Source organism: Lysobacter sp. KACC 24251 (genome assembly GCF_057747755.1).
The window spans coordinates 2,827,856-2,883,027 of the sequence record NZ_CM173222.1 but is presented as its reverse complement, the minus strand read 5'-3'; the positions used below and the strand labels follow the sequence as shown (position 1 = coordinate 2,883,027).

The following is a 55,172-nucleotide window of genomic DNA, read 5'->3' as shown; positions in this document are numbered from 1 at the left end:
GGCATGCCGCGGGTGTCCTTGTCCTGCACGCCGTACAACTCGGCAAAGGCGGCGTTGTGCATCACCACGTTGAGCTTGTCGTCCACCAGCACGATGGGCTCGCGCACGGTCTGCAGCACGGTCTGCGCACGTGCCTGTGCCTTGCGCGACTCCAGTTCCGCCTCCAGGCGCTTGGCCAGTTGGCGGCGGGAGAAGTACACCACCAGCCCCAACAGCAATAACTGACCGATGACCGCGCCGAATGCCAGCGAGCGGGCGCGGAGTCGACTCCTGTCGGCGGCCTGCTGGCGCTTGACCAGCAGCTCATCCTCGGCGTGGATGATGGCGTTGCCCAGGTCGCGTATGGGGTACCGCGCCGACAAGGCCCGAAGGTCGTCCGTCGAGGCCTGGCCGGGGGGCACGCTAATGATCTTCCTGATCAGTTCCTCGCGCATGGCCGCCGATGCCATCAGCTGGCCGATGCGGCGCTGCTGGTCAGGGTTGTCGCGGGTCAAGTCCGCTGCGGCCTGCATGTCCTGCGGCAACTCCCGTTGGCTTTCGGCCAGGCGGGAGCGCACCAGCGGGGTGTCATACCCCACGCCATAGGCGACCGCCGCAGACTCGCGGTTGCGCAGGTTGTACATCAGCCCCTGGACGACGGCCGAAATCTGGTACGCCCGGTTGACCCATGCCGCATCCTCCGCAACATCCTTTTCGGCAGACCGTAACAAGAGATAAGGCCCGACGACGATGAGCAGCACCGTGGCCAGCAAGACAGGCAATGGCCAGATGGGCGCGGCGTCGAGACGTTGCGTTTCGGGCATGGGGCGAGTGTGAACAGAGCAGGGGGCGAGAATAACCCGGCCACGCCCAATTCCATGTCAACGAGCGCGATCCCGTCGAGCGCCGACATACGCGCTGGTACGGGCGGGTGGGTGGGTTGCGACTGATGTCGGTCAAGCCCCTGCCACCGGGCTGGGCTAGAATTCGGACTCTAATTACCTGAATACGCGGGCCGGCAGGGGCCGCCCGTATGGAGCGGACATGAGCCAGACCCCCCACACCGAACTCGACCGCGACCTCGACCCCACCGAAACCCAGGAATGGGTGGAGTCGGTCCAGGCGGTCATCACGCGTGATGGCGCCGAGCGCGCCCATCACCTGCTGGAAAGCGTGGTCGAGGTCACCCGTCGTGCCGGTGCCCACCTGCCGTTCGCGCCGACGACCGAATACATCAACACCATCCCGCCGCACATGGAGGCCAAGAGCCCCGGCGACCATGCGATGGAGCAGCGGATCCGCTCGATCATCCGCTGGAACGCGATGGCCATGGTGGTGCGCGCCAACCGCAAGCCCGGCGACCTGGGCGGCCACATCGCCAGCTTCGCCTCGGCGGCCACCCTGTACGACGTCGGCTTCAACCACTTCTGGCGCGGCCCCGAGGGCGACCACCCGGGCGACCTGGTCTGCGTGCAGGGCCACAGCTCGCCGGGCGTGTACGCGCGCTCGTTCCTGGAAGGCCGCATCAGCGAATCGCAGCTGGACAGCTTCCGCATGGAAGTGGACGGCCGCGGCATCTCGTCCTACCCGCACCCGTGGCTGATGCCGGACTTCTGGCAGGTGCCCACCGTGTCGATGGGCCTGGGCCCGATCGCCGCCATCTACCAGGCGCGCAACTGGAAGTACCTGGAGGGCCGTGGCCTGCTGCCCAAGACCGACCGCAAGGTGTGGTGCTTCCTGGGCGACGGCGAGACCGACGAGCCCGAATCGCTGGGCGCCATCTCGGTCGCGGGCCGCGAAGGCCTGGACAACCTGGTCTTCGTCATCAACTGCAACCTGCAGCGCCTGGACGGCCCGGTGCGCGGCAACGGCAAGATCATCCAGGAACTGGAGGGCGTGTTCCGCGGCGCTGGCTGGAACGTGATCAAGACCATCTGGGGCAGCTACTGGGACCCGCTGCTGGCCCGCGACACCACCGGCAAGCTGCGCCAGCTGATGATGGAAACCGTCGACGGCGAGTACCAGAACTGCAAGGCCTTCGGCGGCAAGTACACCCGCGACAACTTCTTCGGCAAGTACCCGGAGACCGCCGCGCTGGTGGCCAACATGTCCGATGACGACGTGTGGCGCCTCAACCGCGGTGGCCACGACCCGCACAAGGTGTACGCGGCCTACCACCAGGCCAGCAACACCAAGGGGATGCCGACCGTGATCCTGGCCAAGACGGTCAAGGGCTACGGCATGGGCAAGGCCGGCGAGGCGCTCAACCCCACCCACCAGACCAAGAAGCTGGACGACGAAGACGTCCGCTACTTCCGCGACCGCTTCAACATCCCGGTGACCGACGCGCAGCTGGCCGACAAGCAGGTGCCGTTCTTCCACCCGGGCGAGAAGTCGCCGGAAGTGGAGTACCTGCTGGAGCGTCGCCGCGCGCTGGGCGGCTTCCTGCCGCAGCGCCGCCGCAAGTCCAGCACCTCGCTGGAAGTGCCCAAGCTGGAAACCTACGAGCGCCTGCTCAAGAGCACCGGCGAGCGCGAGATCAGCACCACCATGGCGTTCGTGCAGACGCTCAACATCACCCTGCGCGACAAGCAGGTGGGCCCGCGCTGCGTGCCGATCGTGGCCGACGAGGCCCGCACCTTCGGCATGGAAGGCCTGTTCCGCCAGATCGGCATCTACGCCCCGCACGGGCAGAAGTACAAGCCGGTGGACCGCGACCAGTTGATGTACTACCGCGAGGACGCGGCCGGGCAGGTGCTGGAAGAGGGCATCACCGAGGCCGGTGCATTCGCCAGCTGGATGGCCGCGGCCACCAGCTACAGCACCAACGACCTGCAGATGCTGCCGTTCTACATCTACTACTCGATGTTCGGCTTCCAGCGCGTGGGCGATGCCGCGTGGCAGGCAGCGGACATGCGCGCGCGCGGCTTCCTGCTGGGTGGCACCGCCGGGCGCACCACGCTCAACGGCGAAGGCCTGCAGCACGAGGACGGCCACAGCATGGTGCAGGCGGGGCTGATCCCCAACTGCCGCAGCTACGACCCCACCTTCGGCTACGAGGTGACGGTGATCGTGCAGCACGGCATGCAGCGCATGCTGGCCGAGCAGCAGGATGAGTACTACTACATCACCCTGATGAACGAGAACTACAGCCACCCCGACATGCCCGAAGGCAGCGCGGAAGGCATCATCAAGGGCATGTACCTGCTGAAGGACGCCGGCAAGGCCAAGAAGAGCGAGCTGCGCGTGCAGCTGCTGGGCAGCGGCACCATCCTGCGCGAAGCCATCGCCGCGGCCGAACTGCTGGACAAGGACTTTGGCGTGACCGCCGACATCTGGTCGTGCCCCAGCTTCAACGAGCTGGCGCGCGACGGCGTGGACGCGATCCGCTGGAACCGCCTGCACCCCGAGTCCAAGCCGCGCGTGCCGTACATCACCAGCCTGCTGGAAGGCCGCCAGGGCCCGGCGATTGCCGCCACCGACTACATCCGCAACTACGCCGACCAGGTGCGCGAGTTCGTGCCGATGCGCTACAGCGTGCTGGGCACGGATGGCTTTGGCCGCAGCGACACGCGTGCCAACCTGCGCCGCCACTTCGAGGTGGATCGCTTCCATATAGCGCACGCGGCGATTGCGGCGCTGGCGGCGGATGGGAAGATGACGGGGAAGGATGTGGCGCGGGCGATTAAGCAGTACAAGATTGATGTGGAGAAGGGGAACCCCCTTGGGGCCTGAAGTACACGATTAGCTGAAGAAGGGCGGCCAATCGGCCGCCTTTCTTCTTCATCTCAAGCTAGTAGCGAATCGGATGAGGCATTAGAGGATGACGATGTTTGACTTGCGCTCCGCAGACCTATTTGGGAATGAAGCTGCCGAGGACGAAGACGAGCGGATCTTCATATCGCATTTGCTGGTTCGGGATGACCTCGTGGACTTCTACTCTCCGAGCAACCCAATTCGCATCATCATGGCGTACAAGGGCGAGGGAAAGAGCTCGCTACTTCGCTCGCTTGCTACCAACCTAGAACGTCAGGAAAAGTCGCTCGTTGTTCGCACAACAGGCGCCGCGGTGTTTCCTGAAGTCACTGGCTATGACCCCGCAAAGTGGGCGCGCGCTTGGAAGAAAGAACTGTACAAGTTGATTGCTGTCAGTGTCGGCACGGCAATTGGCCATGCTTGGAAAGATGACGCGATATCTCTACTGGAAGAAGCGGAAAAGGAAGGCTTTCGTCAACGAAATGTCGTTTCAGCGATCGTGGACCGGATCGTTCCAATGGTTTCGGCTGGAGGGGTTGAGTTGTCCCGTAGTCGCCTCGCTGGGCAGAATTTTGAGCAAATCCTGAGGCGGTACAGGAGTGGAGAGATCGATCAGATATGGCTGATCGTCGACGACATAGATCGGAATTTTCGCGACACAAAAACCGACAAGGCGAGAATTGTCGGGTTCTTTGACGCTATTCGTGACATGCGAAATGCGGTCCCGCAACTTCGAGTCAGAACTTCCATTCGCCCCAATGTGTTGGCTAGCGTCCGGTTGGATTTCGAATCAATTTCGCATGTGCGTCAGTACGTAATGAAAATGTCTTGGAGCGAGTCCCAGGTTAGGCAGATGTTGGCGCGCCGCATTGAGGGTTACCTCACTCGAACCGCGAAGATTTCTGGCTTAACGGTTCCACCTCCGGGCGAGAGAAGGGATCTGTTCTACATTTCTTTGTTGTTTGAGTCGCCGGTTCGCTGGGGCGAGAAGAACAAGTCAATTCATATCCCCCTCTATACCCTTTCGGCTCATCGGCCCCGCTGGCTTGTCGAGCTATGCAAGGTGTCGTCGCAACGAGCTTTCGAGCGAAGATCGGCAAAGATCTCTTTGGACGACGTCCGCGAAGAAATGGAAGAGTTTGGCGCCAATCGAAGGGCGGATCTTGTTGCTGAATTTCGGCCGCAATGCCCGCAGCTTGAAGATATGTTTGATGCCTTCTACGGGAAGAAGGATCTGTTTTCGACCAATGAACTATATGAGCTGATCGAAAAGCAGATCCTGTCGAAGTTTTCACCGAATATCGCAGGCTTGTCCGGGCGTGCTAGGGCGGCGGATGTAGCGTCATTCCTTTTCGAGGTTGGCCTCTTCTTTGGCCGAAAAGAAAAAGAGAAGGGCGGGTACGAGCACGTCTCCTATTCGCAGAAACCCAACATGTTCAAGTCCGCACTTGGACCTGATCAGGGCCTGCAGTGGGAGATTCACCCTGTATTCCGTGCGGTACTGGACATCAACAAGTTTGCGTGACGCAAAGTCGGATGGGTGCACCAACGTTACTTCGCGCTGCGGGCGTTGACCTGCTCCCTTATCGGGTGCGGCGCGAAACACCTGCCTCCTGGAGCAGTCAGCAGTCCGACCTCTACGAACGATTAGCTTTGCAGTCGGGGTGGCTCACTCTCGCGGAGCCTGCAATCAGTTGGCGGGGAGGAGGGAATAAAGCTCTCCAGGAGGAAAGAGCAGGTCCATATCCTTCTTCCAAATCTTGAAGAGCGGCCCCTTTTCGCTGACGCGACCGTCCAGGCCCCTAGTGATGAGATGGTCAACTGTAACGATTCCTGTTTCGAGCAGCGTTGGGAGGGAACTTGCAAATGGCTTCTTAGTGTGAAGAACGAAGTCGTAGCGAAACTCTTCGGAAGCGCCGCCGCCGCTTCTACTGCTAGCGGTTACCCAGAAGGTCTCTGGATGCTTGCGTTGGAGGGCTTCTTTGAGGTCGGGGATGTGCCAAGCAACGGCTTCTTTCACTGTCGGGCTGCTGGAAACTTCCACGAGTCGATCGACCCCAGGTGGAACAACAAGGGAGAGTCCTTGGGTGTTGGGCCCCTTTGCGGAAACGGTGCATCTGAGTTGGCGGGCATACTTGGCACTCCTTTGGTAGCCAAACGAGTCAAGAAGGGCGGCGCTACTCTTGAGGTTGCTGATTGTCCAATCGGGTACCTTCGCAAAGAGCGTTTGTCGCGTTGCGGACTTGCTTCGACCAGCTTTGATCTCAATGCCCTTGTAGTCAGGTGACCTTGAGCTATTGGCTTTGATGCCAAGAAGCTCCTCCAATAGTCGACCCACCTCAGTGTCTCGCTTGATCCCTGGCTTGCCTCGGTGCCATGTCCCTGAAATTCCCCTTAGCAGGTTGAGCAGCTCAACGGCGGTTTCGTCTTGCTTGGCGACAAGTGGTGCGAGCAACGTATCAAGGTCGACCCCGAAGCTGTCGAGAACCTGAATCCGGGCGCTCAGGGGTGGATTAACACCTGGAACAAGTCCCGCATTGCTAGCGTTGATGACGAGAAGCTCCTCCCTGCTAACTGCTACCAGTACAAGGAGATTGCCCGGTTCCGCGTGTTGTTGGAGGCCATAGATCCAAAGTCGGGGGTCGCCGGTTTTGGTCACGGGTCGATATAGGCTCGTGGTGGTGCCGACGATGCCGGAAGAGGTCACGATGCGAGTGGCGATCGTTCGCTTGTGGGACGTGCCCTGAGGCTGGGAATCGTAGTCATGAATCCCGCTGGACTTCAGGAAGCCCCGAACGTTGCCGGTGGCGTCCATGATGCTCTTCGCCATGCCGGTCGCCGTCGGAACAAGTAGTCCAACTTCGATTCCGCGCTGCGTGAAGTAGCGGAGGACTTCTTGTATGGAAACGTCCGAAGATCCCAGCATCACCCCCCCCCCCTCCCTTGTCGATTAACTCTCCAGCACCTTCCTCAAGTGCTCGCCAACTGCCTTGGCCAAGCCCACGGGGACAGCATTGCCAATCTGCGTGTACTTTGGAACCTCGCGATCGAAGATATTTTCTCGCGGGTTTCCGGCACGCCTGATACCGCCAGTGGTTCGCTTTCCGGCGAACTGATACCAGTCAGGGAACATCTGTAAGCGCGCCCATTCGCGTACGGTCAGTACGCGCGGTTGCGAGAAGTGCACATAGTCATCCGCAAGCGATGTTGCAGTGATCGTCGGGCCTTCCTTACCCCAACGTTCCGGCAGCAATCGCTGGGCAAACTTCTTGGTCTGGAACTCAGCCGGAACAAGCCCGCCGTTGGCATGCATGGCTCGAAACTTGGCGAGGATCCGCTCGTTGTGCTTGCTGTATTCGTGCTCGGAAACCACGTCGCCTTTTCGGAGAGGAGTGCCGCCGTCCCTAGGCGTGCGTAAGTGCTTCTGTATTGCCGTCCTTGCAGCTCCCGGATATTGGGTGGTCGCGCCACCATTCTCATAGGCTTCGTCGACAAGGTCGCCAAGTAGGTCGACCAGATCTGGGGCTTTCACCTGTCCCGGTTTCGGGAGGTAGCCGCGGAGCACGGCGTCTTCCGGGTTGCCTACGCGCACCAATCCTGAGCCTACATCGTCCCGGATGCCCACCATTAGGACGCGGGGTCGGTTCTGTGGGACGCCATAGTCTTTGGCGTACACCAGTGAGTAGCCCACGGTGTAGCCGGGAATGCCCATGTAAGTGGCGAGGACGTCCTTCCAGATTTCCCCTTTCTGGCCATCGCTTGTCCACTTGCTGTGGAGCAAGCCGCGAACGTTTTCAAAGAGAAACGCTCTTGGCCGGAGCCGGTGGATGATCGCCGCCATGTCCTGAAACAGATGGTTCGATGGGAGCTGTTCCTTGTCTACGGCGTAGGAGCGGCGATGCCCAATGCCGGAAAAGCCTTGGCACGGGGGCCCACCTACGAGCAAGTCCAGTTCACCGTGCTCGATGCCAATATCCTTGAATCTATCTTCAAGGGCGGGAAGGAATTTCTTGTCAAGCACCATTCCCTTGACGTCGGAAGAATGGAAGCCTGGTTCGGCAAGCAATTCGTGCTTATGCACTCGATTCTGGATATAGGTCGCCCGGGCATCGTCGTTGAGCTCGTTGACAAACACGGGTTCAAAGCCAGCCTGCTCAAGCCCCAACGACAGCCCACCGCATCCCGCAAAAAGATCCATCACCCGCAACTTCTTGCTACTCACTGATTTGGCCTCCCGGCCATGTGCCTGGGCAGGCAAGTTTCCACCGTCCAATCTCATACCTCGCGACAAAGTGCTTGAACCAATCTTTCCAGCGTGCGCTCGAGCCTCGTGGGCGTAGCGAGCTGGCATTCCCAAATCTTGAAGACGCGCCATCCCGCCGCACGAAGCGCTCTGGTGTTACGGGCGTCCCGCCTTCTATTCCCCTCGAACTTCGCCCTCCAGAAGTCGCTCCGAGTTCCTGGAATTCGTCCCTTCTGGCACGAGTGGGCATGCCAAAAACAGCCATGGACGAATACCACTGCGCGGTACTTTGGCAGAACCAAGTCCGGCCGTCCAGGGAGACCCTTTTGATGTAGCCGGAATCGAAACCCTCTGGCATGCAGGCCCTTGCGTACCAATAGTTCAGGCTTGGTATGGGCTCCCCGGATACGAGACATTCGCTCGCTTCGCTCCGCGGGTGTCAGCGTATCGGCCATGGGCCATATTCACCCACTTGGTTGTTTGAATCCAGGGGGGGGGCTTGTTCAGTTTTCAGGCGCCACCCCAGTGGCGATGCCGGAGAAGGCTGGTTCCCGACGGCAGCCTGGGCGTCGGCAGACGACAAGTTCCACTCTACCTATGGAGCCTCACGGTGTCCGTCTTCCGGACTTAAAGCCTGACGCCCCAACCCCCAAGCCCGGTCTGTGGGCCTCAATGCTTGGGGCGGCGACTCCCGCAGGTCCGCAACTCCACCCTAGAGCCCGGTGCTTCGACCTCTAGAGGTCCAACAATGCACCCCGCATGCCCCACGTTTCGACCCGCCCAGTTCGAGCCTTGGGCCTCAAGGCTCCGTCTGGGTCCCCTCAAGGTCCAACCTCCGACCCTTCGAGGTCCAAGCCCGAACCCTTCAGCGTCCAAACCTCCGCCCCTAAAGCAAAGCCGGCGGACAAGGCCCTCGCCCCATCCGCCGGCCATGGCCCCGGCGTCATCAGACACCGAGGTGGGTGGTACCCATCTGTTAGATCGGCGCAGCCTCCGGCTCACGACGCTTCCGCGCAAACCGAACGGACAGCTCGCGGCGGGCACTCTTCAGTGCCTCCCCCTTGCCGGACACGTCCAGCAGGCGGTAGCCCTCCAGGGCGATGGCCATCATGTCGCTGCCCAGTGCCATCTCGGTGTCGTCGCCACGCTCCACCAACTGGCGCAATTGCTGCAGTCGCGGGCGCAGCTGCTCCAGCGCCGTGCGGTCGGCCAGCGCCTCTTCCAGGCCCAGGTTGGGCGGCACCATCTGCGGATTGCTGGCGAGCAGGTTCAATGCCTGCTCGCAGAAGTCGCGCGACTTGGGGCCCATCTTCTTCATCTCTACCCGGTCCTCGGGTTCCAGCCCGATGAAGGGGGTGAACACGCGACGCACGGTGGCGATCGCGGCGTCGAGGTCGGCGAGGTCCTGTGCCGACAGGTTCAACGAAATCAGGTTCTGCATTGCTATTCCTTACGTCCATTAGCAAGTCCGGGATTGGCCGGACGGTCCATGCTCCGCCGCGTTCCGTGCGGTCGGTGGGTGTAGCCGTGCCGACGGGGTCGGCGAGGGAGCGGCGGGAGTTTGGCAGACGCGTGTGCCCGGTGGCCAGCGGGCTATTCGCCAGCCGCCAGTGCCTGCAACCGAGCACGCGATTTGGCGTCGCCCAGTGCGGCGCCGCGTTCCAACAGCTTGCGCGCGGCGGCGCGGTCGCCGTCGGAACCGCGGTCCAGGCGCATGAGCGCGGCGTTGTACGCGGCAATGGCGCTGCCGTTTGCGGCTGCGCGCTCGAACCCAGCCAGCGCCTTTTCCGGGCATAGGAAGAACACATCCCAGCCCACGGCAGCGGCGTTCAGTAGTTCGGCGTTGTCCTCCGGGATCTGGTCCTCCACGAAGGCGGGCCAGCCAGCCACCAGGGGCACGAACACCTCGCTGCCCTCCGGCAGGTAGTACGAGCCCGCGCCCTCGCGCAGGGTGAACGCATGGCGTGTGGTGCGACGGGTCCCGTCCGGGGCCAGCCACAGGAAGCCGTCCTCCCCACGCACGGGGAAGCCATCGAGCGCTTTTGAAAGGCGCTCGGAGAGCGACGGCACGCCTACCGCCGGGGACGCGCCCGTCCACGACCCGATCAGTTCCACGCGCTGCAGCTTGCCGTCCATCTTGGCCCGCACGCTCCCGGCCACGTCCTCAATCGTCAGGATGCGCAGCTCGCCGTCGTACATGCGCCACGGACTGGAATGCAGGCCAATGGTGTAGACCGCATCGCTGTCGGGTACCGCTTCCATGTACTCGTACAGGGCCTTGCCGCTGTAGACGCAGTTGGCCGAGTTCTGCGCGTGGCAGGTCTGCAAGGTGGCGGTGCCGGTTAGCTGCAAGGGCGACGTGTCGCACGCCAGTGCAGCCGGGCTCAGTAGGCAGAGTGCTGCCACGACGTGCTTCATGGTGAGGGCGCCCCGATCCTTCCGATGATGATCCGCATTGTCGCAGTTCATTCTTGGAGCTGCGTCCCTGGAAGGCAGGTCGCAGGGCCTGTGCTAGATTCCCCGCGGCTCGAACAATCACAAGGAATGTTGGTGGCTATCCTCTGCACGGAATGTGGACTCACGGTCGATGATCTTGCTGCTCACCGCATGTCCTGCGGCCGGTCACCGGAGGCGGCGGCGCCGGCCGCGATGGATGAGGACGGATGGTTCCTGCATGCCCTTGGCGGCAGGCGGTTTGGTCCGCTGACCATCGAGGAAATCCGCACCTACTTCACCTCCGGCATGGTCCGTGCACAGGATCGCGTGGCCGGCCCCGGCACGGGGGGCCATCGCCCGCCGCGGAGGTGGCCGTGCTCCTCCAGGTACGCGCGCCTGCCGATGCGGTGCCGCCGAGTTCGCCGGCGGCCTCGATGGCGGAAGGTTCATTGCCACCCGTGACCCGACCGCCGCCGGCCCCGTTTTCCAGCAGCACCACGCCGATCAGCGCGACCGCACCTGGATTGGGCTGGCGCGGCGCGTTGCTGTGGATGGCCGTGTTGTTCGCCGTGCAGATGTTCTCGATGCCGGTGGGCGCCGCGGGAGCGGGCCATTCGCTGCGAACGTTCGTGGCGGCGGTGTTGCTGCGCTATCTCGGCATCGCGGTGGCATGCGTTCTTGGCGCGGCCCTGTTGAACAAGCTCCTGCGCGGCCAGGGCACTTTGGTGAAGGATGCCCTGCTGGCCATGACCCTGGTCCACGCGGTGCTGTTGGGTAACCGGTTCCTGCGCCCACCGCCCGCGGCGACGGCGCCGACGCCGGAACTCGCCGGGCAGGTCTCCGGTAACCAACGGATTTCGGTCATCCGCGCGTTTGCCCGCGACGCGGGCGGCGCCACGTCCCCGGCGCCGGCGGCGCCGGCCGCAGTCGCCGCTGCGGCAAAGCGGGACTGGTTCGGGCAGTGTCGGACCATGGGGGAGCGCGGGGACTGGGCGGGTGTGCTGAAGCACAGCACCGAATGGACGATCGCCGAGCCGGATGAGCCGGCTTCGTGGTCAATGCAGGGGCTCGCGTACGAGGAGTTGCGACAGCCGCACCAGGCAATCAAGGCCTACCGGCATTCGTTGTATCTGGATCCGACCTCGCACATCACCTGGGACAACCTGGGTGGTGCCTACGAAGGCCTTGGCCAGCATCAGGACGCGGTCAATGCCCACACCAAGGCGCTGCAGATCGAGCCGGGTTTCGCCAGCGCCTGGAACAACCTGGGGATCGTGCACGCGCGTACCGGGCAGGGTTCGGCCGCCATCGAGGCGTTCGAGAAGGCCGTCGAACTCGATCCGGGCTTCGTCAAGGCATGGAACAACCTCGGCCTGCACTATCTCCGCCTCGATCGCCCTGCGGACGCCATCGCGACCTTCCGCAAGTCGCTCGAGATCGCACCCGGTAACGCCGATGCGGTCAAGCTACTCAACGACGCGATCGAACGGGAACGACGCATGGCCAGGTGATGGGCCAGCGCCGCCGTAGCCGCGACGCTGCAGTGGGGTAGGATTTTTCCCAACCCGCCGGCATGGTTGCCGGCGCCGATTCCGCGCAACGAGGCCGCATCATGAGCAAGCCCTACTTCCTGATCGACTTCGAGAACGTGCAGCCCAAAGCGTTGGACCGGCTGAAGCCGGGCGAGTCGCGGGTCAAGGTGTTCCTGGGGCAGAACCAGAACAAGCTGATGCTGGAGCTGGTGCAGGCGCTCCAGCCGTTTGGCGCGGACGCGGAGTACATCCAGATCACCGGCAGCGGGCCGGACGCGGTGGACTTCCACATCGCGTTTTACATCGGCCGGCTCGCCGCCGACGAGCCGGGTGCGGCGTTCAATATCATCTCCAAGGATCGGGGCTTCGACCCGCTGGTGCGCCACCTCACCGGGCTGGGCATCAACTGCTGCCGCCTGCCTGAGTTGCCCGGCGGCGCTACCGCTGCGCCCGCGGCCAAGAAGGCCCCGCCTGCGGCCAGGTCGCCCGCCAAGGCCGCGACCAAGACCGCGACCAAGGCGCCGGCGAAGAAGGCCGCCAAGAAGGTAACGGTGACCGTGCTGCCCGAAGCCAACGGCCCCGCGTCCTCCGCCGCCACCAGCGTCCAGCGTGTGCAGGAAGTGGTCGCGCGCCTGAAGAAATCGAGCAAGCCGGCCAAGCTGGCGACGTTGAAGTCGTCCATCAAGTCGTGGTTCAAGCCACCGATGGACGACAAGGCGGTGGCGGCGATCGTGCAGAGCTTGCAGGACCAGAAACTGATCACCGTCACCGGGGCCAAGGTGGCCTACGCGCTGGACTGATTTGTCGGGGCGGCAACGTCCCGCTCAGTACTCCATCGTCACCGCCATCACCCGCAGGTTGTCGGTGTACGTGCCCTGGCGGCCGATCTGGAAGTGCCACCACGGCGCGGCGGGGTTCCAGCCTTCGCCGGGTTCCACCACCACCGACTGCTCCCACAGGCCGTCGCCGTTGCCCGGGATGTCGAACACATTGGACAGGGTGCCGCCGTAGGTCTCGAATCCGTTGCCATGGCGGAAGCCGATGGCGGTGACCGCGAAGGCGTTGGTGCCTTCATTGCCACTGGTGGCCTGATAGACCACCGTCAGGCGGACCTTGTCGCCCCTGAAGTCCAGCGGGCGGCGCACCGTCAGGCTGAGGCCGCCGCCCAGGCCTACCCAGTCCAGACCCTGCATGTTCAGCACGAACGCGCTCGCGGGTCCGTAGGGCAACGCATTGGCCGGGAACGTCACCCGGTTGCGATAAGCGGTGCAATCGCCGGCCGGTGTGCATTCCGGCGCGGCGTGCGCCGGGGCGGCGATGACGGTAGCGGCTGCAATCGCCAGGGACATCCACGCTACGTTCAAGCTCTTCATCCGTGCGACTCCAGGCAAGCGCGTTCGCGTCCCCGGCAACGGCTCGCTGTGCGTGTCAGGCGCGCATCGCAGGGGGTGGGGACCGCGATGCGTGCCGCGGCTGGGGGAGTGGGCCGCACAGGTATTCAACGTGCCGATGCTGGTGGGGCGGCCAGTTCACGCGGGTCCGTGCGCGGAGGGCGTGGGCGAATTCCGTCCGCGTAACGCGGTTGGGTTCAGAACATGCCCAGCACGTTGGGCGAATCCTCCGGCACTTCCTGACCCACGTCCCACAGTTCCACGCTCTTGTCGCCGGCAAAGCGCAGGATGTGCACGACGGCGTATTCCGCTCCCTGCGCGCGTTTGAGGTGCGAGTAGACCGCCACGCGATCCGCGCCTTCGATCACCTGCTTGATCTCGAATGACTTGTTGGGCTCGGCCTGTGCGCTCTGCTCCATCGCCAGCAGCAGCGACTCGCGGTCGCCGGGGAAGTAGGCGTTGTGGTGGACGAAGTCCAGCGACACGTAGCGGTCGTAGGCGTCGCGGACGTCGCCACGCGCGCACAGCTGCAGGAACTCGGTGGCGATGCTGGGGCGGCTGGCGGTGGTCATGGGTGCTCCTTCATCGTTGCGGCATGGGCCCGACTCACCCCGGGTAGCGCTGCCTGATCTCAGCCACCGACTCCGCCACCAGTTGCTCCAGCACGTCGAGGTCCACGTCGTCCAGCCGGCGGATGGACAGGCAGGCCTTGCCCATCTTGTGCCGGCCCAATCGCGACAGCAGCGCGTCCTGCCCCGAGGCGCCCGGGCAGAGGTAAACGCTGAGGTCAGTCTTGCGCGAGGAGAAGCCGACCTGCGCCGCGTCGCCTTCGTGGCCACTGGCGTAACGGTAGTGGTAATGGTCGAAGCCGACGATGCTGTCACCCCACATCACGGCGGGCTGGCCGGTCACGCGCGACATCATGCGCACCAGTTGCTCGCAGTCGCGTCGGCGCACGTCGTCGGTGATCGCGGCGAGGTAGGCCTCGACAGGAACCTGTGTCCGTTGGGTTTTGTTTTCTGCCATGGCTCGCTCCGGCATAACACTGATGACGATACGATAGCGGCACCCCCCTGTGATGGCCCCATGGCCCGACGCAGCACCAGCCCCGATACACCGCCGCGCCTCGCCAGCGATCTGCGTGGCGTGGGCCGGTTGGCCATCGATGGCGTGACCAGTCTCACGGACGTGGTGGAGGCCATGCACGCCGCGGTCGCCCATCTGCCGCCGGTGGTGGGGCGGCCCGCCCCGGCGCGGACGACGGGGCTCGCGCGGCTCGTCTATGGCAGCGTGCGCGGCGTCACCCGGTTGGTCGGACACGGCGTGGACCTGTCGCTGTCGCGCCTTGCCCCGGGGTTGGGTACCAGCAGTGCGTCACCGCAGCGCGAGGCCTTGGTCGCCGCGCTCAACGGCGTGCTCGGCGACCATCTCGAAGCCAGCGGCAATCCGCTCGCCATCCGCATGCAACTTCGTCGCGAAGGCGCGCCGCTGCCATTGACGCGCAAGCCGCTGGCCGCACACCTGCCGAACGCCAGCGGCAAACTGCTGCTGCAGATCCACGGCCTGTGCATGAACGACCTGCAGTGGCACCACGGAGGCCACGACCATGGCGCCGCCCTGGCGCGCGACTTTGGTTACACGCCGGTGCATCTGCACTACAACAGCGGCCGGCGCATCTCCACCAATGGGCAGGAGTTCGCCGGCCTGCTGGAGCAACTGGTCGCGGCGTGGCCGGTGCCGGTGCAGGAGATCACGCTGCTGTGCCACAGCATGGGCGGGCTGGTGGCGCGCAGCGCGCTCGATGTCGGCTTCAGCCAGGGGCTGCACTGGTCGAAGCTTCCGATACGGGTGGTGTTCCTCGCCACACCACACCACGGCGCGCCGTTGGAGCGTGCGGGCAGTTGGGCCGACCAGCTGATCAGCATCAGCCCCTACAGTGCGCCGCTCGTGCGCCTGGGCCAGATGCGCAGCGCCGGCATCCAGGACCTGCGCCACGGCAATGTCCGTGATTCCGACTGGCAGGGCCGCGATTTTCTCGATCGCGTCGATGCGCGTACGCCGGTGCCATTGCCGGAGCCGGTTCGTGCCTACGCGATCGCAGCGACGACGCAGCATCCCCGCAACGATGGCAACGACCGCACGCTGCGCGGCGATGGCCTGGTGCCGATTGCCAGCGCCTTCGGCGAGCATGCCGATGACGCCTTCGACCTGCGCATCCCAGAGTCACAGCGCTGGGTGGGGCATGGGCTCCACCATCTGGGGTTGTTGGGCAGCGATGCGGTGTACCAGCGTCTGGTGCGCTGGCTGTAGCGCGCGGTTGGACGTGTCCGCCCGGGCGTGAAGAAGCGCGCGTGCGGGGCGGTCAATGCCCCAGTGCGCCCGCCAACGCCCGCAGCAACGCCGCCCCATCGCCACGCCACGCGCTGCCATGCATGCACGCCAGCGTGGTCGGTTGGGCCTGCGCCAGCTTCTCCAGCAGCGCGCCGGTCTGCGGGCAGTGGGCGAAGTAGTCCATCGGTTGGCGGAACGCCTCGCTCGGGCCGAGGATGTCGGCCCCGGTCAGCGCCGGCTCGCCGCGACCCGGCTGGGTGAACAGGTCGCCGCACAACAAGGTGCCGGTGGTCTCTTCCATCAGGAAGCCGCAGTCCCAGCCGTGTGGCAGGTGCGGGGCGTCGAACCAGCGCACGCGGTGTCGGCCGAGCTTGAGCACCTCGCCATCGGCCATGGCGCGCGGCGCGCGGTCGGCGAGATCGTTGATCGACACCATCGCCGCCACCGTCCCGCACAACGGCGTCGACCGCGGCGCGGCGTCCAGCCAGTGGTTGAGCGCGCCGCACTCGTCGGCTTCCACGTGCGAGAACGCGATGTGCCGCAGCCGCGCCGCGGGCAGGACGCTGGCGACCGCTTCGTTCACCAGCGGGAACAGCAGGCGCAGGCCGGTGTGGAACAGCAGCGGCTCGTCGTCGTCGATCAGGTACTGGTTGAACGAGAACGCGATGTCGCCCGGCAGCGACATCGGCGTGTTGATCCGGTATATACCCGCGGCGATCTCGTGGATGTTGGTGCACGACTGCGTGTTGGTGGTGGCCATGTCAGATCCGCGAAGCCACCAGCTTCACGTCGGCGTGCTGCCACGCCTGCGCCCGCTGCTGCTCGACGGCGGCGGCCTCGCGCGTGCGACCCTGCGCCTTGAGGCTCTGCACCAGCCCATGTAGCGACCAGCCGTTCCCGGGGTTGCGCAGCAACTCCTCGCGGTACACCGCCTCCGCTTCTGCCGGGCGCTTGGCGGCCAGCAGCAGCGCGCCGAGCGAATGCCGCACCGGGGCGTGCCAGCCGGGCGGCTCATCGTAGGGAATGCGATCTTCGATGATGACGGCTTCGCGCAGGGCGGCGATCGCACTGGCGTGGTCGCCCTTGGCGTTGGCCACTTCGGCGGTGAGGCTGCGCTCGGCGATCTTCGCGGCATGCGACAGCGGGTAGCGGTCCCACATCGTCATGGTCCCCATCACCGGGTCGGCGGCGAGCGGGCGCAACGCGGCGAGGTGCTTGGCGGCGTCCTCCAGGCGGTTCTGCCGTGCCGCCGCGGTGCCCTGCGCGTAGTGCCAGATCGCGGTGACGTATGGCAGGTCGCTGGCCGGGTTTGGCGCGGCGGCGATCTCATCCCAGCGGCCGAAGCGGACGCGGTCGAACCATGGCGACATCCAGTAGTGCTGCAGGCTGGCGAAGCCGGGTTGGCGCATCAGTTCAGGCAGGTTGGTGCGCTCGGCGGTCTTGAGCGCGGCGCTGCGCGCGACCGCGCTGTTGCCTTCCATGCTGGACGCGAACCACAGGAAGTGGTGGTTGTGCGGCACGTAGCCCAGCGGATACACGCCGCGGGTGTTGCCGCGGCACAGCGCGAGGTAGGCGTCGTCGGCCTCGATCGCGCGCAGGTTGGCCTGCACCGCGTCGTGCCAGCGACCCACCCGCGCGTAGATGTGCGCGGGCATGTGCACCAGGTGGCCGGAGCCGGGGATCAGCGTGCGCAGCCGGTCGGCGGCGTCGACGCCGCGCTGCGGGTCGGCCGAGGCCTCGACCGCGTGCACGTACAGGTGCAGCGCGCCGGGGTGGTCGGGGTTGCGCTTCATCACCGACTCCAGCGTCGACACGATCTCGCTGGTGTGGCCTTTGGGCTGCTTGTTGTCGTCGTAGTAGTCCCAGGGCTGCAGGTCCATCAGCGCCTCGGCGTGGAACGTGGCGGCGTCGAGGTCGTTGGGCAGTTTGCGCATCAGTTCACGCGTGGCCACGGCGTAGGCCTCGTCCAGCGGACGGCGGTTCTCGGGCGGGTTGGCGGCATAGCGCGCCGACAGTGCCTCGATGAACGCCTGTTCGCGTGCGCTGGCCTTGGGCGCCAGCTCGCGGGCCTTCTGCAGTCGCGACCACGCGCTGGCGTTGTTCTTCGGGTCCATGCCGGCGTTGATGTGCGGACCGACCACCAGCGCCGCGCCCCACCAGCACATCGCGCACTGCGGATCGAGCTGCGTGGCCTTGAGGAACGCGCGCTCGGCGGCATCGTGGTTGAAGCCATAGCTCAGCATCAGGCCCTGGTCGAACCAGCGCTGCACCTCGGGGTGGCTGCTGGTTACCGGGAAGTGGTGGTTGCCCAGACCCTCGAGCAGGTTGGTGCCCAGCGCGGCTTCGGGCGGCGAGGCGGACTGCACCGCGACGGCCGCGCCATCGCGCGGACCCATGCAGGCGGTGGCGAGCGCCGTCGCGGCGGCGAGCAAGGTGGCGCGATGGAACCTGTTCATGGCGAACTCCACGGACACTCCACCCTGCAGTGCGGCTTCTACGCCTGTGCAGGTTACGCGCCCGTAAAAGGCGCAGGCCCCGGTGAGCTGGCCAGCCGCTCGATCAGCGCGTGGTAGCGCGGCAGGTGGCGCAGGCTGGCGAGGTCATCGTCGTGCGCGATCCATTCCGGGAACCCTTCGCCGGTGCTGATCGCGCGCTCCAGCAGGTCCAGCGCCTGTTCCGGCTCGCCCGCCAGCGCATGAAAGCAGGCGGCGTTGTACAGCGTGCCGTAGTCGTCGGGGCGCATCGACAGCGCGGTCGCGATGTTGCGGCGGCCGGCTTCAGGATCGCCCAGGTGCAGCTGCATGATCGCGGCGAAGTAGTAGGCGCGCACGTTCTCCGGTGACAGTTTGATCTGGTGCAGGGCAACATCGAGCGCCTGCTGCGCCAACTGGCGGGCGCGCTCGGGCTGGCCGGCGCCGAACGCTGCGCCGACCGCGATGGCCAGTGCCTGGAACTCGTCGGGGCGGGTGCGGTGCGCGGCCTCGAGCAGGTCGATGGCGCGTTCGATGCGCCCATAGGCGAAGCAGTGCCGGCCGAAGTAGTAGTAGGCCTCGTACAGCTGCGGGTCGAGCTCGATCGCGTGCTCGAAGGCGGTGGTGGCGGCTTCCTGTTCGCCGGCCAACGACAGCACGTGGGCATGGGCGACGTGGCATTCGGCGAGGTCGGGCGCCAGCGCCAGCGCACGGCGGCTGGCGGCGAGGGCCTCGTCGAGCACGTCTTCGGGCTTGGCCAGGCGCCACATCATCAGTTCGCTCAACGCATCGGCCAGGCCGGCGTGCGCCTGCGCGTAGTCCGGGTCGAGCTCGATCGCGAGCCTGAACATCTGCGGTGCGAGGTGCCAGGACACGTTGGTGGTGTGGCCTTCGAGTTGCCGGCCGCGCAGGTAGTAGTCGTAGGCCCGCATGTCCCGCGGCGCGTGGCGGGTGAAATCCAGTTCGGCGGGGGTGGTCAGCGACACCCGCAACGCGGCGACAACGCTGCGTGCGATCTCCTCCTGGATGGCGAAGATGTCCTCCAGGCGGCGGTCGAAGTTCTCCGACCACAGGTGGTAGCCGTTGCGCGCGTCGATCAGTTGCGCGGTCACGCGCACGCGGTTGCCGGCCTTGCGCACGCTGCCCTCCATGATCGCGGCCACGTTGAGCTGGCGGCCGATCTCGCGCGCATCGGTGTCGCTGTCGCGGAAGCGGAACGAAGACGTGCGCGAAGCCACCTGCAGGCCCTGCACCCGGGTCAGGCCGCTGAGGATCTCCTCGGCCAGGCCGTCGCAGAAGTAGTCCTGGTCCTTGGTGCTGCTCAGGTCGGCGAACGGCAGGATCGCGACGGACGCAGGCGGTGCCGTGGTGGGCGCGGGTCGGGGCGGGCCGCGGGCGACGTCGGCGGCGTCCGCGGGCGCGGCGGCAGGGTCCTTCGCATCCGCCGCGGAGCTGGCGCCGTCTTCGACCGGTGCGATGAAGCGGTACCCCACGGCGTGCACGGTCTGGATGTAGCGCGGATGGGTGGCATCGTCGCCGAGGGCGCGACGCAACTGGGCGATGCTGCGGTTGAGCACGCCGGGGGTCACGTGGCGATGGCCCCAGACCGAATCCAGCAGTACGTCGCGGCTGCACAACTCGCCCGCATGCGCGACCAGCTCGCCCAGCACGTCGAAGGCCTTGGGCTCCAGTGCGATCGGCTCGCCCGCGCGGCTCAGCTCATGGCCCACCGGGTCCAGTCGGAATCCATTGAATTCATAGGGGGGGTGTAACCCTGCCACGGTGCGTGCCTCCTGGCTCGGGCCGCGTCGGCCCGCCATTGCCGACGTCAGGGCGGCTACGCCCCCGCCACTCCCAGCGTGCTGCCGCCGGCATCCACCTCGTTCACCGTTCCCAGCCGCCGCGATTCGCGCGCGCGCTCGATCGCCTCGTCGATCTTGTCGCGATGCGGATTGGCGCCCCAGTGGCCGACCTTGTACACGTCGGCCCGCGGGTACTGGCGGACGATGTCGGCGTCCTGGATCCATTTCCAGTCGCCGGGCATGAACTCATTGCGCTGCGCGAACGCGCGTGCGGTGGCGTAGTTGTGCGAATAGATCAGGTGCATGGCGCCTCCGGGGGCAGGGCCGGGCGCCCCGTTGGCTCAAGGGCGCATGGGTCTATTGCGGCCCGATGGGGGAGGGTTGTCTGTCACCCATCCGGGGGATCTCGACTGCCGGCTGAACGTTTTTTTCACGATCCGGCTGGAGCCATCACCCGTTCAGTCTCGTCGACATAGCGTGACCTCCATGGGCCACCAACGGGGTGGCCGCCCACGAGGAGCTCCACCATGAAGCGCACCCTTGGCTCGATCCTGGCGCTGTCGATCCTGCTGTCCGGGGTGGCCGTTGCCGGCGCCCACGATGACGGCCGTTACGGCGATGACCGCTACGACCGTTACGGCCGCTATGACCGCGACCGCGATGACGACCGCGACCACCGCCGGGGGCGTCATGACCGCGACCACGACCGCGGCCATCGCCATGACCGCCACGACCGCGGCCGCCATGTCGGCCATTACAAGCACCGCCATCCGCGCTACGTGGCCTACCGCCGTGGCCACCACATCCATCCGGAATACCGCGGCTACTACGTGAACGACTACTACCGCTACGGCCTGTACGCGCCGCCGCGCCACCACGAGTGGCGCCGCATGGACGACCGCTACGTGCTGGTCTCGGTGGCGACGGGCGTGATCGCGGCGGTGATCCTCAACTCGCTGTAAGCGCTTCGCGAAGCGTGAAAAGCAAAGCCCCGGCCTGGTGCCGGGGCTTTCTTGTTCAGCGCGCAGCCCGCGGCCGCGGTGGCGTGCAGGACGGGTCGGTCGCCGACTTGTTTGCGTGCTGCCGTACGCAGTGGTGCGGCACCGTGGGCACGTGCCGGCGCACGGCAGGCTTCACCGCGCACACGCCCGGCAGCAGCGTGTGCCGGCACAGCGCGTCGGCGCTGCTGGCGACGTCGATGCCGAACAGCGACAGCACCAGGTACAGCAGGGCAAGGAGCTTGTTCACGGGTCACCTCATCACATGTGCTTGAACAGCGCCATGTACGGCACGCTGACGGTCAACGTCTCCGGCCGCGCCTTCAGGCGCACGGTGCCGCGGCCGCTGTCGTCGCGGGCGATGCCGGCGATGGCCTTGAGGTTGACGATGGTGGAGCGGTGGATCTGCTTGAACGTGCCGGGGTCGAGCATGCCCAGCAGGTCCTTGATGGGCGTGCGCAGCAGCGCTTCGCCTTCGGCGGTGACCACGGTGGTGTACTTGTTGTCGGCGCGGAAGTACGCCACGTCATCGACCAGGATCAGTTGCGTCTCGCGGCCGTTGCTGGCGGTGAGCCAGGTGAGCGGCGGCGTGGTCGGCGTGGACGGTGGCGCGGCCCCGAGCCTGGCCAGCAGCGCGGCAAGCGCGGCGGCCTCGTTGTTGCCGGTACGGGTCTGCAGCCGGCGCACGGTGTGGGCCAGGCGCTCGGCGGTGATCGGTTTCAGCAGGTAGTCCACCGCGCCGCGTTCGAAGGCATCGATGGCGTACTGGTCGTAGGCGGTGGCGAACACGATCTGCGTGCGCGGGCTGGTCTCGGCCGCGGCGGCGGCCACGTCCAGGCCGGTGAGGCCGGGCATGCGGATGTCGAGGAAGGCCACGTCGGGCGTGTGCTCGGCCAGCGCCTCGAGTGCGCTCGCGCCGTCCTCGCACTCGGCCACGATGCGCAGTTGCGGCCAGGTGAGGTGGAGTTGTTCGACCAGGGCGTTGCGCAGCAGCGCTTCATCCTCGGCGACGATGGCGGTGCAGGGCAGCTCAGCCATGGCCGTGGCTCCCGTCGTTGGCGGTGGTGCCGGGAATGGTCGGCGGCTGGCTGTTGGGCGCGTCGATGGCGGGCGTGGCCGCATCGGTCCACCACGTGGGCGTGGCGGGCGCCGCTGGCGCCACCGGTGGCGGCGCGCCGTGACCGCTCTGCGCACTGCCCGGCGCTGCCGGCACGCTGAGCGTGGCCGCCACGCCCGCCGGGAAATTGGCGACCACCGCCAGCGAGGCCTCGCCACCGAACATCAGGCGCAACCGCTCGCGCACGTTCTTCAGGCCGATGCCGGTGCCGCCGGTGGTGGCGCTGAAGCCGTTGCCGTCGTCGGCCACGGTGATGGCCACGGTGCCGTCGCTGGCCCGCGCGCGGATCCACACGGTGCCGCCGGCGGTGCGCGGCTCCAGCCCGTGCTTGATCGCGTTCTCCACCAACGTCTGCAACATCATCGACGGCAGCGGCGTGGCGCGCAGGTGCTCCGGCACGTCGACCTGCACGGCCAGTCGATGGCCCATGCGGATCTTCAGGATCTCCAGGTAGGCCAGCGCCCGCTCCAGTTCTTCGCCCAGCGTGGACGGCGTGTCCTGGGTGCGCGGCAGTGAGCGGCGCAGGTACTGGATGAGGTGGCCGAGCATCTGTTCGGCACGCTCGGGGTCGCTGCGCGTCAGCAGTTGCGCGTTGGCCAGCGTGTTGTAGAGGAAATGCGGTTCCACCTGCGCGTGCAGCAGGCTGAGCTTGGCCTGGGTGAGTTCCTTCTCCACCTGCGTCTGCGCGACGGCGGCCTTCTCGCCGCGGCGGTAGTCGGCCACGCGGCGGCTGATTGCGCGGGTGATGGCTTCGGCGTTCTCGTAATTGGTGCCGTCATCGACCAGGAACCAGTCGGTCCACGCGGGGTTCTCCGGCTCGCAGATCAACGTAACGCTGCCCGTGGCCGGGTTGGGCGTGACCGTGGCCAGGATCTGGTTGCGCGGAATGCCGAACCACAGCAGCGGGTTCCACTTGCCCAGCGGATGGTGGCCGTAGGTCTGTGGGCGGCCCACCTTGGCGGTGACCTGCAGGCTGTCGCGCGCGCTTTCCACCTGCTCGATACGCGGTAGTTCGCGGATGGCGGCTTCCAGCAGGTCGAAAGCCTCGCCGGCTTCCAGCGGGATCTCGATCTGGCGGCGCTGGCGGTTGTCGAGCACGCCATCGTCGATGTGCCCGGCGATCAGCTTGACCCGACCCAGGTGCGAGATGGCGCCGGCCACGACCAGGGCCATGGTCAGCATGCCGGCGATGCCCATCAGCCAGTCCAACTGGCCCAGCAAGGGCAGCGAATCCCAGATGCCGATGGCCAGCATGACCGCCAGGAACCAGGCGAAGGCGATGCGCAGGACGAACAGGAGGCTCTTGAACACGGGAGCGGCAGCCACGGAGGAATTGCCGCGGAGCATAGCCCCGGCTGGAGCTCAGCAGGCGCAGGATGCGACGAAACCCGAAGGGCGCCGATGAACGCCGGTGGGGGCGGCCGGAGTGGGCCGTGGCGGTGCCAATCCGGCGCCGCTCCGCGCCGCGGGCCTGGTGTGCCTCGGCCTCAATGAGTGGTGCGCTTGCGCCCGGAGCCGCGCTTCTTGCCGCCGCCGTCCTGCTTGTTGACCGTGGCCCACGCGCGGCGTTCGGCCTCGTCTTCGGACAGGCCCTTCTCGCGGTAGCCCTCCTCGATGTGTTGGGCCTGGCGCTTCTGTTTGTCGGTGTAGGCTTCTTTGCTTCCGCGTGGCATGGCAAACCTCGCTGGTGCCGCAGCGGCACCGGGTTGCGGCGCGCTCATCCGGCGATGTGCGTGCCGCCGTTGACGTGGATGACCTGGCCGGTGATGTAGCTGCCGTCGGCGCTGGCCAGGAACACATACGCCGGGGCCACTTCCGCGGGCTGGCCGGGCCGTTCCATCAGCGTATCCGAGCCGAATTCGGCCACCCGCTTGGGAGTGAAGCTGGCTGGGATCAGCGGCGTCCAGATCGGACCCGGCGCCACCGCGTTGACCCGGATACCGCGCTTGGCCAGCGCCTTGGCCAGCGAGAAGGTCAGCGCCTGGATCGCGCCCTTGCTGGCGGCGTAGTCGATCAGCACGTCGTGCCCGCGCGCGGCCACGACCGAGGCGGTGTTGAGGATGCTGCTGCCCTTCTTCAGGTGCGGCAGCGCCGCATCAATGAGGTGGAAGAACGAGAACACGTTGGTCTCGAAGGTCTTGCGGATGCGCGCGGGCGTCAATTCTTCCGGCGGCTGGGCCATGTGCTGCTCGGCGTGGTTGTTGACCAGCACGTCAAGCCGGCCCAGCGCCTTCACCGTGCGGTTGACCACCGAGGCGCAATGCGCGGGGCGGCCGAGGTCGCCGCGGTAGGCCACGCAGCGGCGGCCCTCCGCTTCGACCAGGCGCACGGTCTCTTCCGCGTCGGCGTGCTCATCCAGGTAGGCGATGGCGACGTCGGCGCCCTCGCGCGCGAAGTGCACCGCGACCGCGCGACCGATGCCGCTGTCGCCGCCGGTGACCAGCGCGACCTTGCCCTGCAGCTTGCCGCTGCCGATGTAGCCGTCGCCGATGGTCACGGGCTCAGGGTGCATGGCGCGCTGCCGACCGGGTTGGCGGCGCTGGCGCTGCGGTGGATTGACGCGTTTGCGGGCGGTGGCCATGGGCCCGACCGTAAGCGATTGGCCGTGAGCAGCCGATGAGCGCGTCACTCAGCGCAGGGCGTCCGCGAACACCTCGCTGAAATGCGCGATGGCCGCCCGCACCTTGGCCGGCACGTGGCGGGCATAAGGGTGCACGGCATACACCGTGACCGGCGTCGGCGCATGGCCCGCCAGTACACGCACCAGTCGCCCGGCCTCGACGTCGGCCTGGGTGAGGTAATCGGCCAGCAACGCCAGGCCGCCGCCGTTGCGCGCGGCCTGCCACTGCGCCAGCGTGCTGTTGATCGCGGGGCCTCGTCCGATGGTGACCGGCTCGCCGTGGCCGAAGGCCCAGTTGCGGCTGTGTTCGTCGTAGCGCAGGCAGGCATGCCGGGCGAGGTCGGCTGGGGTCGAAGGCGTGCCATGCAGCGCCAGGTAACCCGGCGTGGCCACCACGCTCGCGCGGACCTCGCCCACGCGGCGCGCGACCAGCCCGGAGTCCATCAGCGGGCCGGCGCGCAGGGCCAGGTCGAGCCGTTCGGCGACCAGGTCGCGAACGCCATCGTCCAGTGACAGGGCCACCTGCAACCGCGGATGGCGGGCGAGCAGCACGGGCAGGGTGGCGGCAACCTGGGCGACGCCAAAGCTGAGCGGCGCGGTCATGCGCAACATGCCTGTGGGCTCGTCGTGCAGGTGGCCGAGGTGCTGCTCGGCCGCGTCGGCCTGCTGGACGATGGCCTGGCAGTACTCGTGGAAGGTGTGGCCGACCTCGGTGGCCTGCACGCGGCGGGTGGTCCGCTGCAGCAGGCGCTCGCCCAGATGGTTCTCAAGCCGGACCACGGCCTTGCTTACCGCCGCCTTCGACAGGCCCAGGTGCCGGGCGGCGGCGGTGAATCCGCCGTCCTCCACGACCTGGGCGAAGATCGCCATGTCCGCCAGTCGTTCGGTCAGTCGCATCGGATGGATTGGGCTGTTTGGGGAAACAATGTTGCCACGAACAGGTGGATTATCGACGGACGGTGGCTGGGCAGAATGGGCACCCAATCCAAGCGAGCACCGTCCCATGTCCTACTGCTGTCGCTTCATGGCCCTGCTGGCCGCCACCCTGGCCGGAACGTCGGTCGCCGCTCCGAATCGACTGGGGCCATCGTCCCCGCCGCTGGACACCTCGACCCCGCAACGCGTGCCGACAACGGCGCCCCCACCGTGCTGCGACGCGCCCGCGGTGGCGCCATGAAGGTGGTGCGCAGCCGCGACTTCACCGCCGAACGGGCGTGGGGTGCGCTCGAGGTCGCACGGGTGGAGGCGATCACCGCGCGCCTGCACTGGACTAACCAGGGCTACCCGTGGCATGCCAACGACGGCGACGAACTGTTCGTGGTGCTCGATGGCGTGGTGGACATGCACGTGCGCCGCGATGGAGAGGAGTCAGTCATCACCCTGCATGCCGGCGACCTGTTCTTCGGCGAGGAAGGCATGGAACACAGCGCGCGGCCGCGCGGCGAGGCGCGGGTACTGGTGGTGGAGCACGAGGACAGCCCTTGAGGGGGAAGGACCGCCTTTGAGGGTGACTCAGTCTTCCGGCACCTGGCGGTCCGGCTCCGGCGCGTGTCCCGGCAGCGGCGGCTCAAGCGCCTCCTGCTCCTTCTCCGGATCGGGCCCCAGCTTCTGCGTGTCGCGGTGCAGCTCCGGATCGTTCTGGGTGCGCTGGCGGTGGCGGTTCTGTTGGATCTGACCTGGCATGTGGCGGGACCTCAGTAGCGGTGTAACGAATCAAACGCGGTCGTCTAGGCCGCTGACGCCGCTTGCGCGAGCGCAATGGGCGCAGCAGTACACGGTGCCGGCGTGTTCTGCGCCATGGCCGACCACCACGCACTGGCAATGCGCGCAGCGCGGGGCCATCGCGTGGATGGCGCATTCGAAGGCGTCGAAGGTGCCAGTGCGTCCGTCGGACATGGTCAGCTTGAAGGCCTTGTCGTAGTCGTTGTGGCAGACGTCGCAAGTGGGCATGGTCGTCTCCGGCGCGGGGTTACCAGCATGGCGAACGGTACGGAAAGGCCAGGTGAAGTGGGGACACCCGGCGACCCGCCGCCGTTGGGACGCACCAAAGAAAAACGCCCCCGAAGGGGCGTTTTCCAGGGGCGTGGCTGACTCAGTCGTCGCTGCCGTCATCAACGGTGGTGGTGTCGTCGCTGTCATCGGTGGTGTCGTTCTTGGCCTTGGCGGCCGCGGACTGGGTGCTGCCGAAGGTCTTGCGGGTGTCCACGTCGGCCTCCTGCTGCAGCTTGGCGCGGGCCGCGGTGTCCTGCCCGAAGGTCGCATTGGCATTGGCCTTGGTCTCGCCGGTGACCTCATCGTCGGTCACGTCGTCGGTCACCTTGGCATCAGCCTTGGCGTCGGCCTTCAACTTGGCATCGACCGCGGTCTGATTCTGCGCGGCCTGCACGGTGGTCTTCTGTTCCGCACCGAACTGGATGCGGGTGTCGCGGTCGGCGGTGCGCTGCGCGGCGGCGCGGCTGGCCGTATCGATTCCGATGGAGGCACGATCGCTGATGCGCGCACCGGCGTTACCGGCAATCGCGCCCGCGCCGGCCGGTGGGCCGCCCGCACCGCGACCCTGCGCGAAGGCGAGCGGAGCGGCGATACACGAAGCAATGGCAAAGGCGAGTAGGGTCTTGTTGCGCATGGGTGAACTCCTTCTGGGGATTGTCGGGGGCCGACAAGTGGGTCGAACCTAGAGGGTTGCGGATGCATCAAGGCTGAATTTTTGATCGCAAAATCAACACGTTAATCGTGCGTGATTGCGATCTTCGTCTGCGCGGACACCGCGCTAACGCCAGGCCTGACGACTGCGGGGTTGGCCTGCCGCTACGCGCGACCCCTCAAGTCAATCGTGCGCTCCCACGGATGCGACTCCGCCCTCGTGCTGAGATTTCGCGCGCGTCGCCAGGGATTGGCCGGTCCATGCATTGACCGGCACCCGATTACCCGGACGGGTGACGCTCGCGTCGTGGGACACGTCATCGGCCACTACCACCAGCGTGCTGTCGCGCTCTGTGAGTTCGAACAACTGCTCCGCGAACTCGTGTGGAAGGCGGATGCAGCCGTGCGAGGCCGGATAACCCGGAATGCGACCTGCGTGTAGCGCGACCCCGTCCCACGTCAGCCGCTGCATGTAAGGCATGGGTGCATCGTTATAAAGGTTGGAGCGGTGCTTGCGCTTCTTCTGCAGGATCGGGAAAACCCCGGTGGGGGTTTCCTTGCCGGGCTTGCCGCTACTGACGGTGGACACGCCAATGCGTTGCCCGTCGCGGTACACATGCAGCCGCTGTTCGGGCAGGCTGACCACGATCACCGTGGGGCCGTCATCGGGAATGTCGGCGCGCCACTGGTACTGGCCGGGTTGCAGGTCTGCATCCAGGTCTGCGGCGCGAACGCCGACGCTGGCCGCAAGGCCGAGGGCGAAAAGGGCAGCGGCCAGCAGGTGCTGCAGTCGCCGACGGGAATCATTGTTTGCGGTGGTGATGTCCATGGCGGCGACGCTAGCGCCGCGCCCATGAGGCCAGATTTGAACTTTCCTGCCAGCGACTGAACATTCGCGCAGAAAAAGGCGCAAAAGGCGCGATTCCCGTCACGAGGAATTGAACATTCCGCCGCGCGCCTGAATCACGTCAACACCCCCGTACCACGGGCTTGAACCACACGTGACGAATAGCGCGCAGCTTCACCCACTGTTACCGCACCCATCACCAGAGTCGTAGCACTCCCACCAACGACACAGGAGTCGAAGATGAAACGTGCAGTGATGCTGGGTGCCGCGCTGGCAATGGCTGCCAACCTGGCTTGGGCGCAGGACGCGATGACCTCGACGCAGGTCCGGGCGAAGCTGGAGGCGCAGGGCTATACGTCGGTCAACGACGTCAAATTCGAGGACGGCATGTGGAAGGCTGATGCGCGCAGCGCCAACGGCAACCGCGTCGACGTCCGCCTGGATGCCACCACCGGCGAGGTTTACCCCGACGAGCAGGTCGCCAACCTCAGCGAAGCCGACGTGCGTGCGCGCCTGGCTGCCGCTGGCTACACCAATGTCCATGACGTGGACTACGAGGACGGCATCTGGAACGCGGAGGCCGAGGATCCCACAGGCAAGGACGTGGAGCTGAAGATCGACCCGAAGTCCGGCAAGGTCATCGGCAAGGAAAAGGACTGATCCGCAGCCAGCCACCACATGCGCCGCACCGCGCCGCCCGCCTTGGGTTAACCCAGGCAAGCGGCGAGTGGTGACGTCCGCATCAGAAAACGGACGGGCCCCTCTTCAGTCTGGTGAAGCGATTCCTCATCTTGCCCACGATTGGATGAATCGGCTGCATGGTGGTCTCAAAGTGTTCACCGCGTCTCAACGCACACACGCTCATGGTATCCACACGGCCAACGCGCCGTATTCCCCATACCCACGGAGCAAACGACATGTCTGACATCAAGAAGGATCACAGCATCGGTGAAGGTACCGGCGCAGGCGCAGGCGCCATTGCGGGTGCCGTTGCAGGCACGGCCATCGGTGGCCCGGTGGGCACGGCGGTTGGCGCCGTGGTCGGCGCGATTGCCGGCGCGAAGACCGGCGGTGCGATTGCAGAAGCGGTGAACCCCACCGAGTATCGCGACCACTTCCAGAACACCTACACCACGGCCTCGTACTACAACGCCGATCGCAACTGGAACGACTACGAGCCGGCGTACCAGTACGGCTACCAGAACTACGACAAGTACCGCGGCCAGCGCTTCGAGGACGTCGAAGCGAAGCTCGCCAGCGATTGGGATGCCTCGCGCGCCGAATCGCGCCTGGCCTGGAACGAAGCCAAGGGCGCCGTGCGTGACGGTTGGCACTACATCGAGCGCGCCATGCCGGGCGACGCCGACCGCGACGGCCGCTGAGCCCGCTGACGGGGCAGGACGCCCCTTCCTGCAAGTGACGCTGGCCCCTGTGAGGGCCAGCGTCGTTTCTGCCACCCGGACCGGGTGGCCTGCCTGAATCCGAAACCCCAAGGACCCACCATGGACTCGCAGCCCGAGGGCCTGGCCCGCACCGCGCAGATCGTCAGCTTCCTGTTCAAGTACCGTGCCGCGGGTGTGTTCAGCGGACTCGAACTTCCTTCGGAAACGGCCGCCCCCGAGGGCGCCGACACCGGCCCCGAAGCCTTCGTCGATGATCTGGAGGCGCTGGGTCCGACCTTCATCAAGATTGGCCAGGCGTTGTCCACGCGGCCGGACATGGTGCCCGCCGATTACCTGCTCGCCCTGCAGCGCATCCAGGACAACGTGCAGCCCCTGTCGTTCGACGTCGTGCGCGACACGGTGGAGGCGGCGCTGGGCGCGCGCCTGGGCAAGATCTTCGAGACGTTCGACGAGGAGCCCTTGGGTGCGGCGTCGATCGGGCAGGTGCACGCGGCCACCTTGCGCGACGGCCGCCGCGTCGCGGTGAAGGTCCAGCGTCCGGACATCAGCGCCGGCATCCACGCCGACCTGCAGGCATTGGCCGGGCTGGCGGACAAGGCTGACCGCTTCACCGACCTCGGCCGGCGCGTGCGTTTCGCCGACTGGGTGTCTGAATTCGGCAAGACCCTGCTGCGGGAGCTGGACTACCGCACCGAGGCGGAGAACCTGCAGCGCTTCCACGAACACCTCGAGGCGTATCCGAAACTGTTCGTGCCGCGCCCGTTGTGGGACCTGACACGCAGCGAGGTGCTCACCATGGAGCTGGTGGACGGGATCAAGGTCACGGACGTGGGTGGCCTGCGCCGCACCGAAGAGCCCTTGGGCGAGTTGGCCGGCACGCTGATGCGCGGCTACCTGGACCAGATGTTCATCCATGGCGAAATCCATGCCGACCCGCATCCGGGAAACCTGCTGCTGACCACCGACGGACGGCTTGCCTTGCTCGATCTGGGGATGGTGGCGCATGTACCGCCCCGGCGGCGCGACCAGATGCTCAAGCTGCTGTTCGCGGCGGTAGACGGCCGCGGCGAAGACGTCGCGCAGGAAGTGGTGGCCATGGGCACCCGCCTGGAGGACTTCGACGAGGACCGCTTCGTGCGCGAAGTGGGCCAGCGTGTCGCCCGTTATGCCGCGGCGAGTGGTCGCAGCAGCCAGTCTGAAGGGCGACTGGTCCTCGATGTCACCGTCATGGCGACCGCCTGTGGGCTGCGCGTGCCGCCGGAGCTGAGCCTGCTGGGCAAGACCCTGCTCAACCTGGAAGCAGTGAGCCAGGCCCTGGACCCGCACCTGGACGTCAAGCGCGTGGTCGAGGAGCACCTGGACCACGTGATGCGCGAACGCATGCGCAAGTCGCTGTCGTTGGCCCACCTGGCCTCCGAGGCGATGGAACTGCAATCGCTGGTGCGCGGGGCGCCGCGCAAGGTGTCGGACATCCTGGGCCTGCTCGCCGAGAACCGGTTGCAGGTGCAGGTCACCGGATTGGAGGAATCGCGGTTGATGGAGAACCTGCAGAAGATCGCCAACCGCATCAGCGCCGGCATCATCACCGCGGCGTTGATCCTGGGCAGCGTGATGCTGATGCGGGTGGAGACCGAAACCCGGCTGTTCGGTTATCCGGCGCTGGCGCTGGTGATGTTCCTGCTGGCCGCGGCGCTGGGGGTGGGCATCGTCGGCAGCGCACTGCTACGCGACCGCCGCGCACGACCGCGTGAGGAGCGCGGCGTGCGTTGAGGACGCGTGAAGGGTCTGCGCCGCCGCCCCCGTTAAGCTCCGGACAACCAACCTTCCCCCCCACCGCCATGCCCCGCTGGAGCCGACGCCGCATGTGGACGATCCTCATCACCGTCGCGGTCACCGTGCTGGCCGTGGTGCTCGCGATGAATTTCGCCACGCCGGAAAAGAAGCTCGAGCGCCGCATCCTGCACCGCTACAACGTCGCTGATCCGCAGTTCCGCCGCGAGATGTCGGTGCTGCTGGGCCCGTCGATCCTGCCGGGCAACCACGTCATCGACCTGGAGAACGGCGAGCAGATTTTCCCGGCGATGCTGGAAGCCATCCGCTCTGCCCGGCGCACGATCACCTTCGAGACCTACATCTACTGGTCGGGTGAGGTGGGGCAGCAGTTTGCCGACGCCCTGTCGGAACGCGCGCGCGCCGGGGTCAAGGTGCATGTGGTGGTGGACTGGGTGGGCAGCATCAAGATGGAGGGCGACCTGCTCACGCAGATGGAGCGCGCCGGCGTGGAGGTCAAGCACTACCGGCCGCTCAAGTGGTACAACCTCGGCCGGCTCAACAACCGCACCCACCGCAAGCTGCTGATCGTGGATGGCAAGGTCGGGTTTACCGGCGGCGTTGGAATCGCCGACCAGTGGGGTGGCAACGCCCAGGACCCGGACCATTGGCGCGACCTGCATTTTCGCCTGGAAGGCCCGGCCGTGGCGCAGTTCCAGGCCGCGTTCAACGACAACTGGATCAAGACCACCGGCGAGGTGCTCAACGGCGATGGCTATTTCCCGCCGCTGCAGCCGGCCGGCGCGATGGACGCGCACCTGTTCATCGCCTCGCCCGCGGGCGGCAGCGAGAGCATGCACCTGATGTACCTGATGGCGATCGCCGCCGCCGAGCACAGCATCGACCTGCAGGCGGCGTACTTCGTGCCCGACGAACTGATCATGAAGGCGCTGATCGCCGCCCGGCACCGTGGCGTGCGCATCCGGGTGCTGGTGCCCGGCAAGCACATCGATTCGGAGACGGTGCGCCTGGCGTCGAAGGCGCATTGGGGCGAGCTGCTGCTGGCCGACGTGGAGATCCACGAGTACCAGCCGACGATGATGCACAACAAGCTGCTGATCGTGGATGGCCTGATGGTGTCGGTGGGCTCGACCAATTTCGACGTACGCTCGTTCCGGCTGAACGACGAGGCCAGTCTCAACGTCTACGACGCCACCTTCGCCGCGCGCATGACCGAGGTCTTCGAGCAGGACCTCAAGCCGTCGGTGCGTTACACCTACGAGCGCTGGGAGCAGCGCCCGTTCAAGGAAAAGTTCGCCGAGCGCTTCATCCTGCCGCTGAAGTCGCAGCTGTAGCGCCAGCGCCCACGCGCGCGCGCACCCGCTGGGTGTCGCGCACCGGCCGCACCTCGATGCAACCCGTCTGCGCCCACGGAATGTGCGAGGCGATCTCCACTGCCTGCGCCAGGCTTTCGGCCTCGATCAGGTTGAAGCCCGCCAGGATTTCCTTGGTTTCCGCGAACGGCCCATCCAGCACCTGGGTGCGGCCGCCGCGGATGCGTACCGAGCGTGCCGTGGCCGGCGCTTCAAGTTGGCGGGAATCGAGCAGGGTGCCCTGGGCGCATAGCGCATCGGCGTGGTCGAAGCACTCGCGCATGCGGCTGTCGTACTTCTCGGCCGGCAGAGTGTCGGTGAGGGCAGGGTCGGTGTAGACCAGCAACAGGTATTGCATCGGTGTCTCCTTGACCGGGGGACCGGAGGGGTGGCGTCCAGATCGGCAGGGTACCAGCCGCGGACGGGACGCCGAAAAGTCGGCGACATGATGTCGATTCCGCCCGCGCCCGTCCGTCGTACTCCTGAAAGCCCCGGACAGGCCGGGGATCAACAGGAGATCCGACATGCGCGTGATGGTGATCGTGAAGGCCAGCCCCGAGTCCGAAGCCGGGCAGATGCCGAGTGAGCAGTTGCTGGCCGACATGGGCCGCTACAACGAGGAACTGGTCAAGGCCGGGGTGATGCTGGCCGGCGAGGGTCTGCACCCCACATCCCGGGGGGTGCGCGTCCAGTTCAGCGGCGACCGCCGCACCGTGGTCGACGGCCCGTTCAGCGAAACCAAGGAACTGATCGCCGGGTTCTGGCTGTGGCAGGTGCGCTCTATGGAGGAGGCCATCGAGTGGGTGCGGCGCTGCCCCAACCCGCACGCCAGCGACAGCGAGATCGAGATCCGCCCGGTGTTCGAAGCCGACGACTTCGGTGCCGAGTTCACCCCCGAACTGCGTGAACAGGAAGAGCGGCTGCGCGCGCAGATCTCCCAGCCCAGCTGATCCGTCCACCAGGAGCCACGACCATGCAGATCAATCCCTACATGATGTTCACCGGCCAGTGCCGCGAGGCCTTCGATTTCTACGCCAAGGCACTGGGCGTGCCGGTGGCCTTCGCCATGACCTACGGCGAGTCGCCGATGGCCGAGCAGTGCGAAGCCGGGCAGAAGGACTGGATCATGCACGCCCAGATCGAAGGCGGCGGCGTGGTGTTGATGGGCGGCGACGGCCCGCAGATCGACGTGCCGGCCGGGGGCGGCACGGTCATCAACATCGCGGTCGACACCCCCGAAGAGGCCGAGCGCGTGTTCGCCGCAATGCTGGTGGGGGGCAGCGTCACCATGCCGATGGAAGAGACGTTCTGGGCGCACCGCTGGGGCATGCTGGTCGACCGCTTTGGCAAGCCGTGGATGGTCAACTGCATGAAGCCGATGTAAGCGGCGCGCAGCGGGCGGCGTGACCTTCATCGCTTGCGGCCTGTCGCAACCGATGGTGTGATCGGAGGCAATGGACCCCGACCCTGCCGATCCGGTGCGTCGCACCGTCGAAGCCGTGTGGCGCATGGAAGCGCCGCGCATCGTTGCCACGCTTGCGCGGATGCTGCGCGATGTCGGCCTGGCCGAGGAGCTTGCGCAGGATGCGCTGGTGGCGGCGCTGGAGCGCTGGCCGCGCGATGGCGTGCCCGACAACCCCGGTGCCTGGCTGACCACCACTGCCCGCAACCGCGCCATCGACCGCCTGCGCCACCTGCGCCTGCAACAGGACAAGCACGTCGACATCGCCTACGAACTGGAGGGCAGCCCCATGCCCGGACCGGATGACAGCGAGCGCCTGCAGGACGACATCGGCGACGACCTGTTGCGGCTGGTGTTCACCGCCTGCCACCCCGTGCTCTCGCGCGAAGCGCGTGTGGCGCTGACGTTGCGACTGCTCGGCGGACTGACCACCGACGAGATCGCCCGTGCGTTCCTGGTGCCTGAGCCGACCGTCGCCCAGCGCATCGTGCGGGCCAAGCGCACGCTCGCCGAGCGGCAGGTGCCGTTCGAGGTCCCGCGCCGGGCCGACCTGCCCGAGCGGCTGTCGTCGGTGCTGGAGGTGGTCTACCTGGTCTTCAACGAAGGCTACGCGGCGACCGCCGGGGACGACTGGATGCGCCCGGCGCTATGCGAGGAGGCACTGCGCCTGGGGCGCGTGCTGGTGGGCCTCGCGCCCGCCGAGCCGGAGGCCCACGGCCTGCTCGCACTCATGGAATTGCAGGCGTCGCGCATGCGCGCGCGCACCCGTGCCGACGGTACCCCCGTGCTGCTGCTCGAACAGGACCGGGCGCGCTGGGACCGCTGGCTGATCCAGCGCGGCCTGCGTGCGCTGGCGCGGGCCGAGGGGTTGGGGGGTGCCGATGGCCCCTATGCCCTGCAGGCCGCCATCGCGGCCTGCCACGCGCGGGCGCTGCACGCCGCCGACACCGATTGGCCGCGCATCGCCGCGCTATATGCGCGCCTGCTGGCCGTAATGCCTTCGCCGGTGGTGGCGCTCAATCGCGCTGTGGCGGTGGGCATGGCGGAGGGACCTGCCGCCGGGCTGGCGCTGGCCGATGCGCTGCGCGACGAACAGGCGCTCGCGCATTACGCCGCGTTGCCGGCAGTGCGCGGCGACCTGTTGTCAAAGCTGGGGCGCCGGGAAGAAGCCATCGGGGAGTTCGAGCGCGCCGCCGCGTTGACCCGCAACCACCGCGAACGCGCCGTCATGCTGGCGCGCGCTGCGGACTGCGCCGTGGTGCAATGAGCCGCTCACCACGTCGCCGCGAGAGTGGCGGCCTCAGCCGGCGCTGTCGCGGAAGTACGGCTCGACCTTGCCCTTGACCTTGATCGTCATCGGCTGGCCGCGGCGGTCGAGCGCACGTCCCACCGCGCTGCGGATCCAACCTTCGCTGACGCAGTATTCCTCGACGTTTACGCGCTCCTCGCCGTTGAAGCGGATGCCGATGCCGCGCTCGAGGATGGCGGCGTCGTAGAACTTGCTGCGCGGGTCGTTGGACAGGCGGTCGGGAGGGGTGTCGCTCATCGTGGGCTCCGTGGGGCTTCGCGGGCCGTGGCCCGGGGGCGCACAGGATACCCGCTCCACGCAGCGACTCCGACCGGCCGGCCGCGCCACGCGACGGCGAAGCCCCCCCCGAAAAGCCGGGGCGACGCGACGGGCCCAGTCCGCGCGCCGCCCCGGGGTCTCCCTGACGAGGAGGCGGCCAGTGTCTCGCCAGGCCGTCTCATCGCCCGAGACGGATGGACGATAGACTCGCTTCGCCGCACAAGCCGTGCGGTAGGGAAATGGACCTCTGACCAAGGAGATGCATATGCGGAAGGTGATGTTGGCTGCGGCAGTGACGGCTGCGATGTGTGCGGGTGCCTGGGCGATGGCCCAGAAGGGCGCCGTCGAAGGGCAGGTGCCGGTGGCCGAAAGGTTTGGCGAGTTGATGGACAGCGGGCATGCTGAGACGACGCTCGAGGCCAAGGTTGCAACCCAGTCCCGGCGTGAGCAAAGCGCGCTGGACGTGGGTGACGCCGATTCGTTTGGACGCAACTTGCGTTGGCTGGGGCTGGTGTCGTCCGCGCCATTGATTCTTCGCACGTCGTGCGAGCCGTTGCCGGGTGAGCCCGCCGAACTGCGCTGTGCCGAACTCAATCCCGCGGAGCTCGGTTCCCGTTTCGCCCAGTTCGACAATGTGGCAACGATGACGCTGCCGGCGCGCAGCATGAACAGCCTGTTGTGCCATTGGTTGACCCCTACCGCAACGATCAGTTTCGCCAACCAAAGCGGCGTGGATAACCGCACCGGCCGCATGGCGATCTATCCACGGCTCACGTTGGTGAACGATGTTTTCAACGAGCCAGGCCTTGTGGACCCGGTGAGCGGGGAGCCTATCGCGGGGAAGATCGAAGTTGCGATGTCCAGCATCTGGACCAGCGCCTTGCTTGATAGTGGTGAAACGATACTGCAGCGCAATACCAGCACTCGCACGTGCATCGGTGGCTTCATTACGAAGAGGGTGTTGATGGACGGCTACGGCCTTAGCGAGCGGCAGGCTGACACGTTCTTCGCGAACCCAACCACTTTGCAGTTGGGTTTGGACGTTGTGACCCAGCACGTGGGCAATGCCACGGTTTCGATGTCCGTCCGGTGGGTGGGCGATTGATCGTGCCTTGCGACGCGTGAAATGAAGAAGGGCGGCCCCAAGGCCGCCCTTCCGTGTTTCCGATGCGGTGTTCCGCACTCAGTGGTGCAGCAGGATGTCCGCGATGATGCCGGTGGCCACGGCCACCAGGATGTAACGACCGTCCGGGTGGCGCACCCAGCGGTGGCCGCGCGGCGGCGGGGCCAGGCGGTGCTCGTGGTAATCCACGTAGTAGCGGCTGTCGAGGTAATCACGCTCGATGTGGCCACCACGGCGGTATTCCTGCTTGTGCCAGCCCTTGTGCTTGCCCGGCGGGTGGCCGTGACCATGGCCATGGTCCTTCGGGCCGCCAGCGAAGGCTGCGGTCGAAGCGACGGTCAGGAAGGCGATCGATGCTGCGAGCAACAGGCGTTTCATGGTTCCCCCTTGGGTTCGGTCGTGCCGTTCGGGCTGATGGTACGGCCTCCCGCGGCCGGCACCAGTGTCCGGGCACCCCGGAGTCGATATTTGTTGACGGTGGTCGCCCTTCGAGGCTGAACACTTCAGCCGGCGTTGGGAAAAGGCCGTCGCGACTGTGACCGCGGTCGCCTTGCGGTCTAGCGCAAGGTTTTCCCAACCCGGTCTGAACACCCGGTGCGCCGATTCCCCGAATTTCACGCGTCGGCGGCGCCGCGGTCGCCAGCATCCAACCCACGATGACAACGGACGATAAGCACATGCGTGGATCGGGCAAGGTACTGGGTCGAGTGGTGGCAACGGTGCTGGGCATTGGCCTGTTGCCGGTGGCGGTGTACGTGGCCGCGCAATCCAATCCCACGGCACGCTCCGAGGATGCGCCCCCGGCGCCGCAACGCTCCGCAACCCCTCCTGCGGCGCAGGCAGCCCCGCCCACCCTGGGGTCGCCTCCGGTAGCGCAAACCACTGCTTCCCCCGCGGCAGACGCCCCACCGGCCTCCCCCCTGACCCCCGAAGAGGCCAAGCCGGCAACGCCGGTTCCGGCCCGCGAGTCCGCCGACGCCAAGGCGGGCGTGGCCCCCGACAGCCTGTTGCGAGCGCAGGTGCTGCTGGAGCGCGCGCATTTCTCCACCGGCGAAATCGACGGGGTCAGCGGTACCAATACCCGTCGCGCCATCGCCGCGTTCCAGCGCGCGCGTGGCATTCCCGATGACGGCGCGTTGAACGTCGCAACCTGGAGCGCGCTGAATGCCGACGCGGCGCCGGCCACCGTACTGTACACGCTATCGGGGGAGGACGTGGCCGGCCCGTTCGCGCCGGTGCCGTCGGACATGATGGAGAAGGCCAAGCTGCAGCGCCTGGGCTACGCGAACGTGACCGAGGCCCTGGCCGAGCGGTTCCGCGTGGCGCCGGCGTTGCTGCAGCGGTTGAACCCCGGCGTGGCCTTCGCTGCGGGCCAGGCCATCGTCGTCCCCAACGTGCTGGACATCGATCCGCTGGCCCAGGCCGCTTCGGTGGTGGTGGACCGCTCCGAGTCCTCCGTTGCCCTCGTGGATGCCGCAGGCAAGGTCTACGCACAGTTCCCGGCCTCCACCGGCAGCGAACATGACCCGCTGCCCGTGGGCGAGTGGAAAATCAACGGCGTCGCGCGTGACCCGACCTTCCACTACAACCCCAAACTGTTCTGGGACGCCGATCCGGCCCATGCAAAGGCCAAGATCGCCGCCGGCCCCAACAATCCGGTTGGCGTGGTCTGGATCGACCTGTCTAAGGAGCATTACGGCATCCACGGCACGCCGGAACCGTCGCGCATCGGCAAGACGCAGTCGCATGGCTGCATCCGTCTGACCAACTGGAGCGCGCAGGAGGTGGCCGCCGCGGTGGCGGCGGGCACGCCGGCGCGGCTGCAGGAATGATCTCCGCACGCCGGGCTGACGGGACGCCACGGGCGGCTGGGCGCGCCCTGCAGGAGGGCCTGATCAAGGGCGCACTGCTGTTCCTGGCGGGCCTGTTCGCAGGAGCGAACCTGTTGTATTTCGTGCTTTCGCGCCAGCCCGCCGGTCCGGCGGCATCGCGGCCGGACGCGACCCCCCAGGCCACAGAGGCATCGGCCCCCGCATCGCGGTCGTCGTCGGAAGTTCCGAGCTCGGCGGAAGCGACCACCAGTGGCGCAGGCAAGTCCGCGACCCGGGTGCCGCCGCCTTCGATTCCGGGTACGCGGCCAGGGCCCGCCGGGGTCGCCGGCCTGCAGCCCCTGCTCATCCCCGTGCAAGGCGTGGGGGCCGCGCAGTTGCAGGACACGTTCACCGACTCCCGCGCCCAAGGCCGCAGCCACGAGGCGATCGACATCATGGCCCCGGCAGGCACGCCAGTACTGGCGGTGGCCGACGGCACGGTCGAGAAGCTGTTCACCAGTGACGCCGGTGGCCTGACCGTGTACCAGTTCGAGCCTTCCGGCCGCTATGCCTATTACTACGCCCACCTGCAGGGCTATGCCCCCGGGATGGCGGAGAAGCAGGCGCTGCGGCGCGGTGACGTGATCGGCTACGTGGGCAGCACCGGCAACGCCAACCCGGTGGCGCCGCACCTGCATTTCGCCGTGTTCGAGTTGGGCCCTGAGCGCCGCTGGTGGCAGGGGACGGCGATCAATCCCTACCCGCTGTTGCATCGGCCGTAACTGCCTCAGCGGGATGGCCGCCCGCCTCGGCACTTGGAAATCCGCGCAATGGGCGCAACATCGTGCGGATGACCAACCCACCCCGTCCTCCTGCCGCCGACGAGACCCCGCCGGCGGCCGACGTCGTCCCCGTGGCCAAGGCCGCAAGCGCCCGCAGCGAGTGGCAGGTGCTGCGCGAGCTGCTGCCGTTCCTCAAGCCGTTCACCGGGCGCATCGCGCTGGCGCTGGCCTTGGTGGTGGTGGCCAAGCTGTCCAACCTCGCCGTACCGCTGGTACTCAAGCAACTGGTGGACAGCCTCGGCGTGGAGCCATCGCTGCTGGTGATGCCCGTGGCGTTGCTGGTGGCCTACGGCGCCTCGCGGGTGTCGGTCACGCTGTTCACCGAGCTGCGCCAGGTGGTGTTCGCGCGGGTGATGGCACGGGTATCGCGCCGGGTCACGCTGCAGGTGTTCCGCCACCTGCATGCGCTTTCCCTGCGTTTCCACCTGTCGCGGCGCACCGGCGGCGTGGCCCGCGACGTGGAACGCGGTGGGACCGGCATCACCGACCTGCTCGACTGGACCGTCTACACCATCCTGCCCACGCTGCTGGAAGTGGTGCTGGTCACCACGCTGCTGGCGGTGGCCTACGACGCCGGCTTTGCGGTGATCGTGCTGCTGACGCTGGCGGCGTACGCGACCTTCACCTTTGCCGTCACCGACTGGCGCACGCGCTATTACCGTGCCTCGGTGGAGGCCGACACCCGCGCCAACGAGCGCGCGGTGGATTCGCTGCTCAACTACGAGACGGTGAAGTATTTCGGCAACGAGGAACACGAGGCGCGCCGCTACGACGCCAACCTGGTGCACCTGGAAGAGGCGCAGGTGATGGCGCGCAAGACGCTGGCCGTGCTCAACCTGGGCCAGACCGCCATCGTTGCCGTGGGCGTGACCGCGATGATGTGGCGCGCCTCGGCGGGCGTGGTGGCCGGCAGCATGACCGTCGGCGACCTGGTGGCGGTCAACGCCTTCCTGCTGCAGCTGTCCGCGCCGCTGAACCTGCTGGGCATGATGTACCGCGAGATCAAGCAGGCGTTCACCAACCTGGAGCGCCTGTTCGGCCTGCTGGACGAGCGCCAGGACGTGCAGGACCGGGACGGTGCCCTCCCGCTGCGCACCCATCGTCCGCGCGTCGCCTTCGAACACGTCGGCTTCGGCTACGACCCGCGCCGGCAGATCCTGCGCGACGTCAGTTTCGAGATCCCGCCCGGCGGCACCGTCGCTGTGGTCGGCCACTCCGGCTCGGGCAAGTCGACGCTCGCGCGCCTGCTGTACCGCTTCTACGACGTGGACAGCGGCGGCATCACCATCACCGATGACGCCGGCATGGCGCGCGACGTCCGCGATTACACGCAGGGCAGCGTGCGCGGGGCGATCGGAATCGTTCCGCAGGACACGGTGCTGTTCAACGACACCATCTACTACAACATCCTCTACGGCCGGCCCGAAGCTACCCGCGAGGACGTCGAGCAGGTGGCCCGCGCGGCGCACATCCACGACCTGATCGTGTCGCTGCCGGACGGCTACGACACCGAGGTCGGCGAGCGCGGGCTGAAGCTGTCCGGCGGCGAGAAACAGCGCGTGGCGATCGCGCGCGCGCTGCTGAAGAACCCCGCGGTGCTGATCTTCGACGAGGCCACGTCAGCGCTGGACTCCAAATCGGAGAAGGCGATCCAGGCCGAGCTCGACCGCATCGCGGTGGGCCGCACCACGCTGGTGATCGCCCATCGCCTGTCCACGGTGATGGATGCCGACGAGATCCTGGTGATGGACGCGGGCTGCATCATCGAGCGCGGCACCCATGCGCAGTTGCTCGCGCGCGGCAGCCAATACGCCCAGATGTGGCGACTGCAGCAGGAGCAGGCTGCCGACGCCCACCACCCATCCGCATCGGAGACCACCCCATGAGCGACACGCCGACCGTCCGCATCGACTTCGTCTCCGACGTGGCCTGTCCGTGGTGTGCGGTGGGGCTCAACGCCCTGGAGCAGGCCATCGCCAGCCTCGACGGCGCGGTCCAGGTCGAGCTGCGATTCCAACCGTTCGAGCTGAACCCGCAGATGGCGGCCGGCGGCGAGGACGCCGACGAGCACCTGGCGCGCAAGTACGGTCTGGACGCCGCGCAACTCGCGCAGAATCGGGAAGTGTTGCGCCAGCGTGGCGCCGAGGTGGGCTTCGCCTTCGGGCGGCGCGAGCGCGTGGTCAACACCTTCGACGCGCACCGCTTGCTGCACTGGGCCGGCGAACAGTCGCCGGGGCTGCAGCGTGCGCTGAAACATGCGTTGTTGCGCGCGTATTTCAGCGAAGGGCGCGATGTGTCGGACGCAGCGGTGCTGGTCGACGTGGCCGTTTCGGTCGGGCTGGACCCGGCACGGGCCGCGGAAATCCTGGCCTCGAACGCCTTTGTGGCGCAGGTCCGCGACCAGGAGCAGGTGTACCAGGCGCGGGGCATTCGCGCGGTGCCGTCGGTAATCCTCAACGACCGCCACCTGATCCAGGGTGGGCAGCCGCCCGAACTGTTCGCACGCGCACTGCGGCAGGTGGCCGGCATCGGTTGAGCCCGGTCCGGACCAAGCGTGATGCTGGTCACCGTCTGGACGTCTGCCCCGGCCGTTGGGTCGGCCAGCAGTTGCGCGGGGCGCGGGTTTTGGTCAGGGTGACCTTACCCGTTGGGGGCGGGTAAAAGGGGACACGGACGCCTCCCCCTGTTCGTTGGTCTGTCCCGGCCCATGGTGCCCGGGGTGATAGGGGGCGTCTGGTGTCGAGTCGGTTGGTGCATACGCTGCTGTGCCTGTTGATGTTGCTGGGCTGGAGCGACAGCGCCTGCGCGTCGGCGGCCGCGCCGATGGTATCGGGCCTGCCCGGTGGCCTGGCAGGCGTGCCCATGACCCGGCAGTTCTCCGCCGAGGACTTCGGCGCATCGCCGCAACACCTTGCGCTCTCCACGGATGCCGACGGCCGCCTGCTGGTCGGCAACGTCGACGGCCTGCTGCGCTTCGACGGCGAGACCTGGCGGCTGTTCGAGCTGCCCACCCGTTCGCCGGTGCGCTCGATTGGCGTCGGCGCCGACCGCCGGCTCTACCTCGGCAGCTACGACACCTTCGGCTGGATGGAGCCCGACGGTGACGGTGGCCTGGTGTACCGCGAGCTGCTGGACGCCGCCGGGCTGCGCGGTGAAGCACGCCGCGTTGGCGTGGTGTGGGACGTGTTGCCCGCACCCTCGGGCGTTTATTTCCGCAGCGACCACGCGCTGCACTTTGTCCCCTACCGTGGCGAGCGCGCGCGCAACTGGCCCCTGCCGGACAACGCGCGCGGCTTTTTTGTCGACGGTGACGCGCTCTTTGCCCGGGTGGAGGGGCAGGGTTTCTCCCGGTTCGTGGAAGGCCGCTTCGTGCCCGAGCCGGGGGCCGCGGTGTTCGCGCACCGCGGGTTGCCCGCGGTGTTCCCGCGCCGCGACTGGCGCCTGCTGCTGGGCGTGGACGGCTTCTACCGCGGCGATCGCAACGGCATCACCCGGATCGCGGGCGACGCGGGCGCGGCGTTTGCCGGCACCGGCGCATACACCGCCGTGGAACTGGATGATGGCAGCCTGGTGGTCGGCACCCACAGCGGCGAACTGTTCCGCTACGACAGTGACCTGAAACTGCGCCAGCGCATGCGCCTGGGGAGCTACGGCGTGCAGGCGCTGGGTACCGACGGCGAGGACGGGCTGTGGGTCGCCACCGAGGTGGGCCTGCATCGGCTGTCCATGCCGTCGCCGTGGTCGGTGGTCGGCAGCGCCCAGGGCGTGCAGGGCCGGATCTTCGATTTCGAATGGTTTGACGACGCGTTGTGGCTGGCCACGTCCCGCGGCATCGCGCGGCTGCAGCTCGATGCCGCCGGCAACCACCGCTACGAGGCCAAGGACTGGGTCGCGTACGAGGCCAACAGCCTGGTGGCCACCTCGCGCGACCTGCTGGTCGGCCATCGCGACGGCTTGCTTGTGTTCCGCCGTGGCGCCAGCCGGCCCACCACGCTGCTCGGGGCTGACGGCGGCGTCTATGCGGTGGTGCAATCGCAGCACGATCCGGGGCTGGTCTTCGCATTTTCCGAGCGCACGCTGCACCTGTTGCGCGAAATCGACGGACGCTGGGTGGTGTGGCGGCAGTTTCCCACTGACGGCATCAGCACCTGGGGCGTGGAAGAGTCCGCTCGCGGCGAGTTGTGGTTTGGCGACACCCGCGGTTACCCACAGCGTTGGCGCCTGGATGTGGACGCCGGCACCCTGCGGGACAAGACGGTGTTCGGCCGCGCGCAGGGCCTGCTGGGGGATGTCACCGAGGGCAGCAACATCTACCTGCTCGACGGCCGCGTGCACACCGTGGTGGGCGGGCAGGGCTACCGCTTCGATGGAAGGCGCTTCGTCGCGGACGCGGGCGCTCCGTTCTCGCTGGTCGACCGCCCCAAGGAACTCACCGTGCGCGAGACGCCGATGGGCGCGTACGCGTACACCGCACGCCAGCTCTGGCACCGGGCCCGGCGCAACGGCCCTTGGACGCAGATCCATCTCAGCCCGGACACGGCCGGGGGCTACGGCATGCTGCGGGTCAACGCCGACGGGGCGCTGCGCATCTCCACGTGGAAGGGGTTGGTGCAATACGACCCCACCGAGCACACCTCGGTGCGCCAGCCGCTGCGCGTGGTCATCGAGAGCATCAGCGCGCGGCGGGCGCGTACCGGGCCTGCCCCGGGCGTGGCGGTGGCCGCCGAAGCGCTGCCGACGGCGTCGCTGCCCGTGCCGAAGCCGGGCCAGGTGCTGGACGTGGCGGCAGGCAACAGCCTCAACCTGCGCTTCTCGATGGTGAGCATGGAGTCGGGCGCGCAGTTCCGCTACCGGGTGCACGGGGTCTCGCCCGACTGGAGCAGCTGGAACAACGCCGTGCTGGTGGTGCGGCCGTTGCCCCCCGGCCTGTACCGGGTGGACGTGGAAGGCCGTACCCGCGCCGGCCGCGCGGGCGAGCCACTGACCCTGGAGTTCCGCGTCCTGCCGTTCTGGTACGAGACCTGGTGGGCCCGGCTGCTGGGATTGATCACGGTGGTGCTGGCCGGCACCGCCCTGGTGTTCGCGCTGATTCGCATGCGCACCCGCCAATACCTGGCGACCAACCGCGAGCTCGAACAGCGCATCGCCGAACGCACCCACGCGCTGGAGGACGCCAACCGCCAGCTGACCGAACTGGCCACCGAGGATCCGCTGACGGGCATTGCAAACCGCCGGGTGCTGGAAACCGGCCTGCGCCGCGAATGGAACCGCTGCATGGACAACGGCCAGCCGCTCTCGGCGCTGATGATCGACGTGGATCATTTCAAGAAGTTCAACGATGACCACGGCCACCTGGAGGGCGACCACACCCTGCGCCAGGTGGCCGAGCTGCTCCACGCCCACCATGACGAGGAGCGGGAGTTGCTGGCCCGCTATGGCGGTGAGGAATTCGCCCTGCTGCTCCCCGGGGTCGATGCCGAACACGCCCGCCAGCGTGCCGAGGCACTGCGCGCCACGGTGGCCGCCTCGTCGCTGGGAGTCACGGTCAGCGTGGGCGTGGCCGGGTTTGTCCCCGACCGCAATGGCGCGCGCGACCGCCTGCTGCGCTGCGCCGATAACGCGCTGTACCGGGCCAAGCGGGCCGGCCGCAACCGGGTCGAAGTGGACCCGGACGGACCGCCGGGAGGGGGTTCTGGCTGAATGGGGGGTGCCGATCGTCGGCCGGAGCGTTGCATTTCCGTCCCGGCCGGCCTACTGTGCGCTTGCTGTGTTCGCCAAGGGTCACCCGAAACGTGGCCCGATGCGGTTGATCCACCGATCCGCTACATCGTTGCACTCGCTTCTCCTTGCAACCAGCTCCAACACCGCGCAAGCGGCTTTCAAAATTCGTTCCAAGGAAAAGTAAAGATGTCCAATCGTGAAAACGGTACCGTCAAGTGGTTCAACGACGCCAAGGGCTTCGGCTTCATCAGCCGTGAAAATGGCGAAGACGTGTTCGTGCACTTCCGCGCCATCCAGTCGCAGGGCTTCAAGAGCCTGCAGGAAGGCCAGAAGGTGAGCTTCGTCGTGACCCAGGGCCAGAAGGGCCTGCAGGCCGACCAGGTGCAGCCGCTGTAATAGGCGCGCCGTAGACCGCTGCAAGGCGGTCGACACCGAAAAAGAAACCCGGCTTCGGCCGGGTTTTTTTTCGCCCGGAATCCGGGTCCATTGCGAACCGTCGGATCAGGCGGCGGGCTCGCTGTGCAGTTCGGCGACGAAGTCATAGGCGTCGCCGCGGTAGAACGAACGGGTGAATTCCACCACGCGGCCGTCCTCCAGGAACGTGCGGCGCTCGATGAACAGCCCGGGGCTGCCTTCGGGCAACTGCAGCAGCCGCGCCTGCTCGGCGTCGAACGCGATCGCCCGCAGGCGCTGCAGCGCACGCGCCGGGCGGATGCCCTGCGCCGCGAATGCCTCGTACAGAGAATTCTCGATCAGCGCCGGGTCGGCGAGCACCGACTGCGGCACCACGGTGCGCTCCAGCGCCAGGGCCTGGTCGCCCGCGGTGCGCACGCGGTAATAGCGCAGCACCTGCGCGCCCGGCGACAGGTTGAGCGCCATCGCTTCCTCGGGCGTGACCTCGCCCACGCCCCGCTCGAGGAACCGCGAGCGCGGATCCAGGCCGCGCGCGCGCAGGTCGTCGGTGAAGCTGGTCAACTTGGAAAAGGATTTGACGATGCGTTCGGCGACGAAGTTGCCGGCGCCCTGGCGCTGGACCACCAGCCCGTCGCCCACCAGTCCCGCGATGGCCTTGCGCACCGTCACCCGTGACAGGCCCAGTTGCTTGCCCAGTTCGCGCTCGCCGGGCAGGGCCTGGCCGGCGGGCAGTTCGCCGTTCTCGATGGCGTGCTGCAGCGCCCGCCGCAGGTGCTGGTAGGCCGGCGCCCGACGGGTGGCCTGCTGGCGGTGGAACTCGCTGGCGAGATAGTGCTCCATGCCTGAACAATACCAGTGGCTTACCAGTCGCGACAAGGCGCGCGGCGCCAAGCCATTGAAAGTACGGGTAGATGCCACGGGTTCTTCTTAGTGGTATCTAACTGGTATCCGATCTGTTATGGTCACTCGCATGTCCGCCCGAGCCTGTCCATGAGCGCCACCTCCCCGGTATCGCGTCCGAACCCTGCCGGCCACGCCGCCCCCCTCCCGCCGTTTGACCTGGTGATCTTCGGAGGCACCGGCGACCTGGCCCTGCGCAAGTTGCTGCCGGCGCTGTTCCACCGCTACCTCGACGGGCAGATCGTCGATGGCAGCCGCATCGTCGCCATCGCCCGCGACACGCGCACCGATGACGAGTACCGCACCCGCGTGCGCGAAGCGCTGGCCAAGGCGACGGCCGAAGACCCGCGTGGCGCCGACGTGCTGGACCGCTTCCTCGCCCTGCTCAGCTACCGCCGCCTCGACCTGGGCGACGATGCCGGCTGGCCCGCGTTCGCCGACGAGCTTGCCGGCGCGGAGCGCGTGCGCGTGTTCTACCTCGCGGTGGGGCCGGACCTGTTCGCGGTGGTGGCCGACCGGCTGCACGCCCACGGCCTGATCGACCCGCGCACCCGCGTGGTGGTGGAGAAGCCGCTGGGCCATGACGGGCAAAGCGCCAACGCCATCAACGACGCGCTGGGCCGCGTGTTCGACGAGACCCAGATCTACCGCATCGACCACTACCTCGGTAAGGAAACGGTGCAGAACCTGACCGCGCTGCGCTTCGGCAACGCGCTGTTCGAGCCGCTGTGGAAGGCCGAGCACATCGACCACGTGCAGATCAGCGCGGCCGAGACGGTGGGCGTGGAAGGCCGCGCCGCCTACTACGACCGCTCCGGCGCGCTGCGCGACATGGTCCAGAACCACCTGCTGCAGCTGCTGTGCCTGGTGGCGATGGAGCCACCGGCCTCGCTGTCGGCCGACGACATCCGCGACGCCAAGCTCAAGGTGCTGCGCGCGCTGCGGCCGATCACCGCCGACAACGCCGCGCAGCTGACCGTGCGCGGCCAGTACCGCGCCGGCGCCGCCGAAGGCCGCGCGGTTCCGGGCTACGCCGAGGAGCTCGGCGCCGCGTCCGATACCGAAACCTTTGTCGCTCTCAAGGCCGAGGTGCGCAACTGGCGCTGGGCCGGCGTGCCGTTCTACCTGCGCACCGGCAAGCGCCTGCCCGAGCGCTCGTCGGAGATCGTGGTGACCTTCCGCAAGGTGCCGCATTCGATCTTCGACGAAGGCGAGGGCGGCGCCCGGCTGGCGCCGAACAAGCTGGTGCTGCGCCTGCAGCCCGACGAAGGCGTGACCCTGTGGCTGATGAACAAGGTGCCCGGCCCCGGCGGGCTGCGCCTGCGCCACGTGCCGATGGACCTGAGCTTCGCCGAGGCCTTCGGCGGACGCCAGGCCGATGCCTACGAGCGCCTGCTGGGCGACGTGGTGCGCGGCAACCAGATGCTGTTCATGCGTCGCGACGAGGTCGAGGCGGCGTGGCAGTGGATCGATCCGATCCGCGCCGCGTGGCAGGCCGCGCACGAGGCGCCCAAGCCGTACACCGCCGGCACCTGGGGCCCGAGCGCCGCCGTCGCGCTGATCGAGCGCGACGGACGCACGTGGCACGAGGACGCCGGTTGAGTACGGACGAGATCCCCGCATGAACGTCGCCCTCGCCACCGCGAACAGCGTCACCTCCACCGGTTCCACCGCCAACGTGACCCACATCCGAACCCGCATGCCCCTGTCAGAAGCCACCGCCATGCCCGTCATCGACATCCCGCACGTGCGCGCCCGCGACTGCGCCGACGCCGCATCGCTGGCCGAAGCGCTGGCCATCGCGGTCGCCGCCGACCTGCGCCGCGCCATCGTCCAGCGGGGCGCGGCGACGATCGCGCTGGCAGGCGGCAATACCCCCCGCCGCTTCCTGCAGGCGTTGTCGCGACAGCCGCTGGATTGGTCCAGGGTGCGTGTGCTGCCGGTGGACGAGCGCTGGGTGCCCAACACCGATCCGCGTTCCAACGAGCGCCTGCTGCGCGAACACCTGCTGCAGGGCGTGGCGGCGGCCGCGCAACTGGTGCCGCTGTACCGTCCCGTCGAGACGCCGGAAGCAGCGCTGCAGTCGGTGATGGCCGACATCGCCCACCGCGCGTTGCCACTGGACGTGGCGGTGCTCGGCATGGGCGAGGACGGCCACGTCGCCTCGTTGTTCCCCGACCTGGTGCGCCGCGACGTCGGGCTGTCGCCCACGGGCCGCGCGCCGCTGCTGGCGATCCGCACCGCCGCCGCGCCGGAGCCGCGCCTCACCTTGACGCTCAGCGCGATATTCACGGCGTCCGCGCTGTACCTGCACATCGAAGGCATCGCCAAGCGCCGTGTGCTGGCCGATGCGCTGGCCGAGGGCGTCAATCCCGGCACCGCGCTGCCGGTGCATGCTTTCGTGACCGGCGCGCCGACGCCGCCTGCGCTGTTCTGGTGCCCGTGAGCCGTCCTGGCCGCGCCATGGCGACGAGCCTTCTGGAGTAAACCCGCATGTCCGTCCCGCTGAATCCTGTCATCGCCGAGGTCACGCGTCGCATCGTCGAACGCAGCCGCGATCGTCGCGCCGCCTACCTCGCGCGCATTGATGCCGCCTCCGGCCCACGCGCGCACCGCACGCAGTTGTCGTGCGGCAACCTGGCGCACGGCTTCGCCGCCTGCAGCACAGGCGACAAGGCGCTGCTGCGCGGCGGCGTGGCACCCAACCTGGGCATCGTCACCGCGTACAACGACATGCTTTCGGCGCACCAGCCGTTCGAGCAGTTCCCATTTCTGATCCGCAACGCCGCGCGCGAGGCGGGCGCCACCGCGCAGGTGGCCGGTGGCGTGCCGGCGATGTGCGACGGCGTGACCCAGGGGCAGGCGGGCATGGAGCTGTCGCTGTTCTCGCGCGACGTGATCGCCATGTCGACCGCGGTGGCGTTGTCGCACGACATGTTCGATGCCGCGCTGTACCTGGGTGTGTGCGACAAGATCGTGCCGGGTCTGCTGATCGGCGCGTTGAGCTTCGGCCACCTGCCCGCAGTGTTCGTCCCGGCCGGGCCGATGACCTCCGGGCTGCCCAACGACGAGAAGTCACGCGTGCGCCAGCGCTACGCCGAGGGCAAGGCCACGCGCGAGGAACTGCTGGAGGCCGAGGCGCAGAGCTACCACGCACCTGGCACCTGCACGTTCTACGGCACGGCCAATTCCAACCAGATGCTGATGGAGCTGATGGGCCTGCACCTGCCGGGCGCCAGCTTCGTCAACCCCAACACGTCGCTGCGCAATGCGTTGACCACCGCGGCGACCCAGCGCGCGGCGCAGATCACCGCCTTGGGCGAGGACTTCCGCCCCATCGGCCGTATCGTCGACGAGCGTGCCATCGTCAACGGCGTGATCGGCCTGCACGCCACGGGCGGTTCGACCAACCACCTGCTGCACCTGATCGCTATCGCGGCGGCGGCGGGCATCGACCTGCGGCTGGAGGATTTCGACGACCTGTCGTCGGTGGTGCCGCTGCTGGCGCGTGTGTACCCCAACGGCTCTGCGGACGTGAACCATTTCCACGCGGCCGGTGGCCTGGCGTTCCTGATCGGCGAGCTGCTTGACCACGGCCTGCTGCACGGCGACGTGGAGACGATCGCAGGCCGGGGACTTGCGCGTTACCGGGTGGAGGCGCGTCTGGACGAGGGGCGCCAGCTGGCCTACGTGCCCTCCACGACGCACAGCGGTGACAGCGATGTGCTGCGCCCGGCCGACACCCCGTTTCGCGCTGACGGGGGGCTGCGCGTGCTGCGCGGCGCGCTGGGCACCGCGGCGATCAAGGTCTCGGCGGTGCCAGAGGAGCGCTGGGTGGTCGAGGCGCCATGCCGCGTGTTCACCGAACAGCACGATGTGCGTGAGGCGTTTGAACGCGGCGAACTGGACCGCGACGTGGTGGTGGTGGTGCGCTTCCAGGGTCCACGGGCCAACGGCATGCCCGAGTTGCATCAGCTGACCCCGGCGCTGGGCGTGCTGCAGAAGCGCGGCCACCGCGTGGCGTTGCTCACCGACGGGCGCATGTCGGGCGCGTCGGGGCAGGTGCCGGCGGCGATCCATCTGACGCCGGAAGCGGCGTGCGGAGGGCCGATCGCGCGCCTGCGCGACGGCGACGTGGTGCGCGTGGACGCGCGCAACGGCACGTTGTCCGTGCAGGTGCCCGAGGCCGAATGGGCGGTACGTGCGCCCGCCACCCTGGATCGCAACGCCAGCCACGTCGGCCTCGGTCGCGAACTGTTCGAAGTGTTCCGTCGCGCCGTGAGCCCGGCCGACGCGGGCGCCAGTGTGTTCAACCTGGCCCCCAGCGGAGAGATCGCGTGATTTCACTTCGGCAAGTCCTGCAACTGGCCCCGGTGATGCCGGTAGTGGTGATCGATGACGTGCGCCACGCGGTGCCGCTGGCGCGCGCGCTGGTCGCAGGTGGCATCCCTGCCATCGAAGTCACCCTGCGCACCGACGCGGCGCTGGAGGCGGTGCGCGCCATCGCCGCCGAGGTGCCGGATGCGGTGGTCGGCGTGGGCACGGTGCGGCGTCCGGCGGACTTCGCCGCGGCACTGGCGGCTGGCGCGCGCTTCGCCGTGTCGCCGGGTTCCAGTCCTGACCTGCTGGCCGCAGCGCGGGACACGGCGTTGCCTTGGCTCCCGGGCGCAGCCACCGCCAGCGAGGCGATGGCGTTGGCCGAGCGTGGGTACCTGCAGCAGAAGTTCTTCCCGGCCGAAGCGGCAGGTGGCACCCGCGCGCTGCGGGCGCTGAAGGGTCCGTTGCCGGACATCCGCTTCTGCGCCACCGGCGGGATCACCCCGGGCAACGCCGCCGAATACCTGGCCGTGCCCAACGTGGCCTGCGTGGGCGGTTCGTGGTTGACGCCCGCGAAGCTGCTGCAGGCCGGCGATTGGGCGGCGATCGAGGCGCTGGCACGCGACGCGGCGGCACTGGGCGGCTAAGCCGCACTATGCTGGCCAGCCGCTTTCGCGCCGCCGCCGCTTCCTGACACGGTAACACCATGGGCACCCGCGCCATCCTCCATCTCGTGCTCCACGCCGCCGTGCCCGCGCTGGTCGCCGGACTGTTCTTCCGCGACCGCTTCGGCAAGGCGTGGCTGCTGATGCTGCTGGGCTGGGTGATCGACCTCGACCACCTGCTGGCGGATCCGATCTACGCGCCTGACCGCTGCAGCATCGGCTTTCATCCCCTGCACACCACGCCGGCGATCGTCGCCTATGGCGCGCTCACGCTCCCGCGGCGCACGCGGCTGTTCGCCATTGGCCTGCTGATCCACGTGGCGCTGGATGCGCTGGACTGCATGCTGATGAAGTGACGCCGCCCGGAGGCGGCGTCATATACGTTGTTTCAGGAGCCTACCCGCCGCCTTGCCAATGATCCACCCATTGCGGCGTGTGCGAGCCCGGCCAGGCGCGTGCGTCTGGCGCAGCACGCCTCGGGTGGCGATGGCGCCAGGTGGCCATTCAACCGCCCTGCTTGGCCTTGGCAAAGGCGGCCGCCAGCGCATTGTTGGCTGGCGGTGCCGATTGCGCGCGCGGTGCGTTGCCGCGATGGCTGTCACGGCCACCCCCGCGCGGGGCGGCATCACGAGCACCGCGCGCCTCGCGGTCATTGCCACGTGCTTCCCGCGGTGCCGGCGTCGCATCGTCCAGTCGGCGGGTGAGGGCGATGCGCTTGCGCGGGATGTCGACCTCGATCACCTTGACCTTGACGATGTCGCCGGCCTTGACCACGTCACGGGGGTCCTTGACGTACTTGTCCGACAGCGCGGAGATGTGGATCAGCCCGTCCTGGTGCACGCCGATGTCGACGAACGCGCCGAATGCCGCCACGTTACTGACCACGCCTTCCAGCACCATCCCGACCTGCAGGTCCTTGATGTCCTCAACCCCGTCGGCGAAGCGCGCCGCCTTGAACTCGGGGCGCGGGTCGCGGCCGGGCTTTTCCAGTTCCCTGAGGATGTCGCGCACGGTGGGCACGCCGAACTTCTCGTCAGTGAACTGCTCGGGCCTGAGCCCGCGCAGCAGTGATGCGTCGCCGATGACCTGCTTCACCTCGCGCCCGCACTGCTTGAGGATGCGCTCCACCACCGGGTAGGCCTCCGGGTGCACCGACGAGGCATCCAGCGGCTGCTCGCCACCCGCAATGCGCAGGAAGCCCGCGCACTGCTCGAAGGTCTTGTCGCCCAGACGGGGCACCTTGAGCAGTTCCTTGCGCGACTTGAACGCGCCGTTGGCATCGCGGTAGACGACGATGTTCTCGGCCACCGCGGACGACAGGCCCGATACGCGCGTCAGCAGCGCCGCCGAGGCGGTGTTCACATCAACGCCGACCGCGTTCACGCAGTCCTCCACGCGCGCGTCCAGCGCCCGCGCCAGGCGAAACTGGTCGACGTCGTGCTGGTACTGGCCCACGCCAATCGCCTTGGGCTCGATCTTCACCAGTTCGGCCAACGGGTCCTGTAGGCGGCGCGCGATCGACACCGCGCCACGCAGCGACACGTCCAGCCCCGGGAATTCCTTCGCCGCGAACTCCGAGGCCGAGTACACCGAGGCACCGGCCTCGCTGACCACGACCTTCTGCATCTTCAATTCGGGCGCAAGCTTGATCAGGTCGCCGGCCAGCTTGTCGGTTTCGCGGCTGGCGGTGCCGTTGCCGATGGCGATCAGTTCCACGCCGTGCTTGCTGCACAGCGCGCGCAGCACGTGCAACGACTGGTCCCACTGCCGCTTGGGTTCGTGCGGGTAAATGGTGGCGGTGTCGACCAGTTTGCCGGTGGTGTCGACCACGGCAACCTTGACGCCGGTGCGTAGGCCCGGGTCCAGGCCCAGCACGGCCTTCGGCCCGGCCGGAGCGGCCAGCAGCAGGTCCTTGAGGTTGTCGCCGAACACGGTGATCGCCTCGGCCTCGGCCTTCTCGCGCGCCTGGTTGAACAGATCGAGCAGCAGGTGCAGGTGCAGCTTGGCCTTCCAGGTCAGGCGGCAGCTGTCGAGCAGCCATTTGTCGGCAGGGCGGCCCTGCGCCTTGATGCCGGCGTGGAACGCGACACGGCCTTCGGCCTGCAGGTGGCCGGCCTCGGCGTCGCTGCCCGGATCCAGGTCGAGGAACAGCACTTCCTCGCGGCGCGCACGGAACAGCGCCAACATACGGTGCGAAGGGATCTTCGCCAGCGACTCGGCGTGGTCGAAGTAGTCGCGGTATTTGGCGCCTTCGTTCTCCTTGCCCTCGGCCACGCGGGCGCGGATCACGCCGACTTCGTTGAGCCAGGTGCGCAGTTCGCCGACCAGCGCGGCGTCCTCGCCCCAGCGCTCCATCAGGATCGCGCGGGCGCCGTCCAGGGCGGCCTTGGCGTCCGCCACGCCCTTGTCGGTATCGATGAACTGCGCCGCGACCACCTGCGGATCTTGCGATGGATCGGCCAGCAGGCTGTCGGCGAGCGGCTCCAGCCCGGCCTCGCGCGCGATCTGCGCCTTGGTGCGGCGCTTGGGCTTGTACGGCAGGTACAGGTCTTCCAGGCGCGACTTGGTGTCGGCGCCCTCGATCTCGGCGCGCAACTCGTCGGTCAGCTTGCCCTGTTCGTCGATGCTGGCCAGCACCGCGGCGCGGCGGTCCTCCAGTTCGCGCAGGTACACCAGGCGCGTCTCCAGGTTGCGCAATTGGGTGTCGTCCAGGCCGCCAGTGACTTCCTTGCGGTAGCGCGCGATGAACGGGACGGTGGCGCCTTCGTCGAGCAGGGCGATGGCGGCCAGTGCCTGGGCGGGTTGCGCACCGATCTCGGTGGCGATGGTGCGTGCGATCTGCTGGGCCAGCTTCGGGGAAATCTCGGGCATTGCGTCGTGGTGCCGATACTGCGGAAAGAGGCCGATTGTGGCCCCATGCGGCGCGCGGCGGAACCCGTTGACAGACCATGAAAAAGGCCCGCCGGAAGGGCGGGCCGTGTTCATCCGGGGAGGGCCCGGCTCAACGCAATTTGCGCGCGGTCAGGTAGAAGCCGAGGTTGCCCAGGCCGGTGACCGCCAGCAGCACGCCGACCACGCCCGGGGTGACTTCGGTCCAGCCGGCGGCTTCGATCACGAAGAAGCCGATGGCAAGCGCGGTCAGCACGATGCCCCAGCGCAGCGAGCCGTGGCGGCGATTGTGCTCCTCGCCGGCCAGCAGCGCCTGCATCAGCTCCTCGGACGCGTTGTTGGCGATGAGCTTGGCGCGGGTTCGTGCGTCGACCACCACCTTGATCGCGTACACGATGCAGATGAACAGGGTGATCGGGATCAGGACTTCCAGGTTGTTCATGGCGGTGGCCTCGGATTGGCAACGGAAATGGGTGGGTTCGAGGCAGTAGATACGTCGACCCGGGCTGCGGTTGCAGTGCTGCAGGTGCCGTGTGCCCCCTGCATGTGCGGGCCGGGGTTGGCGAGGGGTGCTTCGCCCCAACGGAGCGCGGGTGCACAATCGCCTGCAACCGTTCTGGCCCTGGCGGTATCCAAGGGGGGATGGACCTGATGCCGGACACCGTGGACCGCCATACCGACCTGCCTGCCGCGGACGCGAGCGCGGCCGGGCAGGCTGCGGCGTCGACTGCGGATCGCGATTTGGTGGA

56 protein-coding genes (2 of these 56 running past the window's edge) are annotated in these 55,172 nt (G+C 67.5%); 27 read left to right on the top strand and 29 right to left on the bottom strand.

The genetic code is table 11. From position 1 onward, the window contains the following. Window positions 1-803, bottom strand: partial view of a sensor histidine kinase gene (locus AC3ARF_RS13390; protein WP_498928709.1) — the beginning only. It extends 1,006 nt beyond the left edge of the window; only the first 803 of its 1,809 coding nucleotides appear in the window; it begins with the start codon at window positions 801-803; its stop codon lies off the left edge, out of view. Window positions 804-1,023: 220 nt separating this feature from the next. Between AC3ARF_RS13390 and aceE the strand changes: the two genes are divergently transcribed. After that, window positions 1,024-3,714: a pyruvate dehydrogenase (acetyl-transferring), homodimeric type gene (aceE, locus tag AC3ARF_RS13385; RefSeq protein WP_498928707.1), complete on the top strand. Its 2,691-nt coding sequence runs from the start codon at window positions 1,024-1,026 to the stop codon at window positions 3,712-3,714. A gap of 88 nt (window positions 3,715-3,802) precedes the next feature. Continuing rightward, entirely contained in the window at window positions 3,803-5,260 is a 1,458-nt protein-coding gene (locus tag AC3ARF_RS13380) for a P-loop ATPase, Sll1717 family (RefSeq protein WP_498928705.1), read from the top strand. A 165-nt stretch (window positions 5,261-5,425) separates the two neighbouring features. On the opposite strand, the gene AC3ARF_RS13375 is transcribed toward AC3ARF_RS13380, so the two are convergent. The 5 genes from AC3ARF_RS13375 to AC3ARF_RS13355 form a co-directional block, all read right to left on the bottom strand. Continuing rightward, complete coding sequence (locus AC3ARF_RS13375; protein ID WP_498928703.1) at window positions 5,426-6,565, bottom strand: MvaI/BcnI family restriction endonuclease; 1,140 nt, start codon at window positions 6,563-6,565, stop codon at window positions 5,426-5,428. Window positions 6,566-6,685: 120 nt separating this feature from the next. Beyond that, window positions 6,686-7,957, bottom strand: coding sequence for a DNA cytosine methyltransferase (locus AC3ARF_RS13370; protein WP_498928701.1), 1,272 nt, complete (start codon window positions 7,955-7,957; stop codon window positions 6,686-6,688). 53 nt (window positions 7,958-8,010) lie between these two features. After that, complete coding sequence (locus tag AC3ARF_RS13365) at window positions 8,011-8,433, bottom strand: very short patch repair endonuclease (protein ID WP_498928699.1); 423 nt, start codon at window positions 8,431-8,433, stop codon at window positions 8,011-8,013. A 521-nt stretch (window positions 8,434-8,954) separates the two neighbouring features. Further along, window positions 8,955-9,419 carry a hypothetical protein gene (locus tag AC3ARF_RS13360; RefSeq protein ID WP_498928697.1) on the bottom strand — a complete coding sequence of 155 codons (465 nt, stop codon included), beginning with the start codon at window positions 9,417-9,419 and terminating at the stop codon, window positions 8,955-8,957. Window positions 9,420-9,571: 152 nt separating this feature from the next. Continuing rightward, window positions 9,572-10,396, bottom strand: coding sequence for a DUF8616 domain-containing protein (locus tag AC3ARF_RS13355; RefSeq protein WP_498928695.1), 825 nt, complete (start codon window positions 10,394-10,396; stop codon window positions 9,572-9,574). 569 nt (window positions 10,397-10,965) lie between these two features. On the opposite strand from AC3ARF_RS13355, the gene AC3ARF_RS13350 reads away from it, so the two are divergent. Both AC3ARF_RS13350 and AC3ARF_RS13345 read left to right on the top strand, forming a co-directional pair. Beyond that, a complete protein-coding gene (locus AC3ARF_RS13350) occupies window positions 10,966-11,925 on the top strand; it encodes a tetratricopeptide repeat protein (RefSeq protein WP_498928693.1) in 960 nt (319 codons plus the stop codon). Between the two features lie 101 nt (window positions 11,926-12,026). Beyond that, entirely contained in the window at window positions 12,027-12,746 is a 720-nt protein-coding gene (locus AC3ARF_RS13345; protein ID WP_498928691.1) for a PIN domain-containing protein, read from the top strand. Between the two features lie 24 nt (window positions 12,747-12,770). Here AC3ARF_RS13345 and AC3ARF_RS13340 read toward each other — a convergent pair whose 3' ends face one another. The 3 genes from AC3ARF_RS13340 to AC3ARF_RS13330 form a co-directional block, all read right to left on the bottom strand. Next, complete coding sequence (locus tag AC3ARF_RS13340) at window positions 12,771-13,319, bottom strand: hypothetical protein (RefSeq protein ID WP_498928689.1); 549 nt, start codon at window positions 13,317-13,319, stop codon at window positions 12,771-12,773. Between the two features lie 215 nt (window positions 13,320-13,534). Further along, entirely contained in the window at window positions 13,535-13,909 is a 375-nt protein-coding gene (locus tag AC3ARF_RS13335) for a nuclear transport factor 2 family protein (protein ID WP_498928687.1), read from the bottom strand. Window positions 13,910-13,943: 34 nt separating this feature from the next. Next, window positions 13,944-14,363, bottom strand: coding sequence for a DUF1801 domain-containing protein (locus tag AC3ARF_RS13330; protein ID WP_498928686.1), 420 nt, complete (start codon window positions 14,361-14,363; stop codon window positions 13,944-13,946). A gap of 60 nt (window positions 14,364-14,423) precedes the next feature. On the opposite strand from AC3ARF_RS13330, the gene AC3ARF_RS13325 reads away from it, so the two are divergent. Then, complete coding sequence (locus AC3ARF_RS13325) at window positions 14,424-15,647, top strand: esterase/lipase family protein (RefSeq protein ID WP_498928684.1); 1,224 nt, start codon at window positions 14,424-14,426, stop codon at window positions 15,645-15,647. A 52-nt stretch (window positions 15,648-15,699) separates the two neighbouring features. Here the strand turns inward: AC3ARF_RS13325 and AC3ARF_RS13320 are convergent, their stop codons facing one another. The 4 genes from AC3ARF_RS13320 to AC3ARF_RS13305 are packed head-to-tail and all read right to left on the bottom strand — an operon-like array spanning window position 15,700 to window position 20,246. Beyond that, a complete protein-coding gene (locus AC3ARF_RS13320) occupies window positions 15,700-16,428 on the bottom strand; it encodes an oxygen-binding di-iron domain-containing protein (RefSeq protein ID WP_498928682.1) in 729 nt (242 codons plus the stop codon). 1 nt (window position 16,429) lies between these two features. After that, the gene (locus tag AC3ARF_RS13315) at window positions 16,430-18,124 is read right to left on the bottom strand and encodes a tetratricopeptide repeat protein (protein WP_498928680.1); all 1,695 of its coding nucleotides are present in this window, start codon (window positions 18,122-18,124) and stop codon (window positions 16,430-16,432) included. A 53-nt stretch (window positions 18,125-18,177) separates the two neighbouring features. Beyond that, a complete protein-coding gene (locus AC3ARF_RS13310; RefSeq protein ID WP_498928679.1) occupies window positions 18,178-19,920 on the bottom strand; it encodes a TPR end-of-group domain-containing protein in 1,743 nt (580 codons plus the stop codon). A 56-nt stretch (window positions 19,921-19,976) separates the two neighbouring features. Beyond that, on the bottom strand, window positions 19,977-20,246 hold the full coding sequence (locus tag AC3ARF_RS13305; protein ID WP_498928677.1) for a hypothetical protein: 270 nt from the start codon (window positions 20,244-20,246) through the stop codon (window positions 19,977-19,979). Between the two features lie 222 nt (window positions 20,247-20,468). Here AC3ARF_RS13305 and AC3ARF_RS13300 point away from each other — a divergent pair, with 222 nt between their 5' ends. Next, entirely contained in the window at window positions 20,469-20,903 is a 435-nt protein-coding gene (locus AC3ARF_RS13300; protein WP_498928675.1) for an RcnB family protein, read from the top strand. Window positions 20,904-20,958: 55 nt separating this feature from the next. Here the strand turns inward: AC3ARF_RS13300 and AC3ARF_RS13295 are convergent, their stop codons facing one another. From AC3ARF_RS13295 to AC3ARF_RS13270, 6 genes are all read right to left on the bottom strand, one after another. Further along, window positions 20,959-21,189: a hypothetical protein gene (locus tag AC3ARF_RS13295; protein WP_498928673.1), complete on the bottom strand. Its 231-nt coding sequence runs from the start codon at window positions 21,187-21,189 to the stop codon at window positions 20,959-20,961. Window positions 21,190-21,200: 11 nt separating this feature from the next. Next, window positions 21,201-21,977 (bottom strand): LytR/AlgR family response regulator transcription factor, encoded by a 777-nt coding sequence (locus AC3ARF_RS13290; protein ID WP_498928671.1) that lies wholly within the window; start codon window positions 21,975-21,977, stop codon window positions 21,201-21,203. Continuing rightward, window positions 21,970-23,367 carry a sensor histidine kinase gene (locus AC3ARF_RS13285; protein ID WP_498931885.1) on the bottom strand — a complete coding sequence of 466 codons (1,398 nt, stop codon included), beginning with the start codon at window positions 23,365-23,367 and terminating at the stop codon, window positions 21,970-21,972. The genes AC3ARF_RS13290 and AC3ARF_RS13285 overlap by 8 nt, the downstream gene beginning before the upstream one ends. A gap of 176 nt (window positions 23,368-23,543) precedes the next feature. Continuing rightward, window positions 23,544-23,729 carry a hypothetical protein gene (locus AC3ARF_RS13280; RefSeq protein ID WP_498931964.1) on the bottom strand — a complete coding sequence of 62 codons (186 nt, stop codon included), beginning with the start codon at window positions 23,727-23,729 and terminating at the stop codon, window positions 23,544-23,546. 44 nt (window positions 23,730-23,773) lie between these two features. Next, window positions 23,774-24,568, bottom strand: coding sequence for an SDR family oxidoreductase (locus tag AC3ARF_RS13275; RefSeq protein ID WP_498928669.1), 795 nt, complete (start codon window positions 24,566-24,568; stop codon window positions 23,774-23,776). A 117-nt stretch (window positions 24,569-24,685) separates the two neighbouring features. Next, window positions 24,686-25,573: a LysR family transcriptional regulator gene (locus AC3ARF_RS13270; RefSeq protein ID WP_498928667.1), complete on the bottom strand. Its 888-nt coding sequence runs from the start codon at window positions 25,571-25,573 to the stop codon at window positions 24,686-24,688. Window positions 25,574-25,822: 249 nt separating this feature from the next. On the opposite strand from AC3ARF_RS13270, the gene AC3ARF_RS13265 reads away from it, so the two are divergent. Further along, on the top strand, window positions 25,823-26,161 hold the full coding sequence (locus tag AC3ARF_RS13265; RefSeq protein ID WP_498928665.1) for a cupin domain-containing protein: 339 nt from the start codon (window positions 25,823-25,825) through the stop codon (window positions 26,159-26,161). Window positions 26,162-26,188: 27 nt separating this feature from the next. Here the strand turns inward: AC3ARF_RS13265 and AC3ARF_RS13260 are convergent, their stop codons facing one another. The 4 genes from AC3ARF_RS13260 to AC3ARF_RS13245 all read right to left on the bottom strand — a co-directional run bounded on the left by AC3ARF_RS13260 (window position 26,189) and on the right by AC3ARF_RS13245 (window position 28,148). Then, window positions 26,189-26,359 carry a hypothetical protein gene (locus tag AC3ARF_RS13260; protein ID WP_498928663.1) on the bottom strand — a complete coding sequence of 57 codons (171 nt, stop codon included), beginning with the start codon at window positions 26,357-26,359 and terminating at the stop codon, window positions 26,189-26,191. Between the two features lie 30 nt (window positions 26,360-26,389). Beyond that, on the bottom strand, window positions 26,390-26,626 hold the full coding sequence (locus tag AC3ARF_RS13255) for a metallothionein (RefSeq protein ID WP_498928661.1): 237 nt from the start codon (window positions 26,624-26,626) through the stop codon (window positions 26,390-26,392). A 142-nt stretch (window positions 26,627-26,768) separates the two neighbouring features. Then, window positions 26,769-27,302, bottom strand: a complete 534-nt coding sequence (locus AC3ARF_RS13250) for a hypothetical protein (protein ID WP_498928659.1) — start codon at window positions 27,300-27,302, stop codon at window positions 26,769-26,771. A 201-nt stretch (window positions 27,303-27,503) separates the two neighbouring features. Further along, on the bottom strand, window positions 27,504-28,148 hold the full coding sequence (locus AC3ARF_RS13245) for a L,D-transpeptidase family protein (protein ID WP_498928657.1): 645 nt from the start codon (window positions 28,146-28,148) through the stop codon (window positions 27,504-27,506). Between the two features lie 258 nt (window positions 28,149-28,406). Between AC3ARF_RS13245 and AC3ARF_RS13240 the strand changes: the two genes are divergently transcribed. The 4 genes from AC3ARF_RS13240 (at window position 28,407) to AC3ARF_RS13225 (ending at window position 32,694) form a co-directional block, all read left to right on the top strand. Then, complete coding sequence (locus AC3ARF_RS13240; RefSeq protein WP_498928655.1) at window positions 28,407-28,826, top strand: PepSY domain-containing protein; 420 nt, start codon at window positions 28,407-28,409, stop codon at window positions 28,824-28,826. 257 nt (window positions 28,827-29,083) lie between these two features. Next, complete coding sequence (locus AC3ARF_RS13235) at window positions 29,084-29,548, top strand: hypothetical protein (RefSeq protein WP_498928653.1); 465 nt, start codon at window positions 29,084-29,086, stop codon at window positions 29,546-29,548. Between the two features lie 120 nt (window positions 29,549-29,668). After that, a complete protein-coding gene (locus AC3ARF_RS13230; protein WP_498928651.1) occupies window positions 29,669-31,339 on the top strand; it encodes an ABC1 kinase family protein in 1,671 nt (556 codons plus the stop codon). A 92-nt stretch (window positions 31,340-31,431) separates the two neighbouring features. Continuing rightward, window positions 31,432-32,694 (top strand): phospholipase D-like domain-containing protein, encoded by a 1,263-nt coding sequence (locus tag AC3ARF_RS13225; RefSeq protein ID WP_498928649.1) that lies wholly within the window; start codon window positions 31,432-31,434, stop codon window positions 32,692-32,694. Here AC3ARF_RS13225 and AC3ARF_RS13220 read toward each other — a convergent pair. Next, window positions 32,666-33,070: a YciI family protein gene (locus AC3ARF_RS13220; protein ID WP_498928647.1), complete on the bottom strand. Its 405-nt coding sequence runs from the start codon at window positions 33,068-33,070 to the stop codon at window positions 32,666-32,668. The genes AC3ARF_RS13225 and AC3ARF_RS13220 overlap by 29 nt on opposite strands. Before the next feature lie 166 nt (window positions 33,071-33,236). Between AC3ARF_RS13220 and AC3ARF_RS13215 the strand changes: the two genes are divergently transcribed. The 3 genes from AC3ARF_RS13215 to AC3ARF_RS13205 all read left to right on the top strand — a co-directional run bounded on the left by AC3ARF_RS13215 (window position 33,237) and on the right by AC3ARF_RS13205 (window position 35,441). Next, entirely contained in the window at window positions 33,237-33,662 is a 426-nt protein-coding gene (locus AC3ARF_RS13215) for a YciI family protein (protein WP_498928645.1), read from the top strand. Window positions 33,663-33,685: 23 nt separating this feature from the next. Further along, window positions 33,686-34,096 (top strand): VOC family protein, encoded by a 411-nt coding sequence (locus AC3ARF_RS13210; RefSeq protein WP_498928643.1) that lies wholly within the window; start codon window positions 33,686-33,688, stop codon window positions 34,094-34,096. Window positions 34,097-34,166: 70 nt separating this feature from the next. Then, the gene (locus tag AC3ARF_RS13205; RefSeq protein ID WP_498928641.1) at window positions 34,167-35,441 is read left to right on the top strand and encodes an RNA polymerase sigma factor; all 1,275 of its coding nucleotides are present in this window, start codon (window positions 34,167-34,169) and stop codon (window positions 35,439-35,441) included. A 33-nt stretch (window positions 35,442-35,474) separates the two neighbouring features. Here AC3ARF_RS13205 and AC3ARF_RS13200 read toward each other — a convergent pair whose 3' ends face one another. After that, window positions 35,475-35,720, bottom strand: a complete 246-nt coding sequence (locus AC3ARF_RS13200; RefSeq protein WP_498928639.1) for a DUF3297 family protein — start codon at window positions 35,718-35,720, stop codon at window positions 35,475-35,477. Between the two features lie 286 nt (window positions 35,721-36,006). Here AC3ARF_RS13200 and AC3ARF_RS13195 point away from each other — a divergent pair, with 286 nt between their 5' ends. Beyond that, on the top strand, window positions 36,007-36,846 hold the full coding sequence (locus AC3ARF_RS13195; RefSeq protein WP_498928637.1) for a hypothetical protein: 840 nt from the start codon (window positions 36,007-36,009) through the stop codon (window positions 36,844-36,846). Between the two features lie 78 nt (window positions 36,847-36,924). Here the strand turns inward: AC3ARF_RS13195 and AC3ARF_RS13190 are convergent, their stop codons facing one another. Beyond that, entirely contained in the window at window positions 36,925-37,242 is a 318-nt protein-coding gene (locus AC3ARF_RS13190) for an RcnB family protein (protein WP_498928635.1), read from the bottom strand. Between the two features lie 278 nt (window positions 37,243-37,520). On the opposite strand from AC3ARF_RS13190, the gene AC3ARF_RS13185 reads away from it, so the two are divergent. From AC3ARF_RS13185 to AC3ARF_RS13160, 6 genes are all read left to right on the top strand, one after another. Further along, the gene (locus tag AC3ARF_RS13185; RefSeq protein ID WP_498928633.1) at window positions 37,521-38,696 is read left to right on the top strand and encodes a L,D-transpeptidase family protein; all 1,176 of its coding nucleotides are present in this window, start codon (window positions 37,521-37,523) and stop codon (window positions 38,694-38,696) included. A 62-nt stretch (window positions 38,697-38,758) separates the two neighbouring features. Continuing rightward, on the top strand, window positions 38,759-39,457 hold the full coding sequence (locus AC3ARF_RS13180) for a M23 family metallopeptidase (protein ID WP_498931882.1): 699 nt from the start codon (window positions 38,759-38,761) through the stop codon (window positions 39,455-39,457). Window positions 39,458-39,525: 68 nt separating this feature from the next. Then, window positions 39,526-41,403 carry an ABCB family ABC transporter ATP-binding protein/permease gene (locus AC3ARF_RS13175; RefSeq protein WP_498928632.1) on the top strand — a complete coding sequence of 626 codons (1,878 nt, stop codon included), beginning with the start codon at window positions 39,526-39,528 and terminating at the stop codon, window positions 41,401-41,403. Then, window positions 41,400-42,053, top strand: coding sequence for a DsbA family oxidoreductase (locus AC3ARF_RS13170; protein WP_498928630.1), 654 nt, complete (start codon window positions 41,400-41,402; stop codon window positions 42,051-42,053). The genes AC3ARF_RS13175 and AC3ARF_RS13170 overlap by 4 nt, the downstream gene beginning before the upstream one ends. A 200-nt stretch (window positions 42,054-42,253) precedes the next feature. After that, a complete protein-coding gene (locus AC3ARF_RS13165) occupies window positions 42,254-45,217 on the top strand; it encodes a diguanylate cyclase (RefSeq protein WP_498928628.1) in 2,964 nt (987 codons plus the stop codon). A 207-nt stretch (window positions 45,218-45,424) separates the two neighbouring features. Continuing rightward, window positions 45,425-45,634: a cold-shock protein gene (locus AC3ARF_RS13160; protein WP_498928626.1), complete on the top strand. Its 210-nt coding sequence runs from the start codon at window positions 45,425-45,427 to the stop codon at window positions 45,632-45,634. Window positions 45,635-45,739: 105 nt separating this feature from the next. On the opposite strand, the gene AC3ARF_RS13155 is transcribed toward AC3ARF_RS13160, so the two are convergent. Continuing rightward, on the bottom strand, window positions 45,740-46,492 hold the full coding sequence (locus AC3ARF_RS13155) for a GntR family transcriptional regulator (protein WP_498928624.1): 753 nt from the start codon (window positions 46,490-46,492) through the stop codon (window positions 45,740-45,742). Between the two features lie 150 nt (window positions 46,493-46,642). On the opposite strand from AC3ARF_RS13155, the gene zwf reads away from it, so the two are divergent. Genes zwf through AC3ARF_RS13130 form a run of 5 tightly spaced genes read left to right on the top strand, consistent with a single transcriptional unit; the run spans window position 46,643 to window position 51,890 of the window. Continuing rightward, entirely contained in the window at window positions 46,643-48,154 is a 1,512-nt protein-coding gene (zwf, locus tag AC3ARF_RS13150; protein ID WP_498928621.1) for a glucose-6-phosphate dehydrogenase, read from the top strand. Window positions 48,155-48,173: 19 nt separating this feature from the next. Then, entirely contained in the window at window positions 48,174-48,998 is an 825-nt protein-coding gene (gene pgl / locus AC3ARF_RS13145; protein ID WP_498928619.1) for a 6-phosphogluconolactonase, read from the top strand. Between the two features lie 47 nt (window positions 48,999-49,045). After that, window positions 49,046-50,893, top strand: coding sequence for a phosphogluconate dehydratase (edd, locus tag AC3ARF_RS13140; RefSeq protein ID WP_498928617.1), 1,848 nt, complete (start codon window positions 49,046-49,048; stop codon window positions 50,891-50,893). After that, window positions 50,890-51,516, top strand: a complete 627-nt coding sequence (gene eda, locus AC3ARF_RS13135; protein ID WP_498928615.1) for a bifunctional 4-hydroxy-2-oxoglutarate aldolase/2-dehydro-3-deoxy-phosphogluconate aldolase — start codon at window positions 50,890-50,892, stop codon at window positions 51,514-51,516. Before edd ends, eda begins: the two co-directional genes overlap by 4 nt. A 59-nt stretch (window positions 51,517-51,575) precedes the next feature. Next, entirely contained in the window at window positions 51,576-51,890 is a 315-nt protein-coding gene (locus AC3ARF_RS13130; RefSeq protein ID WP_498928613.1) for a DUF6122 family protein, read from the top strand. A 148-nt stretch (window positions 51,891-52,038) separates the two neighbouring features. On the opposite strand, the gene AC3ARF_RS13125 is transcribed toward AC3ARF_RS13130, so the two are convergent. Then, complete coding sequence (locus tag AC3ARF_RS13125; protein ID WP_498928611.1) at window positions 52,039-54,405, bottom strand: Tex family protein; 2,367 nt, start codon at window positions 54,403-54,405, stop codon at window positions 52,039-52,041. A gap of 130 nt (window positions 54,406-54,535) precedes the next feature. Continuing rightward, window positions 54,536-54,865, bottom strand: coding sequence for a DUF6249 domain-containing protein (locus tag AC3ARF_RS13120; protein WP_498928609.1), 330 nt, complete (start codon window positions 54,863-54,865; stop codon window positions 54,536-54,538). A gap of 200 nt (window positions 54,866-55,065) precedes the next feature. Between AC3ARF_RS13120 and AC3ARF_RS13115 the strand changes: the two genes are divergently transcribed. Further along, window positions 55,066-55,172: the start of an RNA polymerase sigma factor gene (locus tag AC3ARF_RS13115; protein ID WP_498928607.1), read on the top strand. The gene runs 541 nt beyond the window's last position; the window shows 107 of its 648 coding nt (coding positions 1-107); the start codon lies at window positions 55,066-55,068; the stop codon falls past the right edge of the window.

Coding starts and splice junctions, on each gene's coding strand:
- aceE (WP_498928707.1), top strand. CDS start 1,024: ATGAGCCAGACCCCCCACACCGAACTCGACCGCGACCTCGACCCCACC.
- AC3ARF_RS13335 (WP_498928687.1), bottom strand. CDS start 13,909: ATGACCACCGCCAGCCGCCCCAGCATCGCCACCGAGTTCCTGCAGCTG.
- AC3ARF_RS13355 (WP_498928695.1), bottom strand. CDS start 10,396: ATGAAGCACGTCGTGGCAGCACTCTGCCTACTGAGCCCGGCTGCACTG.
- AC3ARF_RS13360 (WP_498928697.1), bottom strand. CDS start 9,419: ATGCAGAACCTGATTTCGTTGAACCTGTCGGCACAGGACCTCGCCGAC.
- AC3ARF_RS13300 (WP_498928675.1), top strand. CDS start 20,469: ATGAAGCGCACCCTTGGCTCGATCCTGGCGCTGTCGATCCTGCTGTCC.
- AC3ARF_RS13225 (WP_498928649.1), top strand. CDS start 31,432: ATGTGGACGATCCTCATCACCGTCGCGGTCACCGTGCTGGCCGTGGTG.
- AC3ARF_RS13365 (WP_498928699.1), bottom strand. CDS start 8,433: ATGGCCGATACGCTGACACCCGCGGAGCGAAGCGAGCGAATGTCTCGT.
- AC3ARF_RS13195 (WP_498928637.1), top strand. CDS start 36,007: ATGCGGAAGGTGATGTTGGCTGCGGCAGTGACGGCTGCGATGTGTGCG.
- AC3ARF_RS13330 (WP_498928686.1), bottom strand. CDS start 14,363: ATGGCAGAAAACAAAACCCAACGGACACAGGTTCCTGTCGAGGCCTAC.
- AC3ARF_RS13155 (WP_498928624.1), bottom strand. CDS start 46,492: ATGGAGCACTATCTCGCCAGCGAGTTCCACCGCCAGCAGGCCACCCGT.
- AC3ARF_RS13190 (WP_498928635.1), bottom strand. CDS start 37,242: ATGAAACGCCTGTTGCTCGCAGCATCGATCGCCTTCCTGACCGTCGCT.
- AC3ARF_RS13235 (WP_498928653.1), top strand. CDS start 29,084: ATGTCTGACATCAAGAAGGATCACAGCATCGGTGAAGGTACCGGCGCA.
- AC3ARF_RS13245 (WP_498928657.1), bottom strand. CDS start 28,148: ATGGACATCACCACCGCAAACAATGATTCCCGTCGGCGACTGCAGCAC.
- AC3ARF_RS13200 (WP_498928639.1), bottom strand. CDS start 35,720: ATGAGCGACACCCCTCCCGACCGCCTGTCCAACGACCCGCGCAGCAAG.
- AC3ARF_RS13210 (WP_498928643.1), top strand. CDS start 33,686: ATGCAGATCAATCCCTACATGATGTTCACCGGCCAGTGCCGCGAGGCC.
- AC3ARF_RS13215 (WP_498928645.1), top strand. CDS start 33,237: ATGCGCGTGATGGTGATCGTGAAGGCCAGCCCCGAGTCCGAAGCCGGG.
- AC3ARF_RS13205 (WP_498928641.1), top strand. CDS start 34,167: ATGGACCCCGACCCTGCCGATCCGGTGCGTCGCACCGTCGAAGCCGTG.
- AC3ARF_RS13325 (WP_498928684.1), top strand. CDS start 14,424: ATGGCCCGACGCAGCACCAGCCCCGATACACCGCCGCGCCTCGCCAGC.
- AC3ARF_RS13170 (WP_498928630.1), top strand. CDS start 41,400: ATGAGCGACACGCCGACCGTCCGCATCGACTTCGTCTCCGACGTGGCC.
- AC3ARF_RS13350 (WP_498928693.1), top strand. CDS start 10,966: ATGGCCGTGTTGTTCGCCGTGCAGATGTTCTCGATGCCGGTGGGCGCC.
- pgl (WP_498928619.1), top strand. CDS start 48,174: ATGAACGTCGCCCTCGCCACCGCGAACAGCGTCACCTCCACCGGTTCC.
- AC3ARF_RS13280 (WP_498931964.1), bottom strand. CDS start 23,729: ATGCCACGCGGAAGCAAAGAAGCCTACACCGACAAACAGAAGCGCCAG.
- AC3ARF_RS13125 (WP_498928611.1), bottom strand. CDS start 54,405: ATGCCCGAGATTTCCCCGAAGCTGGCCCAGCAGATCGCACGCACCATC.
- edd (WP_498928617.1), top strand. CDS start 49,046: ATGTCCGTCCCGCTGAATCCTGTCATCGCCGAGGTCACGCGTCGCATC.
- AC3ARF_RS13160 (WP_498928626.1), top strand. CDS start 45,425: ATGTCCAATCGTGAAAACGGTACCGTCAAGTGGTTCAACGACGCCAAG.
- AC3ARF_RS13340 (WP_498928689.1), bottom strand. CDS start 13,319: ATGAAGAGCTTGAACGTAGCGTGGATGTCCCTGGCGATTGCAGCCGCT.
- AC3ARF_RS13320 (WP_498928682.1), bottom strand. CDS start 16,428: ATGGCCACCACCAACACGCAGTCGTGCACCAACATCCACGAGATCGCC.
- zwf (WP_498928621.1), top strand. CDS start 46,643: ATGAGCGCCACCTCCCCGGTATCGCGTCCGAACCCTGCCGGCCACGCC.
- AC3ARF_RS13315 (WP_498928680.1), bottom strand. CDS start 18,124: ATGAACAGGTTCCATCGCGCCACCTTGCTCGCCGCCGCGACGGCGCTC.
- AC3ARF_RS13175 (WP_498928632.1), top strand. CDS start 39,526: ATGACCAACCCACCCCGTCCTCCTGCCGCCGACGAGACCCCGCCGGCG.
- AC3ARF_RS13290 (WP_498928671.1), bottom strand. CDS start 21,977: ATGGCTGAGCTGCCCTGCACCGCCATCGTCGCCGAGGATGAAGCGCTG.
- AC3ARF_RS13240 (WP_498928655.1), top strand. CDS start 28,407: ATGAAACGTGCAGTGATGCTGGGTGCCGCGCTGGCAATGGCTGCCAAC.
- AC3ARF_RS13305 (WP_498928677.1), bottom strand. CDS start 20,246: ATGCACCTGATCTATTCGCACAACTACGCCACCGCACGCGCGTTCGCG.
- AC3ARF_RS13250 (WP_498928659.1), bottom strand. CDS start 27,302: ATGCGCAACAAGACCCTACTCGCCTTTGCCATTGCTTCGTGTATCGCC.
- AC3ARF_RS13375 (WP_498928703.1), bottom strand. CDS start 6,565: ATGGCGAAGAGCATCATGGACGCCACCGGCAACGTTCGGGGCTTCCTG.
- AC3ARF_RS13120 (WP_498928609.1), bottom strand. CDS start 54,865: ATGAACAACCTGGAAGTCCTGATCCCGATCACCCTGTTCATCTGCATC.
- AC3ARF_RS13220 (WP_498928647.1), bottom strand. CDS start 33,070: ATGCAATACCTGTTGCTGGTCTACACCGACCCTGCCCTCACCGACACT.
- AC3ARF_RS13230 (WP_498928651.1), top strand. CDS start 29,669: ATGGACTCGCAGCCCGAGGGCCTGGCCCGCACCGCGCAGATCGTCAGC.
- AC3ARF_RS13255 (WP_498928661.1), bottom strand. CDS start 26,626: ATGCCCACTTGCGACGTCTGCCACAACGACTACGACAAGGCCTTCAAG.
- AC3ARF_RS13275 (WP_498928669.1), bottom strand. CDS start 24,568: ATGCACCCTGAGCCCGTGACCATCGGCGACGGCTACATCGGCAGCGGC.
- AC3ARF_RS13260 (WP_498928663.1), bottom strand. CDS start 26,359: ATGCCAGGTCAGATCCAACAGAACCGCCACCGCCAGCGCACCCAGAAC.
- AC3ARF_RS13380 (WP_498928705.1), top strand. CDS start 3,803: ATGACGATGTTTGACTTGCGCTCCGCAGACCTATTTGGGAATGAAGCT.
- AC3ARF_RS13270 (WP_498928667.1), bottom strand. CDS start 25,573: ATGCGACTGACCGAACGACTGGCGGACATGGCGATCTTCGCCCAGGTC.
- AC3ARF_RS13345 (WP_498928691.1), top strand. CDS start 12,027: ATGAGCAAGCCCTACTTCCTGATCGACTTCGAGAACGTGCAGCCCAAA.
- AC3ARF_RS13130 (WP_498928613.1), top strand. CDS start 51,576: ATGGGCACCCGCGCCATCCTCCATCTCGTGCTCCACGCCGCCGTGCCC.
- AC3ARF_RS13185 (WP_498928633.1), top strand. CDS start 37,521: ATGACAACGGACGATAAGCACATGCGTGGATCGGGCAAGGTACTGGGT.